Annotated in this window: 50 protein-coding genes (1 of these 50 running past the window's edge); 23 read left to right on the forward strand and 27 right to left on the reverse strand. The window is 57.8% G+C overall.

From position 1 onward, the window contains the following. Nucleotides 1-42 precede the first annotated feature (42 nt). The gene (locus ACRDD5_RS19675; protein ID WP_438677744.1) at nt 43-498 is read right to left on the reverse strand and encodes a YhcH/YjgK/YiaL family protein; all 456 of its coding nucleotides are present in this window, start codon (nt 496-498) and stop codon (nt 43-45) included. Between the two features lie 203 nt (nt 499-701). Here ACRDD5_RS19675 and ACRDD5_RS19680 point away from each other — a divergent pair, with 203 nt between their 5' ends. The 5 genes from ACRDD5_RS19680 (at nt 702) to gbpA (ending at nt 4,340) form a co-directional block, all read left to right on the forward strand. Further along, nucleotides 702-806 (forward strand): pyrBI operon leader peptide, encoded by a 105-nt coding sequence (locus tag ACRDD5_RS19680; protein WP_271283232.1) that lies wholly within the window; start codon nt 702-704, stop codon nt 804-806. A 34-nt stretch (nt 807-840) separates the two neighbouring features. Then, entirely contained in the window at nt 841-1,773 is a 933-nt protein-coding gene (gene pyrB, locus ACRDD5_RS19685; protein WP_271283233.1) for an aspartate carbamoyltransferase, read from the forward strand. A gap of 12 nt (nt 1,774-1,785) precedes the next feature. Continuing rightward, nucleotides 1,786-2,247, forward strand: a complete 462-nt coding sequence (gene pyrI, locus ACRDD5_RS19690; RefSeq protein WP_438677745.1) for an aspartate carbamoyltransferase regulatory subunit — start codon at nt 1,786-1,788, stop codon at nt 2,245-2,247. Between the two features lie 73 nt (nt 2,248-2,320). Further along, nucleotides 2,321-2,707, forward strand: coding sequence for a 2-iminobutanoate/2-iminopropanoate deaminase (ridA, locus tag ACRDD5_RS19695; RefSeq protein ID WP_271283235.1), 387 nt, complete (start codon nt 2,321-2,323; stop codon nt 2,705-2,707). 181 nt (nt 2,708-2,888) lie between these two features. Continuing rightward, nucleotides 2,889-4,340: an N-acetylglucosamine-binding protein GbpA gene (gbpA, locus tag ACRDD5_RS19700; RefSeq protein ID WP_438677746.1), complete on the forward strand. Its 1,452-nt coding sequence runs from the start codon at nt 2,889-2,891 to the stop codon at nt 4,338-4,340. 45 nt (nt 4,341-4,385) lie between these two features. Here gbpA and ACRDD5_RS19705 read toward each other — a convergent pair whose 3' ends face one another. Both ACRDD5_RS19705 and mgtA read right to left on the reverse strand, forming a co-directional pair. After that, nucleotides 4,386-6,770, reverse strand: a complete 2,385-nt coding sequence (locus ACRDD5_RS19705; RefSeq protein ID WP_438677747.1) for a beta-N-acetylhexosaminidase — start codon at nt 6,768-6,770, stop codon at nt 4,386-4,388. Nucleotides 6,771-7,039: 269 nt separating this feature from the next. Next, the gene (mgtA, locus tag ACRDD5_RS19710) at nt 7,040-9,745 is read right to left on the reverse strand and encodes a magnesium-translocating P-type ATPase (protein ID WP_438677748.1); all 2,706 of its coding nucleotides are present in this window, start codon (nt 9,743-9,745) and stop codon (nt 7,040-7,042) included. Between the two features lie 387 nt (nt 9,746-10,132). On the opposite strand from mgtA, the gene treR reads away from it, so the two are divergent. From treR to nrdG, 5 genes are all read left to right on the forward strand, one after another. Continuing rightward, nucleotides 10,133-11,080 (forward strand): trehalose operon repressor TreR, encoded by a 948-nt coding sequence (gene treR, locus ACRDD5_RS19715; RefSeq protein WP_438677749.1) that lies wholly within the window; start codon nt 10,133-10,135, stop codon nt 11,078-11,080. Between the two features lie 125 nt (nt 11,081-11,205). Continuing rightward, the gene (treB, locus tag ACRDD5_RS19720; RefSeq protein WP_438677771.1) at nt 11,206-12,624 is read left to right on the forward strand and encodes a PTS trehalose transporter subunit IIBC; all 1,419 of its coding nucleotides are present in this window, start codon (nt 11,206-11,208) and stop codon (nt 12,622-12,624) included. Nucleotides 12,625-12,672: 48 nt separating this feature from the next. Beyond that, entirely contained in the window at nt 12,673-14,328 is a 1,656-nt protein-coding gene (gene treC / locus ACRDD5_RS19725) for an alpha,alpha-phosphotrehalase (protein ID WP_438677750.1), read from the forward strand. A 369-nt stretch (nt 14,329-14,697) separates the two neighbouring features. After that, complete coding sequence (gene nrdD / locus ACRDD5_RS19730) at nt 14,698-16,836, forward strand: anaerobic ribonucleoside-triphosphate reductase (protein WP_438677751.1); 2,139 nt, start codon at nt 14,698-14,700, stop codon at nt 16,834-16,836. 140 nt (nt 16,837-16,976) lie between these two features. Continuing rightward, the gene (gene nrdG, locus ACRDD5_RS19735) at nt 16,977-17,441 is read left to right on the forward strand and encodes an anaerobic ribonucleoside-triphosphate reductase-activating protein (RefSeq protein ID WP_438677752.1); all 465 of its coding nucleotides are present in this window, start codon (nt 16,977-16,979) and stop codon (nt 17,439-17,441) included. Between the two features lie 11 nt (nt 17,442-17,452). On the opposite strand, the gene ACRDD5_RS19740 is transcribed toward nrdG, so the two are convergent. The 11 genes from ACRDD5_RS19740 to pmbA form a co-directional block, all read right to left on the reverse strand. Next, on the reverse strand, nt 17,453-19,363 hold the full coding sequence (locus ACRDD5_RS19740; protein WP_438677753.1) for a BglG family transcription antiterminator: 1,911 nt from the start codon (nt 19,361-19,363) through the stop codon (nt 17,453-17,455). Between the two features lie 39 nt (nt 19,364-19,402). After that, nucleotides 19,403-20,143, reverse strand: a complete 741-nt coding sequence (dagF, locus tag ACRDD5_RS19745) for a 2-dehydro-3-deoxy-phosphogluconate aldolase (protein WP_271283244.1) — start codon at nt 20,141-20,143, stop codon at nt 19,403-19,405. Further along, nucleotides 20,140-21,258 carry a DgaE family pyridoxal phosphate-dependent ammonia lyase gene (locus ACRDD5_RS19750; protein WP_438677754.1) on the reverse strand — a complete coding sequence of 373 codons (1,119 nt, stop codon included), beginning with the start codon at nt 21,256-21,258 and terminating at the stop codon, nt 20,140-20,142. Before ACRDD5_RS19750 ends, dagF begins: the two co-directional genes overlap by 4 nt. After that, a complete protein-coding gene (locus tag ACRDD5_RS19755) occupies nt 21,242-22,375 on the reverse strand; it encodes an amidohydrolase/deacetylase family metallohydrolase (RefSeq protein ID WP_438677755.1) in 1,134 nt (377 codons plus the stop codon). Before ACRDD5_RS19755 ends, ACRDD5_RS19750 begins: the two co-directional genes overlap by 17 nt. 42 nt (nt 22,376-22,417) lie before the next feature. Then, complete coding sequence (locus ACRDD5_RS19760; RefSeq protein WP_271283247.1) at nt 22,418-23,059, reverse strand: DUF4310 family protein; 642 nt, start codon at nt 23,057-23,059, stop codon at nt 22,418-22,420. A gap of 13 nt (nt 23,060-23,072) precedes the next feature. Beyond that, a complete protein-coding gene (locus ACRDD5_RS19765; protein WP_271283248.1) occupies nt 23,073-23,849 on the reverse strand; it encodes a DUF4311 domain-containing protein in 777 nt (258 codons plus the stop codon). Between the two features lie 21 nt (nt 23,850-23,870). Next, on the reverse strand, nt 23,871-24,170 hold the full coding sequence (locus tag ACRDD5_RS19770; RefSeq protein WP_271283249.1) for a DUF4312 family protein: 300 nt from the start codon (nt 24,168-24,170) through the stop codon (nt 23,871-23,873). A gap of 2 nt (nt 24,171-24,172) precedes the next feature. Continuing rightward, entirely contained in the window at nt 24,173-24,535 is a 363-nt protein-coding gene (locus ACRDD5_RS19775) for an SFCGS family glycine-rich protein (RefSeq protein ID WP_271267962.1), read from the reverse strand. Between the two features lie 10 nt (nt 24,536-24,545). Continuing rightward, entirely contained in the window at nt 24,546-24,884 is a 339-nt protein-coding gene (locus tag ACRDD5_RS19780) for a glycine dehydrogenase (protein ID WP_271283250.1), read from the reverse strand. Between the two features lie 311 nt (nt 24,885-25,195). After that, complete coding sequence (cybC, locus tag ACRDD5_RS19785; RefSeq protein ID WP_271283251.1) at nt 25,196-25,582, reverse strand: cytochrome b562; 387 nt, start codon at nt 25,580-25,582, stop codon at nt 25,196-25,198. A 54-nt stretch (nt 25,583-25,636) separates the two neighbouring features. Next, nucleotides 25,637-26,989, reverse strand: coding sequence for a metalloprotease PmbA (pmbA, locus tag ACRDD5_RS19790; RefSeq protein WP_271283252.1), 1,353 nt, complete (start codon nt 26,987-26,989; stop codon nt 25,637-25,639). A 95-nt stretch (nt 26,990-27,084) separates the two neighbouring features. Between pmbA and yjgA the strand changes: the two genes are divergently transcribed. Then, nucleotides 27,085-27,636, forward strand: a complete 552-nt coding sequence (yjgA, locus tag ACRDD5_RS19795) for a ribosome biogenesis factor YjgA (RefSeq protein ID WP_271283253.1) — start codon at nt 27,085-27,087, stop codon at nt 27,634-27,636. A gap of 100 nt (nt 27,637-27,736) precedes the next feature. On the opposite strand, the gene mpl is transcribed toward yjgA, so the two are convergent. Beyond that, complete coding sequence (mpl, locus tag ACRDD5_RS19800) at nt 27,737-29,110, reverse strand: UDP-N-acetylmuramate:L-alanyl-gamma-D-glutamyl-meso-diaminopimelate ligase (protein ID WP_438677756.1); 1,374 nt, start codon at nt 29,108-29,110, stop codon at nt 27,737-27,739. Between the two features lie 178 nt (nt 29,111-29,288). Here mpl and fbp point away from each other — a divergent pair, with 178 nt between their 5' ends. Together fbp and ACRDD5_RS19810 are read left to right on the forward strand one after the other, a co-directional pair. Beyond that, nucleotides 29,289-30,287 (forward strand): class 1 fructose-bisphosphatase, encoded by a 999-nt coding sequence (fbp, locus tag ACRDD5_RS19805; protein WP_438677757.1) that lies wholly within the window; start codon nt 29,289-29,291, stop codon nt 30,285-30,287. 447 nt (nt 30,288-30,734) lie between these two features. After that, on the forward strand, nt 30,735-31,088 hold the full coding sequence (locus ACRDD5_RS19810; protein ID WP_271283256.1) for a helix-turn-helix domain-containing protein: 354 nt from the start codon (nt 30,735-30,737) through the stop codon (nt 31,086-31,088). Here the strand turns inward: ACRDD5_RS19810 and ACRDD5_RS19815 are convergent. The 5 genes from ACRDD5_RS19815 to ytfQ form a co-directional block, all read right to left on the reverse strand. Next, nucleotides 31,063-32,631 carry a methyl-accepting chemotaxis protein gene (locus tag ACRDD5_RS19815; RefSeq protein ID WP_271283257.1) on the reverse strand — a complete coding sequence of 523 codons (1,569 nt, stop codon included), beginning with the start codon at nt 32,629-32,631 and terminating at the stop codon, nt 31,063-31,065. The genes ACRDD5_RS19810 and ACRDD5_RS19815 overlap by 26 nt on opposite strands. 96 nt (nt 32,632-32,727) lie before the next feature. Further along, nucleotides 32,728-33,726: a galactofuranose ABC transporter, permease protein YjfF gene (gene yjfF, locus ACRDD5_RS19820; protein WP_438677758.1), complete on the reverse strand. Its 999-nt coding sequence runs from the start codon at nt 33,724-33,726 to the stop codon at nt 32,728-32,730. Then, nucleotides 33,713-34,738 (reverse strand): galactofuranose ABC transporter, ATP-binding protein YtfT, encoded by a 1,026-nt coding sequence (ytfT, locus tag ACRDD5_RS19825; protein ID WP_271283259.1) that lies wholly within the window; start codon nt 34,736-34,738, stop codon nt 33,713-33,715. Before ytfT ends, yjfF begins: the two co-directional genes overlap by 14 nt. Before the next feature lie 10 nt (nt 34,739-34,748). Then, nucleotides 34,749-36,245, reverse strand: coding sequence for a galactofuranose ABC transporter, ATP-binding protein YtfR (gene ytfR, locus ACRDD5_RS19830; protein WP_271283260.1), 1,497 nt, complete (start codon nt 36,243-36,245; stop codon nt 34,749-34,751). Between the two features lie 116 nt (nt 36,246-36,361). Further along, nucleotides 36,362-37,318, reverse strand: a complete 957-nt coding sequence (gene ytfQ / locus ACRDD5_RS19835) for a galactofuranose ABC transporter, galactofuranose-binding protein YtfQ (RefSeq protein WP_271267950.1) — start codon at nt 37,316-37,318, stop codon at nt 36,362-36,364. Nucleotides 37,319-37,627: 309 nt separating this feature from the next. On the opposite strand from ytfQ, the gene ppa reads away from it, so the two are divergent. Then, nucleotides 37,628-38,158, forward strand: a complete 531-nt coding sequence (gene ppa, locus ACRDD5_RS19840; protein WP_106994080.1) for an inorganic diphosphatase — start codon at nt 37,628-37,630, stop codon at nt 38,156-38,158. Nucleotides 38,159-38,389: 231 nt separating this feature from the next. Further along, nucleotides 38,390-39,973: a methyl-accepting chemotaxis protein gene (locus tag ACRDD5_RS19845; RefSeq protein ID WP_438677759.1), complete on the forward strand. Its 1,584-nt coding sequence runs from the start codon at nt 38,390-38,392 to the stop codon at nt 39,971-39,973. A 35-nt stretch (nt 39,974-40,008) separates the two neighbouring features. Here the strand turns inward: ACRDD5_RS19845 and ACRDD5_RS19850 are convergent, their stop codons facing one another. The 3 genes from ACRDD5_RS19850 to tamA are packed head-to-tail and all read right to left on the reverse strand — an operon-like array spanning nt 40,009 to nt 45,862. Further along, nucleotides 40,009-40,353 carry a gamma-glutamylcyclotransferase family protein gene (locus ACRDD5_RS19850; RefSeq protein ID WP_271267947.1) on the reverse strand — a complete coding sequence of 115 codons (345 nt, stop codon included), beginning with the start codon at nt 40,351-40,353 and terminating at the stop codon, nt 40,009-40,011. 2 nt (nt 40,354-40,355) lie between these two features. Then, nucleotides 40,356-44,132 carry an autotransporter assembly complex protein TamB gene (tamB, locus tag ACRDD5_RS19855; protein ID WP_438677760.1) on the reverse strand — a complete coding sequence of 1,259 codons (3,777 nt, stop codon included), beginning with the start codon at nt 44,130-44,132 and terminating at the stop codon, nt 40,356-40,358. Then, nucleotides 44,129-45,862, reverse strand: a complete 1,734-nt coding sequence (gene tamA, locus ACRDD5_RS19860) for an autotransporter assembly complex protein TamA (RefSeq protein WP_271283263.1) — start codon at nt 45,860-45,862, stop codon at nt 44,129-44,131. The genes tamB and tamA overlap by 4 nt, the downstream gene beginning before the upstream one ends. A gap of 224 nt (nt 45,863-46,086) precedes the next feature. Here tamA and msrA point away from each other — a divergent pair, with 224 nt between their 5' ends. Beyond that, nucleotides 46,087-46,728, forward strand: a complete 642-nt coding sequence (gene msrA / locus ACRDD5_RS19865; protein WP_438677761.1) for a peptide-methionine (S)-S-oxide reductase MsrA — start codon at nt 46,087-46,089, stop codon at nt 46,726-46,728. Nucleotides 46,729-46,925: 197 nt separating this feature from the next. After that, nucleotides 46,926-48,263, forward strand: a complete 1,338-nt coding sequence (locus tag ACRDD5_RS19870) for a hemolysin family protein (RefSeq protein ID WP_271283265.1) — start codon at nt 46,926-46,928, stop codon at nt 48,261-48,263. Nucleotides 48,264-48,321: 58 nt separating this feature from the next. Here the strand turns inward: ACRDD5_RS19870 and ACRDD5_RS19875 are convergent, their stop codons facing one another. Beyond that, nucleotides 48,322-48,528: a DUF1107 domain-containing protein gene (locus ACRDD5_RS19875; RefSeq protein ID WP_271267942.1), complete on the reverse strand. Its 207-nt coding sequence runs from the start codon at nt 48,526-48,528 to the stop codon at nt 48,322-48,324. Nucleotides 48,529-48,851: 323 nt separating this feature from the next. Here ACRDD5_RS19875 and ACRDD5_RS19880 point away from each other — a divergent pair, with 323 nt between their 5' ends. Next, nucleotides 48,852-49,409 carry a YtfJ family protein gene (locus ACRDD5_RS19880; RefSeq protein ID WP_271283266.1) on the forward strand — a complete coding sequence of 186 codons (558 nt, stop codon included), beginning with the start codon at nt 48,852-48,854 and terminating at the stop codon, nt 49,407-49,409. Here the strand turns inward: ACRDD5_RS19880 and cysQ are convergent. Continuing rightward, a complete protein-coding gene (cysQ, locus tag ACRDD5_RS19885) occupies nt 49,403-50,143 on the reverse strand; it encodes a 3'(2'),5'-bisphosphate nucleotidase CysQ (protein WP_271283267.1) in 741 nt (246 codons plus the stop codon). The two genes, ACRDD5_RS19880 and cysQ, sit on opposite strands and share 7 nt — an antisense overlap. 191 nt (nt 50,144-50,334) lie before the next feature. Between cysQ and ACRDD5_RS19890 the strand changes: the two genes are divergently transcribed. Beyond that, nucleotides 50,335-52,278, forward strand: coding sequence for a 2',3'-cyclic-nucleotide 2'-phosphodiesterase (locus ACRDD5_RS19890; RefSeq protein WP_438677762.1), 1,944 nt, complete (start codon nt 50,335-50,337; stop codon nt 52,276-52,278). A gap of 132 nt (nt 52,279-52,410) precedes the next feature. On the opposite strand, the gene ACRDD5_RS19895 is transcribed toward ACRDD5_RS19890, so the two are convergent. Further along, the gene (locus ACRDD5_RS19895; RefSeq protein ID WP_271283269.1) at nt 52,411-52,791 is read right to left on the reverse strand and encodes a winged helix-turn-helix transcriptional regulator; all 381 of its coding nucleotides are present in this window, start codon (nt 52,789-52,791) and stop codon (nt 52,411-52,413) included. Nucleotides 52,792-52,880: 89 nt separating this feature from the next. On the opposite strand from ACRDD5_RS19895, the gene ACRDD5_RS19900 reads away from it, so the two are divergent. From ACRDD5_RS19900 to ACRDD5_RS19910, 3 genes are all read left to right on the forward strand, one after another. Continuing rightward, entirely contained in the window at nt 52,881-53,729 is an 849-nt protein-coding gene (locus ACRDD5_RS19900; RefSeq protein WP_438677763.1) for an SDR family oxidoreductase, read from the forward strand. An 81-nt stretch (nt 53,730-53,810) separates the two neighbouring features. Then, a complete protein-coding gene (locus ACRDD5_RS19905) occupies nt 53,811-54,635 on the forward strand; it encodes an AraC family ligand binding domain-containing protein (protein WP_438677764.1) in 825 nt (274 codons plus the stop codon). Nucleotides 54,636-54,710: 75 nt separating this feature from the next. Beyond that, nucleotides 54,711-55,703: a DMT family transporter gene (locus ACRDD5_RS19910; protein WP_438677765.1), complete on the forward strand. Its 993-nt coding sequence runs from the start codon at nt 54,711-54,713 to the stop codon at nt 55,701-55,703. A gap of 16 nt (nt 55,704-55,719) precedes the next feature. Here the strand turns inward: ACRDD5_RS19910 and ACRDD5_RS19915 are convergent, their stop codons facing one another. Then, entirely contained in the window at nt 55,720-57,369 is a 1,650-nt protein-coding gene (locus tag ACRDD5_RS19915) for a methyl-accepting chemotaxis protein (RefSeq protein ID WP_438677766.1), read from the reverse strand. A gap of 243 nt (nt 57,370-57,612) precedes the next feature. Between ACRDD5_RS19915 and ytfE the strand changes: the two genes are divergently transcribed. Further along, nucleotides 57,613-57,671: the 5' portion of an iron-sulfur cluster repair protein YtfE gene (ytfE, locus tag ACRDD5_RS19920; protein ID WP_438677767.1), read on the forward strand. Its footprint extends 604 nt past the window's final position; only the first 59 of its 663 coding nucleotides appear in the window; it begins with the start codon at nt 57,613-57,615; its stop codon lies off the right edge, out of view.

The raw sequence follows: 57,671 nt of genomic DNA on the forward strand, positions 1-57,671 counted from the left end.
CCTCTCCCCACAGGGGAGAGGGAACAGTCAGGTGCGGATTTTCTATTCGTTCACCAGCATCTTCACAACCACCTTACGCACCTGGGCCGGGTTGCCCACGGCGCACAGCGGTTTGTGGACTTCGCCCGGGTAGAACACCACGAAGTCACCTTCGTTTAAGACCACGGTTTTTTCCTGCTCGCCTTCTGGCAGGAATGCGATGTCTTTGTCAGCCAGCCAGTCGGTGTCCGGCGTGCCGTTCGGCAGGGTGCTGAAGGTCATTCCTTCCTGGCCTTTCAGTACGATCTGGATGTCCAGGTAACGGGCATGATATTCGGCGCGGCGCTCGGCGAACGGCTGGGTCATGTCTTCAGAAACCAGGAAGAACACATTGTTGCCGTCGATATCGTGTTTGCCCGTTGCGGTAGCATCGGTAACGTTCGCTTTAATGTGTTCGATAGCCTGACGCAGCTCTTCTGGCAGCCAGGACTGTAAGTTGTGAATGTTGCCAACGATCATGGTGAAATCCTCAATATAAAACATCGTTTCATTTTTAGCTTTTATACGAGAATTTGTGCTGCCATACCACCACTTTTTGACCGGGATTTGCACTCGCGCATAACCATGCACAGCAAACCGTTTACGTTGCTTAAAGTGTGCATTATTCGCTTGATCCGCCGTTCAGGCCGCGTATAATGCGCCACAATTTGCCAGGAGGAAGCATGCTCAAACATGTTCGACAGAGTGCCCTGATGCGTCTCAAAACAGACGCTGGCCTGCCGTTTTTCTTCCCATTGCATACCCTATTCCCAGAGCCCCTCATTTGAGGGGCTTTTTTTTGCCCGGCGTCAGGAGATAAACATGAATCCGCTTTATCAAAAACATATCATTTCCATAAATGACCTCAGCCGTGAAGAGCTGGAACTGGTTCTGGAGACCGCGGCAAAACTGAAAGCCAATCCGCAGCCGGAGCTGCTCAAGCACAAAGTGATTGCCAGCTGCTTCTTTGAAGCCTCCACCCGTACCCGCCTGTCGTTCGAGACCTCCATGCACCGCCTGGGCGCCAGCGTGGTGGGTTTCTCCGACAGCAGCAATACGTCGCTGGGCAAGAAAGGCGAAACCCTGGCGGACACCATCTCGGTGATCAGCACCTACGTCGACGCCATCGTGATGCGTCACCCGCAGGAGGGCGCCGCCCGTCTGGCGACCGAGTTCTCGGGCGGTATCCCGGTGTTGAACGCCGGTGACGGTGCGAACCAGCACCCGACCCAGACCCTGCTGGATCTGTTCACCATTCAGGAAACCCAGGGCCGCCTGGAGAACCTGAACATCGCCATGGTCGGCGACCTGAAATATGGCCGCACCGTCCACTCCCTGACCCAGGCGCTGGCGAAGTTTAACGGTAACCGCTTCTACTTTATCGCCCCGGACGCGCTGGCGATGCCGCAGTACATCCTCGATATGCTGGATGAGAAAGGCATCCCGTGGAGCCTGCACGCCAGCATCGAAGAGATGATGGCCGAGGTGGATATTCTGTACATGACCCGCGTGCAGAAAGAGCGTCTGGATCCGTCGGAATACGCCAGCGTCAAAGCCCAGTTCATCCTGCGCGCCAGCGACCTCGAGGGTGCGCGCAGCAACATGAAGGTGCTGCACCCGCTGCCGCGTATCGATGAGATCACCACCGACGTGGATAAGACGCCGCACGCCTGGTACTTCCAGCAGGCGGGGAACGGTATTTTTGCGCGCCAGGCGTTACTGGCACTGGTTCTGAATCGCGACTTAGCGCTGTAAGGGGAAATGACAATGACACACGATAATAAACTCCAGGTCGAAGCCATCAAACGCGGCACCGTAATTGACCATATCCCTGCGCAGGTGGGCTTTAAGCTGCTGACCCTGTTCAAACTGACTGAAACCGACCAGCGCATCACCATCGGTCTGAACCTGCCGTCGGGTGAGATGGGACGTAAAGACCTGATTAAAATCGAGAACACCTTCCTGACCGACGAGCAGGTTAACCAGCTCTCCCTGTACGCACCACAAGCGACCGTTAACCGTATCGACGACTATGAAGTGGTGGGCAAATCCCGTCCGGGCCTGCCGTCCCGTATCGAGGGCGTGCTGGTCTGTCCGAACAGCAACTGCATCAGCCATGCGGAACCGGTGAACTCCAGCTTTGCAGTGAAAAAACGCGCCAATGACATCGCGCTCAAATGCAAATACTGTGAAAAAGAGTTTTCTCATTATGTGGTGCTGGCCAACTAATCACGGTGGTAATGCTTTCCCGGCTCTTTATAATGGCCGGGAACATTCATAACGCTGTAATTCAGGAGAAGACATGACCAAAGTACTCGCGACGGAAAATGCACCCGCAGCTATCGGACCTTACGTTCAGGGCGTTGATCTTGGCAGCATGATCATCACCTCTGGCCAGATCCCGGTGAACCCAAAAACCGGTGAGGTACCACACGACGTTGCCGCGCAGGCACGCCAGTCGCTGGACAACGTGAAAGCAATCGTTGAATCCGCAGGCCTGAAAGTGGGCGACATCGTTAAAACCACAGTATTCGTGAAAGATCTTAATGACTTCGCCACCGTTAACGCGGCCTACGAAGCGTTCTTCACCGAACACAATGCCACCTTCCCGGCACGCTCCTGCGTGGAAGTTGCGCGTCTGCCAAAAGACGTGAAAATCGAAATCGAAGCGATTGCCGTACGTCGCTAACACTGATTTTGATGAGCAGAAGGCAGCCCAGGCTGCCTTTTTTATTATCTGAACACACAGAGCCAAATAACCTTCAAGCCTTTTCACTGTTCATTTTCATCGCAACTTAAAATGACTCATTTTTTATTCCGGACAACACTATCCCGCCCAGATGCATTAATCTCTTTTAATGGAATAAAAAATGAAACTGTCAAAGATTGCGTTGGCACTTGCCACTCTCACGGTGGCCTCATCTGCTTTTGCACATGGTTATGTAGAATCTCCGGCCAGCCGCGCCTATATGTGTAAGCTCGGTCAAAATATTGATTGCGGTTCCGTACAGTGGGAACCACAGAGCGTAGAACGTACCTCCGGCTTCCCCACTGGCGCCCTGCCGCCGGAGGGTCAGCTGGCCAGCGCCGGTATTTCCCAGTATTCCCAGCTGGATCGCCAGAGCCTGAATGCCTGGACCAAAACCCCAATTACTGCGGGTCCGAATACCTTCGCGTGGTATCACACCGCACCGCATAAAACCACCAACTGGCGTTGGTATATTACCCGGCAGGACTGGAACCCAAATAAACCGCTGACCCGCGATCAATTTGACCTTACGCCGTTCTGTACCATTAATGGTCATGGCCAGGCGCCCGCTCAGCGCCAGGAAATGAATTGTAATGTGCCACAGCGTACCGGCTATCAGGTTATTTACGCAGTATGGGAAATTGCCGATACCTCTAACAGCTTCTACCAGGCTATCGACGTTGATTTCGGTAACGGCGGTAACGTCACCCCTGACGAAACGCCGGTTGTGGTGTCTGAATGGACCAAAACCCTCGACGGCCAGATCGCCGGTAACAACGTCAACGCTGGCGACAAAGTGATCGCCCGCTTCTTTGATGCTAACGGTGAAGTGGCCTCCATGCGCACCGCACTGACCGTCTCCTCTGCATCCCAGGGTCAGGCAAGCCAGTGGTCTTACGACCTGGCGCAGGCAATCAATGCCGCCCACAGCGACGTGCGCGTCGGTGTTAAAGATGAAAGCGGAGTGGTGAACCCGGTTCACGGCGTGAACAACGTCTACGTGAAAGAGGGCAGCACCCTGAAATCTGTCGCGATCTCTTATGAAGAGCAGCAGGCTCAGGTGAACGAAGGTATCGCAGTGACCAACGTGCAGTTCTCCAGAATCAAGAACGGTGCGGCAACCGTGTCCTTCCACGTGAACACCCAGGGTGAGGTAAACCTGGAAGCGCGGGTGATGAACCACGCCGGTGCTGAGAAAGGTTATGTGAAGCAGGACATGAATAACGCCAACCAGGACGTGACCATCAACCTGACCGACGTGACTGCCGGTCACCACATGCTGAAATACTTCGCCACCAACAAAGATGGCGTGCTGTTCGCACAGGATGTGATCGACATGATGCTGGAGAATGACGCGTCATCCGACACCACGGCTAAATACGATTACACCTTCCCGCAGAACATTGCCTCTTATAAAGCGGGCACCGTGGTGCTGCAGCCGAAAGATGGCAAAACTTACCAGTGCAAACAAGCGCCATACAGCGGCTACTGCGTCCAGTACGCAACAACCGCGAACCAGTACGAACCCGGTGTAGGTTCCCACTGGTCTATGGCCTGGACCCTGAAGAACTAAGAAGGCTTCATGCCCGGCGGCGTAAGTTTGCCGGGCATTGCTGTTTTACTGATTGCGCGTCGCGCGCAGCAGCGTCTCCAGCGGATAGACCGCCGCAATCACCACTTCATCCTGAATCTGCGCCGCCTTATCCAGCTCGCTCTGAATCGACGCTATCTCCGCATCATCCAGCGTACCCTGTCGCGCCACCAGATCGGTCAGCCGCAGACCAATCGCCGCCAGCTTATCCACCGTCTGAATCACCGGCTTTATCGCTTTCAGCTGATAGTTGTTCTCGGCCAGCGCCAGCGCGTCCGGGGTATTGCTCTGCCAGCGGGTAAAGAGATGGCGCAGCGACTCCGCGCTTTCACTGTCTTCGGCATCGCTCACCAGCCTGTCGACCCAGCGATGCATCTGCCGCACGGTGTTGCTCTCCGGGGCCAGCGCATCGGCGAGGCGGTTTAACGGCTCAAACAGATCATAATTCCCGGCCTGGAACTTCAAATGGTTGCGGGTGTAATACTGGGCGGGCTCCAGCGCCTGGGCCAGAATCGTCAGCGCCAGGGTGTCGGTGGTGTTCGCCAGCCGGGTGAACTGTACCTGCTGGCGGGCGTGCTGCTGCAAGCCCACCGACACCGTCGACCAGCTGTCGATCGCCTGCAGGCGGGTATACATGTTGTCGATATCGGTCACGTCCTGCGCCGACCACAGCCGCTCCGCCACCGCAAACGCCCGCGGCCACAGTTTGATATCCAGCACCGGCGCGGCAACGTTCTCCGCCCACAGCGCGGCCTCGCCCCCCAGCAGATTTGCCTGCTGGCTGGCATCCGGTACCGCCGGGGCGATCCCTTTCGGCACGGCCTCCAGCCGCTGGCCCGTCACCGGATAGCGGCTGTTACCCAGCAGGAAATAGCCGTCAATCTTGTCATCATTCACGGTGACGACCGGGCGGGTTTCGCCCATCCAGGTATCGACGCTGAACGTCACCTGGTTATCGCTGCGCCAGACGATGTCCTGCACCGCGCGACGGGATTTGCCGTTGAAGTCAATAAATCCGCGCCAGCCCGCCTCACCTTTGATCAGCGTGAAGCTGCCCTCCACCGGCTTGCCTTTCAGGCGCGGCAGGGTAAATGACCAGCTCTGGGCGCTGTCGCTGTCGGTGATCACATCCACATTGTTCAGCCCCTTGGGGACGATCTCGTTGCGGTAGTGGTAGGCGGTGTACTGGGGCTGATCGAGATAAAAGCCGGTGGAGAGGATACCTTTGTAGCCCTGCTTCGCCACCTCGCCCAGCGCGTCCTGTCCTTGCCAGGACTGGATCAGGATGCTTTTCGGCAGATCCGGATGGAAGATCTCATCCCAGCCCACCATCTGACGCTGGTTTTTCTCGAGGATGGTCTCCAGCTTGCGGTTGAAGTACGCCTGCAGCGCGTGGCTGTCGGCCAGCTTGTTATCGCGCATAAACTGCTGGATCGCCGGGTTGGCTTTCCACTGGCTGTCATCCACCTCATCGCCACCGATGTGCAGATACGGATCCGGGAAGATCGCCGCCAGTTCGCCGATCATTGCGCTGGCAAATGCCCAGGTAGCCTCTTTGGTGGGATCGAGCACCGGCTTGAGCACGCCCCAGTGGCGCTCCATCTCATATGGCCCCGGCGCGCTCATCAGCTCGGGATAGGCGACCGCGATCGCCGAGGCATGGCCCGGCATGTCGATTTCAGGCACCACGCGAACACCACGCGCGGTGGCGTAGCGCACCACGTCGCGCATCTGATCCTGGGTGTAGAACAGCCCATCGCTGGCCAGCTGGGTCAGCTTCGGGTAGCGCTTTGAGGCAAAACGCCAGCCCTGATCGTCGGTTAAGTGCCAGTGCAGCACGTTCAGCTTGGCCGCCGCCATGCCGTCGATCTGGCGCTTAATGTCGTCAAGCGGAATAAAGTGGCGGGCGGAGTCGAGGAGCAAGCCGCGCCACGGGAAGCGCGGGGCATCTTTGATGCTGACCCACGGCAGCGAGGTATTCTCCGGCCCGTTCTGAATCAGCTGTAACAGGGTTTCCATCGCCCGCAATGCGCCGAAGCGGGTATTGGCGGCGATATTCACGCCACTGGCATCGACGGTGAGGGTGTAGCTCTCATCGCTGTCCGGCTTAGGCTGCGGGGCAACCTTGCGGGCAATAGCGATGGTGATGGTGGCGCTGTCGGGGTTGTCGGCCTGCGGCTTTAGAGTCCAGCCGGTTTGCAGGCTGATACGCTGGCGTAAACGGCTCACCGCATCGCCCAGATCGTCCCCGCTGACGCGCACCGAAATGTCGTGGGTAAGCACCAGCGCCCCGTGGGTGGCCGGGCGCTCAACGCTTGTCGGCCAGGGCATCAGGGGCAGATCGCCCGCCGGGGCGGCAAGGGCAGAAGTGCCGAGCAAAAGCCCGGCGGTTAACAGGCTGTAACGCAACATGAATGTTCCTTATCTGACGGGCCAAATTAAGGCAAAACATTCTGTTAACATGTGCGTAAATTAGCGTCAAGCGCGGCGGGCGACGGAGATCACAGGTTGTTGAATTTGGGAAACATACGGATCCCCTCACCCCGGCCCTCTCCCCAAAGGGGCGAGGGAGAAAAGACGGCTCCGTGCAATCCCCTCATCCCAAAGGGCGAGGAAGAAAAGACGGCTCCGCACAATCCCCTCTCCCTTATGGGGAGAGGGTTAGGGTGAGGGGCAGGATTTCACTGCCAGCCATACCGGCGGCTATAAAACCCTTTCACCATCTGGGTCAGCACCATGTACCCGGCGAGGATCGCCACCAGCCACGGGAAGTAGCTGAGCGGCAGCGCCTGTAGCTGCAGGTAGCTCGCAAGCCCCGAGAACGGCAGCGCAATGCCGAGCACCATTACCAGCGCGGTCATCACCATCAGCGGCCAGGCGGCGCGGCTCTGGAAGAACGGCACCCGGCGGGTGCGGATCATGTGCACCACCAGCGTCTGCGACAGCAGCCCCACCACAAACCAGCCGGACTGGAACAAGGTCTGATGTTCCGGAGTATTGGCATGGAACACAAACCACATCAGGCAGAAGGTCAGAATGTCGAAGATCGAGCTGATCGGCCCAAAGAACAGCATAAAGCGCCCAAGATCTTTCGGATTCCAGCGCTGCGGCTGCTGGATCTGCTCGTCATCGACGTTATCAAAGGGGATCGCCACCTGCGACACGTCATACATCAGATTCTGGATCAGCAGATGCAGCGGCAGCATCGGCAGGAACGGCAGGAAAGCGCTCGCCACCAGCACGCTGAACACGTTACCGAAGTTGGAGCTGGCGGTCATCTTGATGTACTTGAGCATATTGGCGAAGGTGCGACGGCCCTCGATCACCCCCTCCTCCAGCACCATCAGGCTCTTCTCCAGCAGGATAATGTCGGCGGCTTCACGGGCGATATCCACCGCACCGTCGACGGAAATCCCGATATCCGCCGCCCGCAGAGCAGGCGCATCGTTAATGCCATCCCCCATAAAACCAACCACGTGGCCTTCGCGTTTGAGCAGGGTAACAATGCGCTCCTTGTGCAGGGGCGTCAGGCGCGCAAACAGGGTGGTGCTCTTCGCCAGTGTCGCCAGCTGATCGTCAGAGAGATGTTCAATCTCGCTGCCGGTCACCACCACGCCCGCGTCCAGCCCCACGTCGTGGCACACTTTCGCCGCCACCAGCTCGCTGTCGCCGGTGAGGATCTTCACCGTGATGCCGCTGGCTTTCAGCGCCTTCAGCGCCGGAGCGGTGGTCTCTTTCGGCGGATCAAGAAACGCGATATAGCCTTCGAGGATCAGATCCGACTCGTCGATGCGCTGATAATCCCCCTCGCGGGCGGGCAGAATTTTGCTGCCCACCGCCACCACCCGCAGCCCCTGGCGGTTGAGGGTGTCGGTGACGCGCTTAATGCGGCGCAGCATGGTGGCGTCCAGCGGCACGATATCGCCGTTGTGGCGCACCAGGGTGCAGACGCTGAGCATCTCCTGCAGCGCCCCTTTGCAGATAAGCTGGTGCGCATCTGCCTGCTCGCTCACCACCACCGACATGCGGCGGCGCTCGAAATCAAACGGGATCTCATCCACTTTTTGCCAGCGGGTTGAGAGCGTACGTGCCGCATCCTCTTCTACCCCTTCCAGCACCGCCACATCGAGCAGGTTTTTCAGCCCGGTCTGGTAGTGGCTGTTCAGCCAGGCGGTGTGCAGCACCCTCTCGCTGGTTTTGCCGGCGATATCGGTATGGTTCTCCAGCACAATTTTGTCCTGCGTCAGGGTGCCGGTTTTGTCGGTACAGAGGATGTCCATCGCACCAAAGTTCTGGATGGCGTCGAGGTGTTTGACGATCACTTTCTGTTTAGAGAGCTTCACCGCCCCGCGCGCCAGCGTGGAAGTAACGATCATCGGCAGCATTTCCGGGGTCAGGCCCACCGCCACGGAGAGGGCAAACAGCGCCGCTTCCCACCAGTCGCCTTTGGTGTAGCCGTTGATCAGCAGCACGATCGGCGTCATCACCATCATAAAGCGGATCAGCAGCATGCTGACCCGGCCGATGCCCTGCTGGAAGGCGTTAGGCACACTGGCCTGCTCGCTGACCCGCCCGGCCAGCTGGCCGAACCAGGTGCCGCCACCAGTGGCGATAACGATGGCCTGAGCGGTACCGCTCACCACCGTGGTGCCCATAAAGCACAGGGTATCGCACTCAAGCGGGTTGTTCTGCTGCGGGTCGCGGCTGCGCGCCACCTTCTCGACCGGCAGGGATTCGCCGGTTAACGAGGCCTGGGCGACAAACAGATCCCGCGCCTGCAGGATGCGCAGGTCGGCCGGGATCATATCCCCCGCCGCCAGTTTGATCACATCCCCGGGTACCAGCTGGTCGATGGGCAGCTCACGCCAGCCGCTTTCGCCTTTGTCGTTAATCACCCGCAGCACGGTGGCGGTGTTGCTGACCATCGCTTTTAGCGCGTCGGCGGCTTTGGTGGAGCGCGCTTCCTGAATAAAGTTAAGCAGGGTGGATATCCCGACCATCAGGCCGATGACCGCCGCCGCGAACAGATCTTCCGTCGCGTAGGAGACCCCGCCCAGTATAGTGAGCAGCAGGTTAAACGGGTTGCGATAGCAGCTCCACAGGTGGACCCACCACGGCGACGGCTTCTGCGCCGGGATCTGATTATCGCCGTGCGCGGCGCGGGCTTTTTCCACCTCGCTGGCGTTCAGTCCTTCCGGATGAGCACTGAAGGCGGGCCAGAGCTGCGGCTCGTCCATCGCGGCAACCTTCAGGCAGTGGTCGCTCAGCGAAGCGGGGATCGCCGCCCCGGTGATGTTTTTACCGTCTGGCAGCGGGTCGCGCTGCACCAGACGGCGCGGCAGGTGGCGGTTCAGCCGGGCAAGCAGTTGGGTGATATTTTTCAGCATAATACGTTCCCCGCACCCGTCTGAACGGGCGCAGTTGAACCTTCAGGCGTGGCAAAGCCGTACCTGAGAGGCAATAGAATTTATGCAGGGACGTCAGAACGGCACTGCCTCACGCGTCCGGCAAGGCAGTGAAAGCAGGCTTACCGGATAGTACGGGTTCTCCGCAGGGGGAGAGGGGTGGGATCGGGATCCATACAGCCTCCGGTAAGTTAAAATCAGGATGTCGGCGCGCAATATAGGGATTTAGCCGTACCCTTTGTGCCGATTCGGGCGATATGATAGTCCTCGTCAACTAAACCGAACGTAAACCAGACTTTACCCATTGTTAATCGACCCGCCCGATTTAGGCTTACGGGTTACTTATCGTCGCGTCACAGGGAATCAAGCATGCAGAACCGCCTTACCATCAAAGATATCGCGCGCTTAAGCGGCGTGGGGAAATCCACCGTGTCGCGGGTGTTGAACAACGAAAGCGGCGTCAGCCAGCGCACCCGTGAACGCGTTGAGGCGGTGATGGATCAAAACAGCTTCTCCCCTTCCCGCTCGGCGCGCGCCATGCGTGGCCAGAGCGACAAAGTGGTGGCGATCATCGTGACCCGTCTGGACTCGCTGTCGGAAAATCTGGCCGTCCAGACCATGCTCCCGGTGTTTTACGAGCAGGGTTACGATCCGATCATGATGGAAAGCAAGTTCTCGGCGCAGATGGTGGAAGAGCACCTCGGTATGCTGCAGCGGCGCAATATCGACGGCGTGGTGCTGTTTGGGTTTACCGGCATCGACGAGACGACCCTCGGCCCGTGGCAGCCTTCCCTGGTGCTGCTGGCGCGCGATGCCGCGGGCTTTGCCTCCGTGTGCTACGACGACGAAGGGGCGATTATGACCCTGATGCAGCGCCTGTACGACAGCGGCCACCGGCATATCAGCTATCTTGGCGTGCCGCACAGCGACGTCACCACCGGACAACGACGCCACGACGCCTATCTGGCCTTCTGCAAACAGCACGCCCTCCCGGTAGTGGCCTCGCTGCCCGGCCTGAGCATGAAGCAGGGCTATGAGCAGGTTGCCAGCGTGCTGACCCCACAGACTACCGCCTTGGTCTGCGCCACTGATACCCTGGCCCTTGGCGCAAGTAAGTACTTACAAGAGCAGCGCATCGACAGCCTGCAGCTGGCGAGCGTGGGGAACACCCCGCTGATGAAGTTCCTGCACCCGGAGATCATCACCGTCGACCCTGGCTACGCCGACTCCGGACGCCAGGCCGCCGCGCAGCTGATCGAGCAGATTAACGGTCGCAGCGAACCGCGCCAGATCGTCATTCCCGCCACCCTGTCCTGAGCCTCCTGAGAGGCTTTATTGTGATCGCCACCTGATTTCGGGAACGTTCCCATTTTCCGCGTTACGCTGAAAGAGTAGGCTTGCCACCAGTCCATAACCCCTACCATCTGTCATGAGGTTTCATGATGAGCAAAGTAAAACAAACGGATATCGACCAGCTGATCGTGCTGGTTGGCGGACGCGAAAATATCGCCACGGTCAGCCACTGCATTACCCGTCTGCGTTTTGTATTAAACGACCCGGCGAAGGCCGACCCTAAAGCCATTGAAACGCTGTCGATGGTGAAAGGCTGCTTCACCAATGCCGGGCAGTTCCAGGTGGTGATCGGCACTGACGTGGGCGACTACTACAAGGCGCTGCTGACCACCACCGGCCACTCGTCGGCGGATAAAGAGCAGGCCAAAAAAGCGGCGCGCCAGAACATGAAGTGGCATGAACAGCTCATTTCACACTTCGCCGAGATCTTCTTCCCGCTGCTGCCGGCGCTGATCAGCGGAGGCCTGATTCTGGGCTTCCGTAACGTGATTGGCGATGTGCCGATGAGCGACGGCAAAACCCTGGCGCAGATGTACCCGGCGCTGCAAAGCATCTATGACTTCCTGTGGCTGATTGGCGAGGCGATCTTCTTCTATCTGCCGGTGGGCATCTGCTGGTCGGCGGTGCGCAAAATGGGCGGCACGCCCATTCTCGGTATCGTGCTGGGCGTGACGCTGGTCTCTCCACAGTTAATGAACGCTTACTTACTTGGGCAGCAGATCCCCGAGGTGTGGAACTTCGGCCTGTTTACTATCGCCAAAGTCGGCTATCAGGCGCAGGTGATCCCGGCCCTGCTGGCAGGCCTGGCGCTGGGGATAATTGAAACTCGCCTGAAGCGCATCGTGCCGGATTACCTCTATCTGGTTGTCGTGCCGGTATGCTCGCTGATCCTCGCGGTGTTCCTCGCCCACGCCTTAATCGGTCCGTTTGGCCGCATGATTGGCGACGGCGTTGCTTACGCGGTGCGTCATCTGATGACCGGCAGCTTTGCCCCGATTGGTGCGGCGCTGTTTGGCTTCCTGTATGCCCCGCTGGTGATCACCGGCGTGCACCAGACCACGCTGGCGATTGATATGCAGATGATCCAGAGCCTCGGCGGCACGCCGGTCTGGCCGCTGATTGCCCTGTCGAACATTGCGCAGGCATCCGCCGTCACCGGCATTATTCTGGTCAGTCGCAAGCATAACGAACGTGAAATCTCGGTTCCGGCGGCGATCTCCGCCTACCTCGGTGTCACCGAACCTGCGATGTACGGCATCAACCTGAAGTACCGCTTCCCGATGCTGTGCGCGATGATCGGCTCCGGCCTCGCCGCGCTGCTGTGCGGCCTGAACGGCGTGATGGCCAACGGGATTGGCGTCGGCGGCCTGCCGGGCATCCTCTCGATTCAGCCAACCTTCTGGCAGGTGTTTGCGATGGCGATGGCCGTGGCGATTATCGTGCCGATGGTGCTCACCACCGTTGTTTATCAGCGCAAGTTCCGTCAGGGCGCGTTGCAGGCGGTTTAATCTTCTTCGGGGCGCAGTTGCGCCCCCTTGCATTTGCAGGAACGCATTATGAATACCCTTCCCCACTGGTGGCAAAACGGCGTGATCTACCAGATTTACCCGAAGAGCTTCCAGGATACTACCGGGCGCGGCACCGGTGATTTACGCGGCGTGACCTCGCGTCTTGACTACCTCAAAACCCTCGGTATCGACGCCATCTGGCTGACGCCGTTCTATATCTCTCCGCAGGTGGATAATGGCTACGACGTGGCCAATTACACCGCCATCGACCCGGCTTACGGCACCCTCGACGATTTCGACGAGCTGGTCGCCGGGGCGCACCAGCGCGGGATCCGCATCGTGCTGGATATGGTGTTTAACCACACCTCCACCCAGCACGCGTGGTTTCGCGAGTCGCTGAACCCAACCAGCCCTTACCGCGAGTTTTACATCTGGCGCGACGGCACCCCGGACCAGCTGCCGAATAACTGGCTCTCCAAGTTTGGCGGCAACGCCTGGCGCTGGCACGCGGAAAGCGAGCAGTATTATCTGCATCTGTTTGCCCCCGAGCAGGCGGATCTGAACTGGGAAAACCCCGAGGTGCGCGCCGAGCTGAAAAAAGCCTGCGAGTTCTGGGCCGATCGCGGCGTGGACGGTCTGCGCCTCGACGTGATCAATCTGGTGTCGAAGGATCAGGATTTCCCCGACGATTTACTGGGCGACGGCCGCCGCTTCTACACCGACGGGCCGCGCATTCACGACTATCTGCAGGAGATGAGCCGCGACGTCTTTATCCCACGCAATCTGATGACGGTGGGCGAGATGTCCTCCACCCGCCTGGAGCATTGCCAGCAGTACGCCGCGCTCGACGGGCGTGAGCTGTCGATGACCTTTAACTTCCACCATCTGAAGGTGGACTACCCTAACGGGGAGAAGTGGACCCGGGCCAAACCGGACTTTGTGGCGCTGAAGGCCCTGTTCAGCCACTGGCAGCAGGGGATGCACAACCAGGCCTGGAACGCGCTGTTCTGGTGTAATCACGATCAGCCGCGCATCGTCTCGCGCTTTGGCGACGAGGGGGAATACCGCGTCCCGGCGGCCAAAATGCTGGCGATGGTGCTGCACGGGATGCAGGGCACGCCCTACATCTATCAGGGTGAAGAGATTGGCATGACCAACCCGCACTTTACCCGCATCACCGACTACCGCGACGTGGAAAGCCATAATATGTTCGCCGCCCTGCGCGCCCAGGGCCGGGACGCCGACGAGCTGCTGGCGATCCTCGCGAGTAAATCCCGCGATAACAGCCGCACCCCGATGCAGTGGGATGCGTCCCCTGGCGCCGGGTTTAGCGCAGGCGAGCCATGGATTGCCCTGTGTGAGAACGCCGGGTCCGTCAATGTGGATGCGGCCATCAACGATCCCGATTCGGTGTTTTACACCTATCAGGCCTTAATCAGCCTGCGTAAAGCCCTGCCGGTGCTGACCTGGGGGGATTATCAGGATTTGCTCCCGGAGAGCCCGTCCCTGTGGTGCTATCGCCGCCAGTGGCAGGGCCAGACGCTGATGGTGGTGGCGAACCTGAGCCGCGACTGTCAGCCGTGGCAGCCTGACGCCGTAGAAGGCAGCTGGCAGGTGGTGATGAGCAACTATGCCGAAGTGTCGCCGCAGCCTGGTGCCATGACCCTGCGCCCGTTTGAAGCGGTGTGGTGGCAGCAGTCTTAACCGAAATTGCCGGACAGCATCTGCTTTCCGGCACAGACTTTTTTTGCTGAAATCAACCTGTTTCTGCCCTGAAACAATTTACAAATCGCCGATCGCCCGCCCTCTGTACACTTCGTTTTTTACTTTGTTCTGAATCAAAAAAATCGCAAACAAGTTTGATGCAAATCACTATATATAGAACTTAGAATGCACGCCGACCCAACATGTTGTATTTCACGTCTACAATTCCTGGAAGATAACCGTAGCCGTGTTGCTGACAACTGTGGATAACCTGGGTCGCAATAACAAGATTCCTCGAGCGGGTCGGCCGTTACGCGCCGCGCCCGTTTCTGTCCCTCTGTGGATAACCTGTTTTTATATGGAGTGATCATGACACCGCATGTGATGAAACGAGATGGCTGCAACGTGCCTTTCAAATCAGAGCGCATTAAAGAAGCAATTCTGCGTGCAGCTAAAGCAGCGGGAGTCGATGACGCAGATTATTGCGCCACCGTCGCAGAGGTGGTCAGCCAGCAGATGAATGACCGCAGCAAAGTGGACATTAACGAGATCCAGACAGCGGTCGAAAACCAGCTGATGTCCGGCCCGTACAAGCAGCTGGCGCGCGCCTACATTGAATATCGCCACGACCGCGATATCGAGCGTGAAAAGCGCGGTCGCCTGAATCAGGAGATCCGCGGCCTGGTCGAGCAGACCAACTCCGCCCTGCTCAACGAAAACGCCAACAAAGACAGCAAAGTGATCCCGACCCAGCGCGACCTGCTGGCCGGTATCGTTGCCAAGCATTATGCCCGCCAGCATCTGCTGCCGCGCGACGTGGTGCAGGCCCACGAGCGGGGTGATATTCACTATCACGATCTCGACTATTCGCCGTTCTTCCCGATGTTCAACTGCATGCTGATCGACCTGAAAGGCATGCTGACCCACGGCTTTAAGATGGGTAACGCCGAGATTGAACCGCCAAAATCAATCTCCACCGCCACTGCGGTGACCGCGCAGATCATCGCCCAGGTCGCCAGCCATATCTATGGCGGCACCACCATCAACCGGATCGATGAAGTACTGGCCCCTTTCGTTGCCGCCAGCTTTACCAAGCATCGCCGCGTGGCCGAAGAGTGGCAGATCCCGGATGCGGACGGTTACGCTCACTCCCGCACCGAAAAAGAGTGCTACGACGCGTTCCAGTCGCTGGAATATGAAGTGAACACCCTGCACACCGCCAACGGCCAGACCCCGTTCGTGACCTTCGGCTTTGGACTCGGCACCAGCTGGGAATCACGTCTGATCCAGCAGTCCATTCTGCGCAACCGTATTTCTGGCCTCGGCAAAAACCGCAAAACGGCGGTGTTCCCGAAGCTGGTGTTTGCCATCCGCGATGGCCTGAACCACAAGTTCGGCGATGCCAACTACGACATCAAACAGCTGGCGCTCGAGTGTGCGAGCAAGCGCATGTACCCGGATATTCTGAACTATGACCAGGTGGTAAAAGTCACCGGCTCGTTCAAAACCCCGATGGGCTGCCGCAGCTTCCTTGGCGTGTACGAAGATGAGAACGGCGAACAGGTGCACGACGGGCGTAACAACCTGGGCGTGATCAGCCTTAACCTGCCGCGCATCGCGCTGGAAGCCAAGGGCAACGAAGCCGCCTTCTGGAAGCTGCTGGACGACCGCCTGGTACTGGCGCGTAAAGCACTGATGACCCGTATCGCCCGCCTCGAAGGGGTGAAAGCCCGCGTGGCCCCGATTCTGTATATGGAAGGGGCGTGCGGCGTGCGTCTGAAAGCCGACGATGATGTGTCGGAGATCTTCAAAAATGGCCGCGCCTCTATTTCGCTGGGCTATATCGGGATCCACGAAACCATCAACGCGCTGGCGGGCGACCAGCATATCTACGACAGTGAGACGCTGCGCCAGAAAGGGATCGCCATTGTGCAGCACCTGCGCAACGCGGTGGATCGCTGGAAAGATGAAACCGGCTATGGCTTTAGCCTGTACAGCACCCCAAGCGAGAACCTGTGCGATCGCTTCTGCCGCCTGGATACCGCCGAGTTTGGCGTGGTGGACGGCGTGACCGACAAAGGCTACTACACCAACAGCTTCCACCTCGACGTGGAGAAAAAGGTCAATCCGTACGACAAGATCGACTTCGAAGCGGCCTACCCGCCGGTGGCGAGCGGTGGCTTTATCTGTTACGGCGAATACCCGAACATTCAGCACAACCTGAAAGCGCTGGAAGACGTGTGGGATTACAGCTATCAGCACGTGCCGTATTACGGCACCAACACGCCGATTGATGAGTGCTACGAGTGCGGCTTTACCGGTGAATTCGAATGTACCAGCAAAGGCTTCACCTGCCCGAAATGCGGTAACCACGACGCCGCCCGCGTCTCCGTGACCCGCCGCGTGTGCGGTTATCTCGGCAGCCCGGATGCGCGTCCGTTCAACGCCGGTAAGCAGGAAGAGGTGAAGCGCCGCGTGAAGCATTTAGGGAACGGGCAGATCGGCTGAATCTGAGTTCGCTTTTCCCCCTCACCCTAACCCTCTCCCTCAAGGGAGAGGGAACCGATCGAGCACATTGTTGAGTCCGGCACCGGTTTTCTCCCTCTCCCTGTGGGAGAGGGCCGGGGTGAGGGCATCAGGTTAACACTATGAACTTCCACCAGTATTACCCCGTCGACATCGTCAACGGCCCCGGTACCCGCTGCACCCTGTTTGTCTCCGGGTGCATCCACGAATGTCCCGGCTGCTACAACAAAAGCACCTGGCGCGTGAATTCCGGCCAGCCGTTCACCGCCGAAATGGAACAGCGGATCATCGACGATCTCAACGATACGCGCGTCAAGCGCCAGGGGATCTCGCTTTCGGGCGGCGATCCGCTGCACCCGCAAAACGTGCCGGCGATCCTCAGGCTGGTGCAGCGCATTCGCACCGAGTGCGCGGGCAAGGATATCTGGGTCTGGACCGGCTATAAGCTGGATGAGCTGAACGATGCCCAGCGGGAAGTGGTGGATCTTGTCAACGTGCTGATCGACGGCAAGTTTGTGCAGGATCTGAAAGACCCAATGCTGATCTGGCGCGGGAGCAGCAATCAGGTTGTGCATCATTTGCGTTGAGCGCTACTGGCTCAAAACCGACTCAAACTCTCCATCGCCACGCTTTTGAATGCCGCAAAGTCGCGGCAGCCGCAGAGCCGCGTCACCGCCCGTTCGCGCAGAAAGTTGACGAAGATATCGTAGATCGCCATCGCCTCTTCGTATTCGCTTTTGCTGATCGCCAGCAGGAAGATGACGTGGGCGGTTTCATCTCCCCACTGAATGCCGTGCGGCGCGAGGACGGTGTAGACCACGGTTTTTTGCGCCAGCAGGCCGAGGGAGTGCGGTAGCGCGATGCCGTCGCCCAGCAGGGTGCTGACAATGGCTTCACGCTCCACCACCGAATCGAGAAACTCTGCGCCGACAAAGCCCTCGTCCTGCAGCTGAGCGCACAGCTCCTGGAACAGCGTCTGCTGGTCGATGGGTTGCTCGATGATGCGAAAATGGCTGGCGTCGAAGTACTTCTCCAGCATCCACGGACGGGTTCTGTCCACCAGCACCAGCTTACCAATCTGCTCCAACTGATACTCGGTGGGGAACGGGGCGATGGTCACCACCGGCTTGGCCTTTTCGGCGATCCGCGCGGTAGAGATCACGAAGTCCTCGCTGATGCTCTCCATCAGCTCGTATTCCCGCAGGGTCAGGGTACGGCTGACCTCCACCTGCGGGTATTTGCGCTGCAATACCGCCTCGATCATCCGCACCATTGCATTCCCGGCGTCGCACACCAGCAGCACCCGCGGCTGGCGCTGATAGCCGATGTTGTAATGGCGCTCCAGCCCGACGCCGATGTGCAGCACCAGGAAACCAATTTCGTTTTCACTGATCGCATACGGGGTGTATTTCCCCCAGCCCGACACCGCTGCCAGGGTCATGTCCCAGGCCATCGGGTAGTGCTGCTTGATGTTATCCAGCAGCGGATTGGGGATCATGATCTGATAGCGCACGCGGGTGATCATGGTTTTTATATGGGTCAGTAAATCGGCGTGCAGCTGGGTATCGCTGAGCAGGTTGTAGTTATATTGCGTGTTGATGTAGCGCAGGATGTAGTTCACCAGCGCCTCTTCATCATCGGCGTTAATCGCACTCGGGGAGATCTCCTGCACCTGACGGGCGGCGATATGCACGCACAGCCAGTTCTCTTCCGAAGGCGAGAGCGCTTTATCGGCCAGTTGAGCGATGGCACTGGCGATGTCCCGCGCGGCATCGCGCACGTTGTCGGCCACCTCCTCTGCACTGAACTCCGGCAGCGGATAGCCTTCGCTGATGCGCCGCACCGACACCGCGCAGTAAAGACGTAAAAACAGCTCGCCTTCATCTGTCAGGCGAATTTGGTGGCGAGTACAGGTCTCGTGCAGCACCCGCACCAGCTGTTCAGGCACCCCGGCGTTGAGCGCCACTTCGGTGACCAGCGGATTCAGGCTGTCCTGCTGGGCCAGTTTCCACAGCAGGTCGGTCAGGCAGGCGCGGATCGCCATCTCGCTGCCAAACAGCTTCATGCCGTGGCGCGGACGGGTCTCCAGCGTCAGATGATAGCGCTGGAACCACTCCCGCACGTCTGCCATGTCGCTTTGCAGCGTGGCGCGGCTGATAAACCACTCATCGGCCAGGTCTTCCAGCTTGAGCGAAAAGGCCGCCGTGAGAAAACGCACCACCAGATAATGCACCCGCTCCGGGCCGCTGCGCGGGATGCGTATTGCCCGGGGATGTGCGTCCTGCAGCAGTTGATAGCGGGCGACATCGTCGATTTTAAGCTGATAGCCATTGCCCCGGCTGAGGATAAACTGCACCCCGTGATCCGCCAGCAGCGCATTCAGGGCGGTAATATCTGCCCGCACGGTGCGCGTGGATACCGACAACCGTTGCGCCAGCTCGTCCTGAGGCAGCGTTTCGTTTTGCAACATCTCATACAGTTGCGCTAAACGCGGGTTCGCAAATCGCACGTCGGTATCCTTTTAGGGCTCAGGGTTGGAGGGCAAAAACTACTTTACCCACTTCTTCGTCATGTCCAGCAGCGTTCGCACATCTTCCGGGCGGGTGTTGCCGCTGGCGCTGTCGATAATTGAACTATAGATATGCGGAATGATTTTGCTTACGCCCGCCTCCAGCGCAATGTGCAGGATTTCTTCGTAGTTTTCCAGATCGATGCCGCCGGTTGGCTCCAGCCAGAAGTCATGACGGGCGCAGGCCTCGGCCACCGCCTGGTATTCATCTCGACATTTCAGGCCGCCCATCGGGAAGTATTTGATCGAGCTGCCGCCAAAATCTTTCAGCAGGGCAATCGCCGTCTCCACCGGCACAATGCCGTCCGGCGCGGTGCTGCTAAGCGGCCCGGTGGAGATTTTCACCAGGCCCGGCGTGCCGGTTGGCGACACCAGACCGTTGACCACCGAGTCGTTCTGGCCGAGCAGCGCGCGGCTGGTCGCCACGCCGGTAAAGACCTGGTTAACGTGCTGGGGCTGCACCTGGCGGGCGATTTCGCTCACCATCGCCGACTGGTTCGGATCGCCCGCGCCCAACCCGACGGAGAGGGCGTTATCGATAAGCGCCGCGTACTCGCGCATATCTGCCACTGCGCTTGCCACGTCCGGGTAATTTTTAGAGAGCACACCCACCAGCACATGGCCTTCTGCCGCCTCATAAATGGCGCTGGCGTTGGCTTTGGAGCCGGCCAGCACGTTCAGGCAGACGCGGTCACGGTAAAAATTGGGGGTCAGTTTCATGCCTGTTTCTCCTGGCCTAATACTTCGCTGATGCGGCGATAGACAATATTCAGTTGGTCAGCGTTAACGCTGCGCACGTCCGCTTCGATGATCCCTTCGTTGGCTTTATACCCCCGGAAGTAGATAGCGTATTCGCCCTGCTTGAGCTGACTGACCAGCTCGCCGGTGCCGATGCCGGTCACGCCTTCGTTGAAGGCGATCTCCGCCCGGGCAATATCACGCCCGGCGCTGTCCCACACCACGCGGGCAGTCACACCGTCGAGGGTATTCAGCGCGTCGATAAATGGCGTCATCTTCGCCACCATCTCCGCCCCACTCTCTTTGGTCGCCGTCAGGTAGTGTTCGATGGCGCAGGTCAGGCCGAGAATGCCCTCTTTGCCCACTTTCATCGCCCGGCCAATGCCCGCCGTCTGGCGCTTCACCCACTCAACGTACTGGGTTTTACCGATCACCAGCCCGCTGGTGGGTCCTTCAATTGCCTTCGCGCCGCTGTAGATCACCAGGTCCGCGCCGGAGCGGTAGTAAACGTGCAGATCTTCTTCGGCCGCTGCATCGACGATTAAGGGCAGGTTGTGTTTACGCGCCACGACGGCCGCCTGCTCTACGCTGAGCATGCTTTTCTGCACGCAGTGGTGGGATTTGATATACAGGATCGCCGCCGTGCGCGGGGTGATCGCCGCCGCCAGCTGATCGGCGGAGCATTCGTTGGCGTAGCCCGCTTCCACCAGCCTGCCGCCGCCCAACGCCACCATGGAGCCCACCGGGGCACCAAAGTTGACGTTATGGCCTTTCGGCAGCACGATTTCGTTATTCTCAATCGGGGTGACGTGCAGGTTTTCCAGCAGCCAGTCGCTGTCTTTCACCAGCACCGCCGCCACCGACTGGGCAATGCCCGCCGAGGCGCAGGAGACGACGGTTGCCCCTTCCACGTCCAGCAGGTTAGCAATGTACTCCCCGGTTTTGTTGACCAGATCCTTCATCTCGAAGTACTGGTTCATGCCGTCCATCGCCGCCTGCACCACTTCCGGACGCGGGGTAGAGACGCCCAGCGCCGTCATGCGGCCCGAGGTATTAATGACCTGTTTTAAATGGTATTTCTCATAAATCGAAGACATGTTCCGTTCTCCCTTGTTCGGTCATGTAGCCCTTGCCCGCCCGAATGGCGGCCAGCGGCACCAGAATATGTTCAGCCTGCAGGCTGTCGTTGTCAGCATCCACCAGCAACGTCGGCTGGCGTTTAATCGTGAACAGCGTCAGATCGGCATCCAGCCCCGGCTGAATGCGCCCTTTACGCGCCAGGCGCAGGCCGTCGGCAGCGTGGGCGGTGACGCAGTCAATCACCTGCGGCAGCGACAGGCCGATGGCGAGGAATTTCGACATCACGCTCGCCAGACTGCCCACCGGGCCGTTAAGGCGGTTGCGGCAGTAAATATCCGAGCTGATGGTGTGCGGCAGAATGCCCAGCGCGATGGCGCGCTTCGCCACCTCAAAGCTAAAGCTCGCCGTACCGTGGCCGACGTCCAGACGCACGCCACGCTTAAGCGCACGGGTGACGGAGGCACGCAGCTCGCCGGTCGGGGTCAGAATGCGGTTGGGTTTGCCGTTATAGCAGTGGGTAATGATGTCGCCGGAACTCAGCAGATCGGCAATCTCATCGAGGTTCGGCGGGTTGTTGCCGATGTGCACCATCAGCGGCAAATCGCCGTTGGCTTTTTGCATCGCTTTGCCGCGCTCCAGCGGGGTAATACCGTTATCGCCCACCACGCTGCTGCTCATGCGCGCTTTCAGGCCGACGATAAAGTCCGGGTGACGGGCCACCGCCTGCTGCACCGCCCCGGCGTCGATATTGTTCATGTCCGCCAGCTCGTTCTGGGCAATCAGCCCCACACGGGAGATGTTCAGCAGGGCATAAACCTCGGTGGCCGCCTGGCGGGTAATGGCATAGAAATCATCCACGTCGTCGGCCCCGGTGCTGCCCGCATCAACCACGCTGGTGACGCCGGTGGCAATACCGACGCTGTCCGGCTCATCAAAGTAGATGGGGGAGTTCGGGTAGCAGTGGACGTGGGAATCAATCCAGCCTGCGCTGACGTACGTTTCCCCGTTCAGCTCAACGGTGCGATGTGCGGGATCGGTGATGTCGCCAACCGCCGCAATCTTCCCGTCCTGAATGGCGATATCGGTCAGGGTATCGTCGGTGAGGCGCGCACGGCGCAGGAGTAAATCAAACATACAACTCTCCTGTTGAAGCGGGCGCCGAAGCGCCCGTTGAGATTAGATCGCCACCGGGAACAGCGAACCGAGGATCATCGCCCCAAGGATCGCGCCGCCGGTAATCGGCTTCTGCCAGAGGTAGAACAGCAGGGCACCCACCAGCGAACCGATGCCGATAGGAATCGAGGCGGTCATCGCGCTGAGGATAATCAGTGGCCCGAGGAAGCGGCCGGAGGCGTTACCGGCCCCCATCATCACGTCTGCCCCGTAGGTGGAGTCGCTCTGGTTGATGGTGAACTTACGCGCCAGAATGATCAGGTAGCCAATCGCCAGACCAATCACCAGGCCGGTCACTAACGAGGCCGCGAAGTTGGCCACCGGGAAGACAATGCCCGCCCCCAGCAGCAGCGCCGGAACCCCAAGGCCGACCCCGGTCTGGATGGCCCCGCCGATATCGAGGATCCCTACCAGCGAGCCTTCGATAATGCGTGCAAACAGGAAGCTGGCACCAAAGGCCGCCACCGCGCCGTACACACCGGTGTCGATACCGGCTTTCAGCATCGCCACGAAGGCCACTTCGTTAAACGCGCCGATGCCGTACAGGTAGTACATGTGCGTCCCGGCGAACACGCCGGAAGAGAGCAGGCCAACGAAGATCGGGAACGACCAGTCGGCATACCAAAAACCTTTATTCTGTTCCATTGCGAGGCTCCTGTTACTTGCCGCTGAGCGAGTTATGGATCATGTCGAGCCAGTTCGGCACGGTCAGATGGAAGGATTCGATCATCTTCATGTCGAAGCCGCGGAAGAAGCCGCTCAGGACGAACAGCACCACGATGGCGCCCATCATCACTTTGGTGATGCGGTTCCAGCCGCTCTCTTCCACGCCTTTGCCGATCAGAATGCCCAGCACCAGACCCGGCACGGCGTTACCCATAATCAGCTGCGCTGCGCCGCCAAACACGGTGGCCCAGAAGCCCGATTTTTTGCCTGCGTCAATCGCCGCCAGCCAGAAGATCACCGGCATCACCGTGTTAACCAGCAGATTCGCCGCCGGAACCAGCACCTTCACGGCCGTCACCTGCAGTGCTGCTGGCACCGAGGAGGCTGTCAGATTCAGGAAAGTGACCACCAGCATGCCGATCACGCCGCAGGCGATGGCCATTTTCTTCGGATCGTGCAGCGTCTCGCCGACGTTGCGGTTTTTCAGCATCAGTGCCGCGGCACCCCAGTTAGGGATGATGCGATGGTCCACGTCCTGGGTGAACGCACCCGCCGCCACCGACGAGGCCCAGGCGTTAAAGAAGAATCCCAGACCGAAGGAGAAGTGAGAAGCCGGATCGCCTTCACAGGAGTTCAGCTCCCCCAATGTACGAAACGCGCCCATACCTTGTGTGGTAGGCGCATGAAACATGCGTGCAGCCCCGGCACCCACACCGACGCCAACCAGGCCGCCGATGATGAGCGATTTTATTAAAATTATCAGGAACATCTGTCTGCCCTTTTAGTCATTTCAGCGTTGCGTGACAAAATCGACCTTATCAAGGTTGATGGCGGTCACGTTGACGGTCACGTCCAGCTCCACGCTGTAGGTGCGTCTTTCCCGGCGCAAAAAGAAAAACAAAAATGCCTCTTTGCGTACCGCTTCTCGCGCATGAATAACCTGCACGTCCTGTGGCTCTATGCGCAGTAGGATATGGGGCGAGGCTTTCATCACCTCAGCCTGTACGTGGTTCAGTGCGTCAGCAAAGGCGCGGGCTTTCGCCTCGCCTTTGCCGCTCACTCTCACCCTGGTGGTGAATTGTTCTTTCATGCTTATGCGCCGTACTTCTTCTGCCACGCCAGCACCAGACGCTCGCCCAGCTCTTCTTTGTCCATAAAACCAAACCCGAGCACGTTGTTGCCTTCGTTGATGGCTGTGACGCCCTCTTCCACGGAACGCATACCGTATTTCGCTTTGTAGCCGTGCTTCGTCTGGGCGGTGATTGCACCCGCGCCGCCGCTGCCGCAGAAGGAGATACCGAAGGTGGCGTTTTCGGCTTTCATCACGTCACCCAGCTTCATGTCTGCCGCCACGCCCGGTACCACCACCGCACGGCCGCCCGCTTTTTCAACGCCTGCGGCCACTTTCTGCCCTTTACCCAGGCGATCGCCAATCACGACTGTAATCTGTTCCATCTTGTGCTCCTTAAAGGTTATCTTTCGCGACTTCGAAGTGAACGGAGAGCAGCCAGGCCTCTTCATCAGGAAGATTGCCAAACTGGGCCACCACTTCGCGGGCCAACGACATTGAATCAGGTGAAATTTCGTCAAACAGATCCGCTTCGACCTCCGGTAACGGCTCGCCGGTCACCGACCGGTGCGCCATCGCCCGAACGTGGGAGGTCAGCATTTGTTCCTGAACGGCATTGGGGAGGATGTGGTGGTCGCCCAGCAGGGCAAAAACCTGCTTCAGCATGGTGTCGGCAAGCTGTTCCGTTTGCGCCGCCTGGTCTCCAACGTCGTTTATTACCGTTCCGTTAATCACTGGTCTTATCCCGTTAATGGCTCTGGAATAAAACTAACGCTGGAGGTTAATAGTTTGTAGCGAGTTGTTTTCCACTTCGAAGTGGAAAGGGAGGCGGTGCCAGTGATCTGTGCCACATTATTGCGCTGAATATGTATTATCAGCTGGCTTTACGTGATGAATATCACGCTATTCGGCGGCAAATGAAGGGGAGGTAAAGTGGAATCGTTGACCAACGGAGGCACAGAAATGTGATGTGGATAAGGTTTTCTTATTACGTTGCAGCAAACAAAACGGGGGCATGACGCCCCCGTTGATGATGTCGGGTGAGACTAGCGGAACTTTTTGTGGTTTTCGTTGCGCGTGGCGACGAATCCATCAGCCGCGGCCTGGGCTTCTTTCACTTTGCCTTCGCTGGCAAGCTTCAGAGCACCATCAATTTGGCCGACCAGTACGTCAAAACCGTGACGATAGTCTTTCATCTCCGCGCTGTCAGCAGCCTTACCTTCCAGCTTCGGCGGGGTATCCTTTTGCGCATCCAGCGCTGCGGTCCGCATTTTGGTTAAGGCAGATTTCATCTCATCCGCATTATCCGTTTTCTGCACCACCTTCAGGTTATCGCTGAGGGTGTGCATATTGTCTTCCAGATCGGCAGCAAATACCGACGAACTCAGCACCAGCGATGACGCCGCGAGGATAGCTAACAGGTTTTTACGCATTGCTCACTTCCTTTTTTATTATGAAAAAAAAGCGCACCGGAGTGCGCTTGAATGTTACTGGCCGGCGATCTTCATCTCCGGTAACAGCACTGAACCACACTGAATATTGCTACGGGTCTCAATATCGTTGCCGACGGTCACGATATTGCGCCACATATCTTTTAAGTTGCCGGCGATGGTAATTTCGCTCACCGGATACTGAATTTCACCGTTTTCTACCCAGAAGCCGGACGCGCCGCGGGAGTAGTCGCCGGTCACGCCGCTGACGCCCTGCCCCATCAGCTCGGTCACCACCAGCCCGGTGCCCATCTCTTTCAGCATCTGCTCAAAGCTCAGGCCACGGCCAGGAATGCGCCAGTTGTGGATGCCGCCCGCGTGACCGGTGCTTTGCAGTCCCAGCTTGCGTGCGGAATAGCTGGTCAGCAGCCACTGGGTCAGAATGCCGTCCTTGATAATGTCACGACGCTCGGTGCGCACGCCTTCGCTGTCGAACGGCGTTGAGGCCAGCCCTTTCAGCAGGTGCGGATGCTCTTCAATGGTCAGCCATTCCGGCAGGATCTGCGTGCCCAGCGCGTCGAGCAGGAAGGTCGATTTTCGGTAAACCGCACCGCCCGCAATTGCGCCGACCAGATGGCCAAACAGCCCGGTCGCCACTTCATTGGCAAAAATAACCGGTGCTTTCATGGTAGACAGTTTTCGCGGCGCGAGACGGGACAATGTGCGTTTTGCGCACTCTTCCCCTACCCACTCCGGCGACTGCAGATCGCCCAGCGCGCGGCCAATGGTGTAGGCGTAATCACGCTCCATGTCGCCGTTCTCTTCAGCAATGACGCAGCTGGAGAGCGAGTGGCGGGTGGAGCTGTAGCCCTGCAGCATGCCGTGGCTGTTGCCAAACACTTTAATACCGTAATGGCTGTTAAAGCTGCCGCCTTCGGTATTGGTGATGCGTTTATCTGCCTTCAATGAGGCCTGTTCGGCGCGGGCTGCCAGTTCGATAGCCTCGTCAGGCGAAACTTCTGCCGGGTGAAACAGATCCAGATCCGGGGCCTCAAAGGCCAGTAATTCTCTGTCTGCCACGCCCGCATAGGGGTCAGGAGAGGTGTAGCAGGCGATATCCAGCGCCGCCTGCACGGTGCGTGCAATGGCATCGGGACTTAAGTCAGTCGACGAGGCGCTGCCTTTACGGTTCTGGTGATAAACAGTAATCCCTAAGGCGCCATCGCTATTAAATTCAACGGTTTCCACTTCACCATAGCGTGTGCTGACGCTGATGCCGGTGGTTTTACTGACGGCGACTTCTGCCCCGTCTGATTTCGCTGACGCCAGCTCAAGGGCCATGGAGACGGCGTTTTCCAGTGCTTTACGCTGCGCTGCAACTTGTGAGATCACTTTCATCGTAAATGCCATAATGTAAGGTGTAGTTAGCTGAAGTCTAACAGAGAACCGTTTCTCAGTACGCGTCTAAACTGGTAACATTAGCCTCTTTTTTTAAGGAGCCTGACATGACTAAGCAGCCCGAAGACTGGCTCGACGACGTTCCCGGTGATGACATCGAAGACGAAGATGATGAGATCATCTGGGTCAGTAAAAGTGAAATTAAACGCGACGCCGAAGAGTTAAAACAGCTTGGTGCGGAGATAGTAGAACTCGGTAAGAACGCGCTGGATAAAATCCCGCTCGATCCCGATCTGCGTGCCGCCATCGAACTGGCACAACGCATCAAGAAAGAGGGCCGCCGTCGCCAGATGCAGCTGATTGGCAAAATGTTGCGCCAGCGCGATGTGGATCCGATCCGTCAGGCGCTGGATAAGCTCAAAAACCGCCACAACCAGCAGGTTGCCCTGTTCCATAAGCTGGAACAGATCCGCGATCGTCTGATTGAGAATGGCGATGATGCCGTAGCAGAAGTGCTGAACCTGTGGCCAGATGCCGATCGTCAGCAGTTGCGATCCCTTATCCGCAACGCGCAGAAAGAGAAAGAGGCGAATAAGCCGCCGAAGTCCGCGCGTCTGATTTTCCAGTATCTGCGCGAGCTGGCGGAAGCCGAAGCCTAATGCGCTCGCGTTGCGCCTGCTGTTTGCCGGATGGCGGTGTAAACGCCTTATCCAGCTGACAAAAACAAGCCCGGTAAGCGTTACGCTACCGGGCTTTTTATTACGCTGTCGCGGTGGCTTTCTTCGCCAGCCCGTCGAGCAGCTTCTGATGGATACCACCAAACCCGCCGTTGCTCATCACCAGAATGTGATCGCCCGGCTGCGCGGTTTTCACCACCATCTCCGCTAAAGTATCGACGTCGGCATGCCAGAACGCCGGCTGGATGCACGCGTCCGCCACTTCCGCCACCTGCCACGGAATATGCTGTGGCTGCAGCAGGAACACTTCATCCGCACGGCCTAACGACGGCGCCAGGTCATCTTTGCAGATGCCCATTTTCATGGTGTTCGAACGTGGCTCCAGTACCGCCAGGATCCGCGCCGTCCCGCCCACTTTGCCGCGCAGCGCGGCCAGAGTGGCCAGAATCGCGGTCGGATGATGGGCGAAATCGTCATACACCGTTACGCCGTGGGCTTCGCCACGCAGCTCAAGACGGCGACGGGCATTGATGAAGGTGTCCAGCGCCTTCGCCGCATCGGCAGGCAGCACGCCCACATGACGCGCCGCGGCAATCGCCATCAACCCGTTATGCATGTTGTGTTCACCCACCAGCGCCCATTTCACTTCACCGACTTTTTCGCCATCCAGCAGCACTTCCCACTGGGAAGCATCGTTGGTCAGCTTTTTCGCCTGCCAGTGGCCCTGCTCGCCCACCAGCTCCTGCTCGCTCCAGCAGCCCATCGCCATCGTCTGTTTCAGATTGATGTCGTTTTCCGGCAGGATGATGCGCCCCTGACCCGGCACAATGCGCACCAGATGGTGGAACTGCTTCTGAATCGCTTTCAGGTCGTCGAAAATATCGGCGTGATCGAACTCAAGGTTATTGAGGATCAGCGTTCGCGGACAGTAGTGAACAAACTTGGAGCGTTTATCAAAGAATGCACAGTCGTATTCGTCCGCTTCGATGACAAAGAACGGGCTGTCGCCCAGACGCGCAGAGACCTCAAAATTGCCCGGCACACCGCCGATCACAAAGCCTGGCTGGTAGCCGCAGGCTTCGAGGATCCAGGTCGCCATCCCGGCGGTGGTGGTTTTGCCGTGCGTCCCGGCCACCGCCAGCACCCAGCGGTCGCGCAGCACGAAATCATGCAGCCACTGTGGGCCGGACTGGTACGGAATATTGCGTTCCAGCACTGCCTCTACGCAGGGATTACCGCGCGTCATCGCGTTACCGATAATCACCAGATCCGGCTGCGGTTCCAGCTGGCTGGCATCATATCCCTGAATGAGTTCGATCCCCTGGCTCTCCAGCAGCGTGCTCATCGGCGGATACACATTGGCGTCCGAACCTGTCACTTCATGACCCAGAGCGCGCGCCAGCATTGCCAGGCCGCCCATGAAAGTGCCACAAATCCCCAATATATGAATGCGCATACGTCATAATCCTTCTTCAATGTGGCGCACATTTTACGCATATGTCAGCAGCAGAGGAACGCATTTCAGGAAAATCTGTATCTAGCTGGCGCGATTCACCTCTGCGTAATTATTTGAATGTTTGTTAAGATTGTTTGGCATCAACAACTTTACTCCACATCCAATGCAGGGAAGAGTTATGAAAACGTTAGGTGAATTTATTGTCGAAAAGCAGCACGAGTTCTCTCATGCGACCGGTGAACTCACTGCTTTGTTGTCGGCAATAAAGCTGGGCGCCAAGATCATCCACCGCGATATCAATAAGGCCGGTCTGGTCGATATCCTGGGTGCCAGCGGTGCTGAAAACGTTCAGGGCGAGGTTCAACAGAAGCTCGATCTGTTCGCAAATGAAAAACTGAAAGCGGCACTGCGTGCGCGCGACATCGTTGCGGGGATCGCCTCTGAAGAAGAAGATGAAATCGTCGTCTTTGAAGGGTGTGAACATGCCAAGTATGTCGTACTGATGGATCCACTGGATGGTTCATCTAACATCGACGTTAACGTCTCTGTCGGCACTATCTTCTCCATTTACCGCCGCGTTACCCCAGTCGGCACGCCGGTCACTGAAGAAGATTTCCTGCAGCCGGGCAACAAGCAGGTGGCCGCGGGTTATGTGGTCTATGGCTCCTCGACCATGCTGGTGTACACCACCGGCTGCGGCGTGCATGCCTTTACCTACGACCCGTCGCTGGGCGTATTCTGCCTGAGCCAGGAGCGTATGCGCTATCCGCAGAAAGGCAGCACCTACTCCATCAACGAAGGGAACTACATTAAATTCCCGTCGGGCGTGAAGAAGTACATTAAATTCTGCCAGGAAGAAGATACGCTGACCCAGCGCCCGTATACCTCGCGCTATATCGGTTCCCTGGTGGCGGATTTCCACCGCAACCTGCTGAAGGGCGGGATCTACCTCTACCCAAGCACCGCAAGCCATCCGAACGGTAAGCTGCGCCTGCTGTATGAGTGCAACCCGATGGCCTTCCTTGCGGAGCAGGCGGGCGGTAAAGCCAGCGACGGCAAAGAGCGGATTATGGATATCATGCCGGAAAGTCTGCACCAGCGCCGTTCGTTCTTCGTCGGCAACGATCATATGGTCGACGATGTTGAGCGTCTGATCCGTGAATACCCGGACGCGTAATTTTTAAAATACGAACAGGGGCCTTCGGGCCCCTTTTTCTTATCTGTTGAAATTTTATTACCAGTACTATTATTAACATCCATCAAATATTTAATAATAACAATTCATATGCTAATTAATTGATAAATAAAAACACCCCGCGCAAAATTTATTAATTTACCCGCGGGATCATAAAATACGCCTGGCGATATTTAATGAACTGTACGCTCACTTCAATGCTGAATCGACTCACGCCATCCGGCGGTGCAGAGGCCCACAGGCGGCATCAATCCATCCCCGCGTAATCAGCTGCATATTCCACCCAACGCCGGGCATTGGCCGCGACCCGGTTTAAAAATATTTATATATTAGTTGGTATAAACACATATAAAAATCTTGCTATCGCGACGGGAAATATTACTTCATCATTACATCATATAAATATTGGTTACTGGGAACTGGTAGAAAATGAAAAATCTCTCGCGTTCATCCACGGGTATTGATCTCAATCTCATTCCTGTTTTTATTGAAGTTGTCAGATGTGGAAGCATGGCTAAAGCCTCTTTACGTCTGAATATGTCCAGACCGGCCGTCAGCCTGGCGCTAAAACGCTTTGGGATGCTGTTTAACGAGCCGCTGTTTACGCGCAAGGGCCTGTTTCTGGAGCCAACGCCGCACGCATTGCTGTTGACCAGCGAGATGGAAAAGCTGCTGGGCTTGATCCACGATCATATCGCCAGCACCCCCGCCAATGGGGAGAGCATTCCAGCGCCTGCGGCGCCGGAATGTGATGAGCCTAGATCCGTTGCATGGACAATTTGAACGACGACATTGCCTCGATAAGCTCGCGGGATTGATCTTCCAGCGAGCGCGTCGCGGCTGAGGATTGCTGCACCAGCGCTGCGTTTTGCTGCGCGGTTTCGTCCATCTGGTTGACGGCAATATTCACCTGCGCAATACCGTGACTCTGCTCCTGCGACGCGTTGGCAATTTCACGCATCAGCTTCGTCATCCGCAGCACTTCGGTGGCAATCTCGTCCATGGTTTCACCCGCCTGCTGGGCCAGCTCGCTGCCTTCGCTGACGTGCGACTGCGAGTCGCTGATCAGGGTACGGATCTCTTTGGCCGCGTCGGCGCTGCGGCTGGCAAGATTACGCACTTCACCGGCCACCACCGCGAACCCTCGTCCCTGCTCGCCCGCACGGGCGGCTTCCACCGAAGCGTTGAGCGCCAGGATATTGGTCTGGAAGGCAATCCCGTCGATCACGCTGAGGATATCGGCGATGCGGTTGGCGCTGCCGGAGATGTCGCGCATCTTCTCAATCACGTAGCACACCATTTCGCTGCCGCGATCGGCGGTGTCAGAGACGGTCTTCGCCAGCAGGTGCGCCTGCTCGGCATTGTCGGCGTTCTGTTTCACCGTGGCGGTGAGCTCTTCCATGCTGGCCGCGGTCTGCTCCAGGGAGGTGGCGGTCGATTCAGTGCGCTGGGCAAGGTGCATGTTGCCTGCGGTCAGCTCCCGGCTGCCGATGTCGATTTGCGAGCTGGCATCACGCACGCGCAGTACCGAGCCCATCAGCGACTGGCGCATCTCTTCGATGGCCGCGTTCAGGCGGTTAAACTCCTGACTTGCCGGGGCATTCAGCGACTGGGTCAGATCCCCGGCGGCCACGTGCTCCAGCTGGGCAATCGAGGCGGAGAGCGGCTTCAGCAGCATATGACGCAGCGCCAGCCAGGCCAGCACGATAATCCCGGCGGTCAGCAGCGCGGCGACAATAATCAGCAGCATCACCCGATTTTTACTCGCCTGCACCGCCGCCACTTCGGCTTTGCCGCGGCTGTCGCTCCAGGTCTGGAAGGCCTGCATGTCATTATCGAACTGACGCGCCACCGGCACCAGGCTGTTCTCCAGCAGATCGTAATAGGCATCGGCGCTCTGCTCGTTGAGCGCGTTCTGCATCGGCACAATTCCCTTTTCGTTATAGGCCGCCAGGCTCGTGGCGACCTTCTTCAGCAGCTGTTCGCCTTCGGGATTGCTCACGCCGCTATCGAAGACGTTTTTCAACGTTTTTTGCGCCAGCGCAATTTCGTTATTGATGTTTTTCACTGATTTGGCGGCATCATCCAGCAGGCCCACCTCCATCATGCGGACGGCCTGACCCGCTTCATTACGCGCGCGCAGGATCAGGGTGTAGCCCGAATTGAGCTGCACCAGTTGTTCACCCTGGAGGTGGTTAATGCGCTCCAGCGAAGAGGAACTTTGTGTGAGGGCATAAATACCGATACCACTGACAAGCAGCAGCAGGAAGGTCATAACGGCCAGTAAAGAAAGCAAGCCGGTACGAATCGATAGCGTTTTCAGCATGATGTAATTTCCGGTAGCGAGATAAATCTGGACAGAATTAACGATTATCGGCCGCTACCGGAAAATAATTAGACCTTTAGCAAATTCAGTATGTTACTACTTTGCTGCTGGCGTGTTGACGCGTGTAACAGGCGAACTCTGGCGGTTCTCCCAGAGCACCGTCAGGCCGCGCTGCAGGGCAATAAAGATGAACAGCAGGATGCCAATCGCAATCTTGGTCCACCACGAGCTGAGCGTGCCGTCAAAGTTGATGTAGGTCTGAATCAGCCCCTGGATCGCCACCCCGAACAGTGTACCGAGCACGGTGCCAACCCCGCCGCTGAGTAGCGTCCCGCCTATCACCACCGAGGCAATCGCATCCAGCTCCACCCCCACCCCAGCCAGCGCGTAGCCTGCCTGGGTATAGATCGAGAAGATGATCCCCGCAAGCGTAGCCAGCCCGGTGGAAAGCATATAGATGCGGACAGTGGTGCTGCGGGTGGAGATCCCCATCAGGTTGGCCGAGGTTGCACTGCCGCCCATCGCATACACTTCGTTGCCAAAGCGGGTGCGGTGCGCGAGGAAGATCCCGATCACCACCACGCCCAGCATGATCAGACCAAGAATACTCAGACGGCCGCCGCCGGGGATTTTCCACGCCAGGCTTGAGAGGGTGTCGTAGATCGGATGGTTAATCGGAATCGACTCTTCCGACACCAGATAGCTGACGCCGCGCAGGAAAAACATCCCGGCAAGCGTAATAATAAACGCCGGGATTTTCAGGGCGTCGATCAGCAGCCCCATAAAGGCACCAAAGGCGCAGCCCATCGCCAGCACCAGCGGGAAGGCCAGCAGCGGCGAGATCCCCCAGAAGCCAATCGCCTTCGCCAGGAACACGCCGGTAAAGGCGATCACCGACCCGACGGAGAGGTCGATCCCGCCGGAGAGGATGACAAAGGTCATGCCGACGGCGATGATCCCGAGGAAGGCGTTATCGGTCAGGATGTTGCAGATGACGCGCGTCGAGGCAAAGCCGGGGAACTGCGTCAAACAGTAGAGATAGCCCAGCACAAACACGCCCAGGGTTATCATCAGCGGTAAATTACGTTTTATCATGACCACGAATCCCCTTAATGAGACTGATAAAGCGCGGCGACTGCACGATCAGCACGCAGAGCACCACCACCGCTTTCACCACCTGGTTGAGTTCCGGCGGGAACCCGGACAGCAGGATCCCGGTATTCATCCCCTGGATAATCAGCGCACCAATCACCGACAGCAGCAGGTTGAAGCGCCCGCCCATCAGCGACCCACCGCCGATCACCACCGCCAGAATGGCATCCAGCTCCAGCCACAGCCCGGCGTTGTTGGCATCAGCACCGCGAATATCCGCCGCGACGATAATCCCGGCAATGGCGGCGCATACCCCGCTTAATACATAGGTCAGCATCACCATCAGGCGGGTGCTGACCCCGGCGTTTTTCGCCGCGCGAATGTTGATCCCCACCGCCTCAATGAACATCCCGAGGGCGGTTTTGCGAGTAAAGAGCCAGAAGGCAATCAGGGTCACCACCACAATGATCACCGGCGTCGGGAAGAAGAACAGCGAGCCGCTGCCAATCCACGCCAGGTTCGGGGCGTTAAAGGTGACGATCTGCCCGGAGGTGATCAGCTGCGCGACCCCGCGTCCGGCCACCATCAAAATCAGGGTGGCGACGAACGGCTGGATCTTGAGAATGGCGACCAGAATGCCGTTCCACAGCCCGGCAAGCACCCCGGTGCCCAGGGTCACCAGCAGCACCACCGGCAGGCTGTGTCCGGCCACGGTCATCGACGCGGCAGTCGCCCCGGCAATGGCCATCACCGCCCCCACCGACAGGTCAATCCCGCCGGTGGCGATCACCAGCGTCATACCAATCGCCAGCAGCGCCACCGGGGCAGCGCGGTTTAAAATATCAATCGGACTGCCAAACAGACGGCCGTCCTGGAGGATAATCTGATAAAAATGCGGCGAAACCAGGCTATCCACCAGCAGCACCAGCAGCAGGGCAATAATTTGCGGCATGCCGGTGGGCCATTTGAAGCGGCGCTTCGGCTCGCCGGTTTGAGAAAGGGAACGGGGCATCACGGTGCTCTCCTTAAGCCGCAATGGCATTCATGATGGCCGGAACGGACAGGGCTTCCAGCGGGATCTCTGCCACCTGCTGACGGTCGCGCATGATGATCACCCGGTCGGCATAACCCACCAGTTCCTCCAGCTCGGACGAGATGACCAGCAGGGCCAGACCGTCGGCACACAGCGTTTCAATCAGGCGAATAATCTCCGCATGGGCGCCGACGTCGATACCGCGCGTTGGCTCATCGAGGATCAGGAACTGCGGTTTGGTCAGCAGCCAGCGCGACAGCAGGACTTTTTGCTGATTGCCGCCGGAGAGGAATTCGATCGGCTGTTCCGCACTCGGGGTACGAATGCCCAGCTGACGAATAAAGCGCTCGGCAATGGCATTTTGCTCTTTACGCGGGATTGGCCGCAGCCAGCCGCGCTGGGCCTGCAGAGCCAGAATGATGTTTTCACGCACCGAGGCCGCGGCAATAATCCCGTCGGTTTTGCGATCTTCCGGGCAGAAGCCGATCCCGAGGCTGGAGGCCTGATGCGGCGAGCGCAGGGCCTGGGGCTTGCCTTTGATCAGCGCGCTACCGGTGTCAGCAGGTTTGATCCCGAAGATCACTTCCGCGGTTTCGGTGCGCCCGGATCCTAACAGCCCCGCCAGACCGACGATCTCGCCGGGGCGGACCTCCAGATCAAACGGGGCGATGGTGCCTTTTTTGCCGTAGCCTTTAAACGCCGCCACCGGCTTATCGCTGAGCAACGTGCGGCCCGCACGTTGCAGGGCGTTGGTCTCCAGCTCGCGGCCCAGCATCATCTTCACCAGCTCAATCTGCGGCAGCTCGCGCGTTTCGCGACAGCCGACAAAGCTGCCGTTACGCAGGACGGTAATGCGGTCGCTGACCTCATACACCTGATCGAGGAAGTGGGTCACGAAGATCAGGCTCACCCCCTGGTCGCGCAGCTGACGCATCAGGGTGAAGAGCATCTCCACCTCCTGGGTATCGAGGCTGGCGGTGGGTTCATCGAGGATTAGCACTTTGGCAGAGAGGTCGATAGCCCGGCAGATGGCAACGATCTGCTGCATCGCCACCGAAAAGCGGTTCAGGGGTTCACGCACGTCGAGCGAGAAGCCGTATGACGCCATCAATTTTGTGGCACGATCCACCATCTCTTTACGTCGAATCAGGCCAAAGCGCTTCGGCTCCCGGCCAATAAACAGGTTATCCGCCACCGACATGTTCGGCAGCAGGTTCACTTCCTGATAGACCGTGCCAATGCCCAGCTGCTGGGCGTGGGCGGTATTTTTTGGCGAAATGGTATGACCATCGAGCCAGATGGTGCCGCGATCGGCGTGATAAACGCCGGTCAGGGCTTTAATCAGGGTGGATTTCCCGGCGCCGTTTTCACCGAGCAGCGCCATGATTTCACCGCGACGCAGGCTGAAATCAACGTTATCCAGCGCTTTTACGCCGGGGAAGAATTTGCTTAATCCTTCGGTTCGGAGGATTTCCTGGTTTGTATTCATAAAATGACCCTCACCCCAACCCTCTCCCTAAAAGGGAGAGGGAGAAAATAATCAATGCCGACTCGGACTATCCCCTCTCCCCTCAGGGGAGAGGGTTAGGGTGAGGGGAAAAGGCCTTAGTAGCCCATATTTTTCTTCTTCTCTAACTCTTCTTTTGCGGTATCAGGCAGGTAAAGGGTGGATTTGGTGATGGTGACTTTCTCCGGCAGGGTGCCGTCTTTCTTGAATTTTTCCAGCGCGTCAAAAGCCGGGCCAGCCATGTTTGGGGTCAGCTCAACGCTGGCGTTGGCTTCTTTGTCGATCATTGCTTTGTAGATATCCGGCACGCCGTCGATAGAGCCGGTGAGGATATCGCTACCCGGCTTGAGACCCGCTTCTTTGATCGCCTGAATCGCACCGATCACCATGTCATCGTTATGGGCGTAAACCATGCAGATGTTTTTGCCGTTGTTCTCGGCTTTGATAAAGCTCTCCATGACCTCTTTCCCTTTACTGCGGGTAAAGTCGCCGGACTGAGAGCGGATAATCTTGATGTTTGACGCTTTGGCGATCGCATCAGCGAAGCCTTTCTTACGGTCAATTGCCACGCTGGCGCCGACGGTGCCCTGCAGCTCAACCACGTTACACGGCTTACCCGCGACCTGCTTAATCAGCCACTCACCGATCAATTGGCCTTCCAGCACGTTGTTGGCGGTGACGGTGGTCATATAGAGAGATTTGTCTTTTACATCGATGGAACGATCGAGCAGGAAGACCGGGATCTCGGCATCTTTGGCTTCTTTTAACACCGGTTCCCACCCTGTCGCCACCACCGGCGCAATGAAGATGGCATCAACGCCCTGGGCGATAAACGAGCGTACCGCTTTGATCTGATTTTCCTGTTTTTGCTGACCATCGGCGATTTTCAGCGTGATACCGCGTTTTTCGGCCTCGCTCTTCGCAACGTTCGTTTCCGCTGCACGCCAGCCTGATTCTGAGCCGACCTGCGCAAATCCTACGGTTAAAGGAGCGGCCATCGCCATAGACGACATGGCTGCCGAAACTGCTGTGACAAGAAGTAAGCGCTTCCACATAGTGATACCCTCGTAGCCCAGGTTATTGTTGGTTAATAGATGTTCCGCGAAAAAACTATAGACAATGCGAGATGTAACGGAGTGTGTTACATCACACTTCGGAAAAGTGAATAAAACGTTAATCACAACTTTGTAATCGCTTTCATTCACCCATTAAGAATGCAGCTAAGTTTATGGATATTCCTGTCATCAGAAGAGCCTGAAAAGGGCGCGCAGAAGCGGAAGCGGGAGAAAACAAGCAAAGACATTCGTCGCCAGTTGGCTATAATACTCGCCACTTGTTTACCAATCATTTTGAAGGACACAGACATGAGCTTACTCAACGTCCCTGCGGGTAAAGAACTGCCGGAAGACATCTATGTAGTTATCGAGATCCCGGCGAACGCCGATCCAATCAAATACGAAATCGACAAAGACACCGGCGCACTGTTCGTTGACCGCTTCATGTCTACCGCGATGTTCTATCCGTGCAACTACGGCTACATCAACCACACCCTGTCTCTGGATGGTGATCCGGTAGACGTGCTGGTCCCAACGCCATACCCGCTGCAGCCAGGTGCTGTGATTCGCTGCCGTCCGGTTGGCGTACTGAAAATGACCGACGAAGCCGGTGAAGATGCGAAGCTGGTTGCGGTACCGCACACCAAACTGAGCAAAGAGTACGATCACATCAACGATGTGAACGACCTGCCAGAGCTGCTGAAAGCGCAGATCACTCACTTCTTCGAGCATTACAAAGATCTCGAGAAAGGCAAATGGGTAAAAGTGGACGGCTGGGACAATGCCGAAGCCGCGAAAGCTGAAATCGTTGCCTCTTTCGAGCGCGCGAAGAAGAAGTAATTCTTGCTGTGTGAAGAACCCCGACCTGTCGGGGTTTTTTTTATGCCCTCTTGCCGCTGGCAGTAAATGTCACAAAAATGTCACATATCGCTTTTCTCTATTCATATTAATGAGATAGTTCTTCTCCCCTGCCTTAACGCCCTGTCGCGCCCTTAAAGTCTGCCCTCTGCAGGTCGATACCCTCGTCACGTGATCGCGATCGCTTTATTACACAGGGAATGCCCGCTACAGATGAAACTCAATTCACTTACCATCGGCCAACGTCTGGGGCTGCTGGCCTCGCTGTTGCTGCTTGCTACGCTCTTTATCGGCCTGCGCGGGCTGGCGATTAACAGCAATAGCCTGACCCAGCAGGAACAGATCATGACGATGGAGCAGACCATCACCGAAAGCATTGATACCGCGCGTAATGCCCAGGTTCAGTTCAAAATCCAGGTACAGGAGTGGAAGAACACCTTGCTGCGTGGCGCCCAGGGGCAAGAGGCATTCGACAAGTACCGGGCCGCCTTTACCCGTGAAAGCCAGAACACCCAGGCACTGTTAAAGCACCTGAGCGGACTGCTGCCCAAAATCGGCATGGATAACCGGGAGGTGCTGGCCACGCGTGATATCCACGCCGGGCTGGAGCAGCAGTACCTGGCGGCACTGGCCGATTATCAGGTCGGCGATGTGACCAGCGCCCAACGGGTGGATAAGCAGGTGACCGGTATCGATCGCCAGCCGACAAAAATGATCGACGATGTCGTGGCCCGCACGCTGCAACATGCCAAAGCATTACACCAGCAGACCATCGCCGAAAACGAGACGCGCTATCAGCAGACGAAATGGCTGCTGTTGCTGGCCATGACGCTGACGCTCGCTGCCGGGCTGCTGGTGACCTGGTGGCTGATCCGCAGCATTACCCGTCCGCTGGCGCAGGCGGTGAACATTGCCCGCACCGTGGCCGCCGGTGATTTGCAGTCCCGCTTTACCATTGCCGGACGCGACGAGACCGCTGGATTGATGCGCGCGTTGCAGGAGATGAACGTTAACCTGACCCGCATCGTATCTGGCGTGCGCAGCGGTACCGAGACCATCGCCACCGCTTCAGCACAGATCGCCAGCGGCAGCCATGAGCTCTCTTCGCGTAATGAAGCCCAGGCCAGCGCCCTGGAGCAGACAGCCGCTTCTATGGAAGAACTCACGTCGGTGGTGAAAAGCAACGCTGAAAATTCGCGTACCGCGAGCGATCTTGCCCGCAATGCGCGCCAGGTTGCCCGTCAGGGAGAGAAAGCCGTGGAGCGTGCCGTGCAGACCATGAGCGAGATCCATGATTTTTCCAGCGAAATTAATAACATTATCAGCATGATCGATAGCATTGCCTTCCAGACCAACATCCTTGCGCTCAATGCCGCTGTCGAAGCGGCCCGCGCAGGCACCGAAGGGCGTGGCTTTGCGGTGGTGGCCGCCGAAGTGCGCGCCCTGGCCCAGCGCTCCGCCTCGGCCGCGAAGGAGATCAGAGTGCTTATCGACCGCTCGGTTAACCGTATTGATGAAGGCAACGGTCAGGTCAAAGAGGCCGGCGCTGCGATGGCGGATATTCTGCTCAGCATCAGCAAGGTGAGTGAGCTGATCGAAGCGATTTCGTTAGCCAGCAATGAACAGAGCACCGGTATCGATCAGGTCAACGTCGCGGTGACCCACATGGATGCCGCAACGCAGCAGAATGCCACGCTCTCTCAGGAATCGTCTGCCGCCGCGAGGGCGATGCACCGCCAGGCAGAACAGCTGCTGGACACGGTGCAGATCTTCAAGCTGCGCCGGGAAGAGGTTTAAAAAAACAACGCCACCCGAAGGTGGCGTTGTTCCTTTCAGTACTGGTCTCTGTCTAACCAGTTACCGCTTTCAATCCGCGTTAAACCGTCGACCGGACGCTGGTACACGTACATCCACGCAGTACCGTATGGCGTCTGGATCAACTGGCGAGCGTATTCCCCGCCCCTGGTGCGCAAGGCATCAAGTTCGGCAAGCGTGGCGTTATCAATACGATAAACCTCACCCTGTACCGTTCCGTTCCCCGGAACTGCGCCTGGATAGTGGCCCAGACTGTACAACTGGTAGTTTTCAATATTGTAATTCCCCAGCAGCTGGGCGTTGGTCATCCAGTGGCTGTTGCCTTGCTTAGTTCGTAAACTACCGTAGACAAATATTCGCATTGCTAGAACTCAAACTGATAGAGCACATCGAGTGCCTGGTCTACGCCGGACACCGCTTCCAGATACAGCTTAGGCATCAGGCGATAGCGTAACGTGAGCGTCGCCAGTGAGTCAAAGATCCCCACACCATATTTCACCTGCAGACCCGGCAGTACATAGCCGCTGACCACCACCTGAGAAGAGTCACCGACCCCCTGGGTGTCCAGCGCCAGATTGCTTACGCCAAACGTCTCGCCGATTTTACCCACAACCTGACCACTTTGTGCAACCCCCAGGCCCACTAACATTGATGTCATCGCCGCACTGTCGCTCTGAGAGCTGTCCAGACCTTGCCCGCGCAGCAGGTAAGACAGGGCTTCCTGCTGCGACATCGCCGGATCAGAGAAGATTTCTGCCTTCGGTTCATCCGCCGTACCGGTCACCCGCACCCCGGCAATCACCTCATCTTCGGTGGCTTCCGGGTTACGGATCGCCTCGATGTTCAGCAGCGGCTGATCCGGCGGCCCCGAGAACAGCAGCTCGCCTTTGCGCACAATCAGGTCCTGGCCGTAGGCGTGGAAGCGCCCTTCAGGAATATTGATCTGCCCGTTCAGGCCCAGCCCTTGTTTATCCTGCGCCACTTTCAGATCGCCGGTCAGCCTTGCCTTCAGGCCAAAGGCATCCAGACGCACGTTATTGCCGACGTGGACAATCAGGTTGCTGTTGATTGGGATCGACGCACGCTGGGTTTCAACCGGCTTCAGATCCCTGTCGAGCATCACTTCATCGCTGGAGACGCCCACCGCGCTTTCCGGCACGTCGTGCACCACGATACGCGCCCACGGTACATCCACCCGCCCATCGAGCGTATACAGGTCTGGCGTCGCTTCAAAGACCACATCCGGCGAGACATCCAGACGCACCATCGGCGGCACGGTAATACGCACCTTGCTGCCTTTGGCCGCCACCCGCGCACGCCAGTTATCAATCTGGCTCCAGTCCGCGTCGCCACTGAGGTTAATCTGCCCCTGCTGGGTACGCACCACGCCTGCGAGGGTCGAACTCATGCCATTGAAGTTCATCGCCAGCTGGCTGGGCTGCATATCGAATGGCATAAAGTTGCCGTCAACATCCACCCCGTTAAGCTGCATCTGGCCGAACAGCTGCGGGCTTTGCGCGTTACCGGCCAGCCGCAGGTTGGCGTTCAGCATCCCGGCCACCTTCTCGCCCCGGGCGAAGATGGCGTTCGCCATGGCCAGGTTCAGGTTGCGGATATTGACGTTGCCGCCCAGATTACGCTGCCCCTGCGGATCGGTAACCTGAATCTGACCGTCAAACTGGCCGTTGTTGGCCAGGCGGATCAGCCAGCCCAGTTCGGCGCGATTGTTATGCAAGTCAGCGGTGAGGTTCAGGGTGTCGAACGCCAGCGGCAGCGGGGCGTCGTTAATCACCTGGGTCACCTTCACGTTGCGCCCGGAGAGGGTCACGTTACCCTGCGGCAGCCCCGGTTTGGTGGTGTCCCAGGCCACATCCGCTTTACCGCTAAAGACGCCGCTGGCCTGAGTGGCATCCGGCATAAACGGCTTGAGCATCTGAAGATCGAAGCGGTTGAGATTGACTACCGCCCGCCCTTCGGCGCCCGCGTCAATGGTCTGCGGCACGCACAGCTCGGCATTCGGGTTGGTCCAGCAGTGCGGCCCGATGCTGATCTTCTGCTCCGCGTTGCGATAATCCAGCGCAATCGCCCGGTTTAACGCCCACGGCCCCACCGGTGTGGCAAAGCGGGTGTTATCCAGAGTACCTTTCCAGCGGGTCTCTTTGCGGTCAAAACTCCCCGCCAGATGCAGCTGGCCGGAGACCGGCTCCCCCTGGATGCGCAGCTGGAGTTCGTGCTGCTTCTCGCTGCCCTTCGCCTCCAGCGTCACCTGATTGAGATTGACGCCCGGCTGGGATATCCGGTCGACACGCAGGTTGAGATGTCCCGCAATCTGATCGGTGGATTTGACGTCGCCATCCACCCGTACGCGGGCGATGGTCAGCTCCTGCCAGCGCAGGTTATTGGCGGTGATATCCGCCAGCAGCTGCGGTGCGTCGACCGTGCCGCGCACTTTTACCAGCCCTTTGGCCGTGCCACCCAGCCCCGGCAGGGCGTTGTCGAGATTCGGCGCATCGATGGTGGCATCCAGATCCAGATCTTTTACCCCCAGCTCGCCTTTGATGTCGGCAGTGTTACGCCCCAGCGCCACGTGCATGCCCGGGATGATCCACTGCAGGTAGCTGTTGCCCTTTAACGAACCCTGAACATCGACCTTGTTCTGCTTCACGTTGCCGGTGATTTTCAGCTCTGGCACCTCCATCTGCCAGCTTCCGCCGTACAGACTGCCGCGCGTTTTAATCAGGCCGTCGAGCTTCGATGGCCAGTCAGGCACCTCTTTGCCGGTGTTGATGCCGGTGAGTTTCAGCTCGCCGCGCCAGCTGATCGCCTTCTGCCAGTCGAGCAGCGCCGTCAGTTCGGTTTTGCCTTCCAGGGCCGCGACCGTCAGCTTATCGAGGTTAATCTGCTGTTCGTTGCCCTTCGCATCCAGCGTAATGCCCGCGGACGGCAGCCCCTCGCCCTTCACCGCCGTGCGGAACGACAGGGTGTAATCGGTCATTTTGCCCGTGAGCTTCAGCTTCACGTCGTCGGCCTGGTACTGCTTCTCGCCGGTAAATGGCCAGTACAGCTGCTTGCTGGTGACCTCCAGGTTGAGCGGCAGGCCCGCTTCTGCCAGCCGGGTCTGGCCGCGCAGCACCATATCCACCGGGCCAGACAGGTTAACGCCAAATTCCAGCTGTTCACGCAGCGCCCCGCCGACCTTCAGCTTTACCTTCTCGCCTTTGATCGGGTCAATATTCAGGGTGCTGTTGAGGGTAATATCCACCGGCCAGTTATCGCGCAGCAGCGCATTGCCGGTGGCGTTGACGCTGCCCTGGTTGGTGTCGATATCCAGCGCGTCGAGCTTCATGTTGCCGTCGATACTGCTCACTTTCAGCAGCATGTTGAACACCGTCAGATCGGTATCGCCGGTCAGGCGCAGCTGTTCGCCTTTAAATTCTTCGATATTGAGATTCAGCGGCAGGTGAACGTCTGTCATCTCCGGCAGCACCGGCTTTGAGAAAAGATCTTTCAGGGTTTCACCCAGCGGTTTCTCGTCCGGCTGCGGGTTCTGAATTTTCGGGTCGACAATCTCTTCCTGCGCCACCTCTGCCACCTTCGGCAGGGCGATCAACAACCCTTTCAGATCGGTGGGGGTTAAGGTCAGGTTTTTCTCCTGCCAGCGCAGGCCGGAGGTGAAATCCATCACCGACACGGTGGTGTCGTCGATTTTGAGATTGACGTTGTTCAGCGCCACCCGATAGAGGGCAATCGGGTACGGGGTGGAGAGATCCAGCGGGCCGCTGTCCTCTTCGGCAACGGGTTCGGTTTTCGGCATCTTTGTGGAATCGATGGTCACAAAGACGTCTTTTAGCGCCAGATCGTTAATGCACAGGCTGCTGTCGCGCAGGCAGCCGAGCTTGACCGCCAGATGCAGATCCCCGGCATTAACCGCCACACCCGGCTGGGTATAGCGGACGTTTTTCAGGTGCAAATCGCGCCAGCCGCCGGTAACCTGGCCGATCTCCAGCCCGGGCACCCAGCGGTTGGCCGCGTTAAACAGCAGATGCAGCCCGCTGGTGGTCCCCACCAGGAACGCCACGGCACCCAGCAGCAGCAGAATAAACAGCAACACGCCGAGGCTGATCTTCTTCCATAAACTCATAACTCTGGCCCCAGACCGATGTAAAACTGCAGATCGTGTGTATCTTTATCACCCACCGGCACCGCGAAATCGAGCTTGATCGGCCCGACCGGTGATTCCCAGCGCACGCCGACGCCAGCGCCGGTTTTAAAATCGCTGCGGCGGATATCGCTCACCGCTTCACCGCTGTCGATAAAGGTCGCGCCCCACCATTTGCCGGTGACATTGTACTGGTACTCCAGCGAGCCGGTGGCCAGCTTCGAGGCCCCGATCAGCTTGCCTTCGCTGTCTTCCGGCGCGATGGATTTGTATTTATAGCCACGAATACTGCGATCGCCCCCGGCGAAGAAGCGCAGATCCGGCGGCACTTTGGCGAAATCGCCGGTTTCAATCCAGCCCAGATTGCCGCGCATCACAAAGCGGTGGCGGTCGTAAAGGGTGCGGATCCAGACGTTCTGCGCCTGAACTACCGAGAAATCCACATCGGAGCCCCAGGCGGTATTCGAATAATCGATTGAATAGCGCTGAGAATCACCCCAGGTTGGCATCAGCCCGCCGCGTGAGCGGGTCCGGCTGATCATCACTCCCGGATAGAGCAGCATCGTGGTGTTGGTGACGTTAGCCTGGGTAAAGTGGTCGAGGCTCCAGCGCAGGTTAATCGCCCGCTGCCAGCCGCTGGAGAGGTCCCAGTAGCGTGACAAGGCAAGGGTGGTGGAGTCCGATTCAGTATCGTTAAGGTCAGTGCGCTTAAAGCCGCCCTGCACCAGGTAATATTGCTCAAGCGGGTTTTTCAGCAGCGGCATTTTGTAGCTGAAATCCAGCTGCTGCTCGGGCGCGGAGACGCTGAGGTTGGTGGTCAGGCTGTGGCCGTAGGAGTTCATCCACGGCTTTTTCCAGGTTGCCTTCACGCGCGGGCCGACGTCGGTTGAGTAACCGACCCCGGTCTCGATGGTGTTTTCGGTGCGGGGCGAGACCACGCCGTGCAGCGGCAGCACTTTGGTCTTCCGCGCTTTATCAAATTCCGGCGCCACGACCACCGAGTTAAACCAGCCGGTCGCGGACAGGCGGCGGTTCAGCTCAGCCAGATCCTTCGACTGATAATAGTCGCCCTCTTTAAAGGGGATCAGATTCTGCAGGTATTCATCGCGAATTTGCGAGCCTTCAAAGGTGACGTCGCCAAAGCGGTAGCGCTCGCCGCTGTCGTAGTCGATATCCCAGAACGCCTGGCGTCTTTCGAGGGAGACCCCGAGCTGGCTTTTATTAAACTGGCTGTCGAAATAGCCTTTGCGCAGCGCCACGCGGGTCAGATCTTTTTTGAAGCCGTCGTAGTCGCTGTGATTCAGTACGGTGCCGTTCTTCGGGCGGTCATGCAGCAGATCGAGGTAGTCACGATCGGTACGCGCCCCACCGCGCAGCACCACATCGGTGCCGCCAATCAGTACCGGCTCGCCCGGCTTGACGCGGGCAATCAACACCTGCCGCCCTTTGGCCGGCGGCGGACGTAATTCGAAGTCGATGGTCGGGTCGTAGTAGCCGAGCGCCTTTAAGCCGCCGCGAATCGCATCATCTACGCGCGCGCGAAAGCGCCGGTCCGGCGTAACTTCATCGCTCTGGATCGTGGACAGCTGCGCACGTACGTTTTTTTCCAGCGCCCCGGATAACCCCTCAACCTGCAAACGAACATTCGCCGCGCTGGCGACTCCGCTTGTCAGCAATAAACTGACCAAACATAACTGGCGGATTTTTGGCACGTTTTCTCCTGAATATCCTTGTTTCCACCCCTGGAAGCATTTGAAGTGCCGCTCCGCGGCGTATCACGGCATAATGCCCAAAACCCAATTCACGGGTTGAAAATTGGTTAAACAACCTAATATTTCTTATGTTTAAATCTAGACTCATTCACCGCGTTTATTGTGTTCAATTAAACGCTTCGTGACAACCTTAACCCAAACATCACCACCCCGGAGGCCTCACCGTGAGTTTATTCGATAAAAAACACCTTGTTGCTCAGGCGGATGCATTACCGGGACGAAATACCCCTATGCCAGTCGCCACTCTGCACGCCGTCAATAATCACTCCATGACCAACGTGCCGGACGGCATGGAAATCGCCCTGTTCGCGATGGGCTGCTTCTGGGGCGTGGAGCGTCTCTACTGGCAGCTGCCGGGCGTTTACAGCACGGCTGCCGGCTACACCGGCGGCTATACGCCCAATCCGACCTACCGCGAAGTGTGCTCTGGCCAGACCGGTCATGCCGAGGCGGTACGCGTAGTGTATGACCCGAACCTTATCAGCTACGAGCAACTGCTGCAGGTATTCTGGGAAAATCACGACCCGGCGCAGGGTATGCGTCAGGGCAATGACCACGGCACCCAGTACCGCTCAGCGATCTACCCCCTGACGCCTGGGCAGGAGAGTGCCGCGCGCGCAAGCCTGGCGCGCTTCCAGCAGGCGATGCACGCCGCCCATGACGATCGCCAGGTGACGACCGAAATCGCCACCGCGCTGCCGTTCTACTATGCCGAGGACGATCACCAGCAGTATCTGCACAAAAATCCGTACGGCTACTGCGGCATCGGCGGCATTGGCGTTTGCCTGCCACCTCAGCTGGCATAAGCGAGAAACACCCAGACCCGACCCCGCCCTTCCCGGCCGGATCGGGTCAAAAAGCGATCTCTGGCGGCTTTACAGTTCGTTACGCTATACTACCCGCTGAAATAACCGGCTCAACGCTACGAGCGGGTGTTCAATGTGTCTTCACACAAATGTAATTAACTTCCCTTCCGAGGATCTGGCGAGAAGCCGGATAAACTATGTTAAACAGTATTTTAGTAATACTTTGTCTGATTGCGGTGAGTGCATTTTTCTCAATTTCAGAAATTTCACTGGCTGCGTCGCGTAAAATCAAACTTAAGCTGCTCGCCGATGATGGCGATATCAATGCACAACGCGTCCTGAAAATGCAGGAAAACCCCGGTATGTTCTTTACCGTGGTGCAAATTGGCCTTAACGCGGTCGCCATTCTCGGCGGTATCGTCGGTGATGCGGCGTTCTCTCCGGTGTTTTACAGCCTGTTCGCTAGCTACTTCTCACCTGAACTCTCCGAACAACTGAGCTTTATTCTCTCGTTTACGCTGGTGACCAGCCTGTTCATCCTGTTTGCAGATTTGACCCCGAAACGCATCGGTATGATTGCGCCCGAAGCCGTGGCTTTGCGTATCATCAACCCGATGCGCTTCTGCCTGTTCGTGTTCCGCCCGCTGGTGTGGTTCTTCAATGGCCTGGCGAATATGATTTTCCGCCTCTTTAAGCTGCCGATGGTGCGTAAAGACGACATCACCTCTGATGATGTCTATGCCGTGTTTGAAGCCGGTGCGCTGGCAGGCGTGCTGCGTAAGCAGGAGCATGAGCTGATCGAGAACGTGTTTGAACTGGAATCCCGTACCGTGCCGTCGTCGATGACCTCGCGCGAAAACGTCATCTGGTTCGATCTCAACGAAGACGAGCAGAGCCTGAAGAACAAGGTCGCCCAGCATCCGCACTCCAAGTTCCTGGTGTGTAAGGATGATATCGACCACATCATCGGCTACGTGGACTCCAAAGACCTGCTGAACCGCGTGCTGGCCAATCAGAGCCTGGCCCTGAGCAGCGGCGTGCAGATCCGCAATACGCTGATTGTGCCGGACACCTTGACCCTCTCCGAAGCGCTGGAAAGTTTTAAAACCGCAGGGGAAGATTTTGCGGTGATCATGAACGAATACGCGCTGGTGGTGGGCATCATCACCCTGAATGATGTGATGACGACCCTGATGGGCGACCTGGTCGGCCAGGGTCTGGAAGAACAGATAGTGGCCCGCGACGAGAACTCATGGCTGATCGACGGCGGTACGCCAATCGACGACGTGATGCGCGTACTGGACATCGACGAGTTCCCGCAGTCCGGTAACTACGAGACCATCGGCGGCTTTATGATGTTTATGCTGCGTAAGATCCCGAAACGCACCGATTCGGTGAAGTTTTCCGGCTACAAGTTTGAAGTGGTGGATATTGATAACTACCGCATCGACCAGCTGCTGGTGACACGCATCGACAGCAAGCCGACGGTGCTGGTGCCGAGACTGCCGGACGCGCAAGAGAACGCATCGGCTTAAGCCACAAACATTAACGGCTCCCATCGGGAGCCGTTTTACTTACTGCATAGCACGTTGATTAAGCCATCTCAGTTTGCAGACGCATTACCTGACGATTGACTTCGGACATCACAGAAAAGTGCTGCTTATCCTTCACCTTCGGCAGAAGGATCTTGCCCTTATCAAACTCAAAAGCGCCAACATCCTTGATATACAACCGTCCACGGAACAGGATTTTTACGTACTTCGCCACCTGAAGCGGGTTGTATCGTTGGAAAATTTTCATTCTTTTGTCTCCTGCGAATCATACGCTCTTGCAGCGCCACAATTGGGCCGACTTTCTGGAGCGCAAATTTTGTTGCCCAATGACTATAGACCAGTAACCCGGTGATACCCAGTGTGCATAAGTTTATTTACCTTTTGATGACAATTAATCAGAATTTTCTTTGTAATGGTTATCTGCAGGCAGTATAAGCCATCGTTTTTGTACCGTTATGTGCGTTCCTCCGCATTCTGGCACCGGGATTGCGGGTAAAGAACATTGATCGCACTTATGATTAAAGTGCATGACCAAGTGGTCGGATCACCTGCACATTATAAGGAAACACCATGACTTTACGTAACATTCTGGCAACAGCTTGCCTGATGCTGCCACTGATGGCCTCCGCACATAGTTTTGAGAAGGGACAACGTGTGCCGCCGGTGGGCATCGCCGACCGGGGAGAATTGATCCTCGACAATAATGAGTTTAGCTACAAAACCTGGAATAGTGCGCAGCTCGCAGGCAAAGTGCGAGTGATTCTACATATTGCCGGTCGCTCGTCGGCAAAAGAGAAAAATGCAACCCTGATAGAAGCGATCAAGGCAGCAAAATTGCCGCATGACCGCTACCAGACCACCACCATTGTGAATACCGATGATGCGATTCCAGGCTCCGGCATGTTTGTGCGCAACAGCCTGGAGAGCAATAAAAAGCTCTATCCATGGTCGCAGATTATTGTCGATAGCAACGGGACGGCACGGGGTGCGTGGCAGCTGGAAGAAGAGAGTTCCGCCGTTGCGGTGCTGGATAAAGAGGGCCGCGTGCAGTGGGCGAAAGACGGTGCGCTGACCAAAGAAGAGGTGCAGCAGGTAACGGCCCTGCTGCACAAGCTGCTCGGTCAGTAAAGCGAAACCCGGAAGCCGGGGTTGAGGAAGGATTCACGCGGGGTATAGTCGAGCGGCTTGCCCTGCCAGTCGTGAACATGCGCCCCGGCGGCGGCGGCGACCGCATGGCCCGCCGCGGTATCCCAGACATTGGTGGGCCCAAAACGCGGGTAGAGTTGCGCCTGCCCTTCCGCCACCAGGCAGAATTTCAGCGACGAACCGATTGAGGTGGTCTGGTGTTCGCCCAGTTGATGCAGGTACTCCTGCAGTTCGTTGTCGGAATGCGAACGGCTGATCACCACCAGCGGCGGACGGGCATCGCGCACCCGGATTTGCTTACGCACGCTGCACTCTTCTTTCCAGGCTTTACCGTCGGCAGCGCTGTACATCACCTTCAGCACCGGTGCATACACCACGCCCAGCACCGCTTTGCCCTTTTCAATCAGGGCAATATTGACGGTGAATTCACCGTTGCGCTTGATGAACTCCTTGGTGCCATCCAGCGGATCCACCAGCCAGTAGCGTTGCCAGTGCTGGCGCACCTCCCACGACTGCGGATCTTCTTCGGAGAGCACCGGAATATCGGGCGTCAGCGCCTGCAGGCCCTGCAGGATCACCCCATGCGCCGCGAGATCGGCCGCGGTAACCGGGGAGTCATCAACTTTACGAATGACGTCCATCGGGAGTTTGCCATCGTAGACCTGCATAATGGCATCGCCCGCATCCCGTGCGAGCTGACAAATTTTATCTAACATTCTCCACCTCTTTACGTGTAACAGTGGGTATAACTCTTTGTTTTATTTATATCGCATTGGGCATAAATCCGCTATCTGTGAAGCAATTCCGGTTTCATGGTCAATTTTTCTGGCAGGATTCACAGTTCTGTAAGCAAAACAATATACATACATATTCTTTTGTGGCCTGGATCGAAAAAAGGACTCCTCAGATGATTAAGTTTAGCGCAACGCTCCTGGCGACGCTGATTGCAGCGAGCGTACAGGCAGCGACGGTGGATCTTCGCATTCTCGAAACCACCGACCTGCACAGCAATATGATGGACTTTGACTACTACAAAGATGCCCCGACGGAAAAATTCGGCCTGGTACGCACCGCCAGCCTGATTAACGCTGCCCGTGGTGAAGTGAAAAACAGCGTGCTGGTGGACAATGGTGACTTAATTCAGGGCAGTCCGCTTGGCGATTATATGGCGGCGAAGGGGCTGAAAAAAGGCGACATTCACCCGGTCTATAAGGCGCTGAATACCCTGGATTACGCGGTCGGCAACCTCGGGAATCATGAGTTTAACTACGGGCTGGACTACCTGCATATGGCGCTGGCCGGGGCGAAGTTCCCCTACGTCAACGCCAACATCATTGATGTGAAGACCCAGAAGCCGCTGTTCACGCCCTATCTGATCAAAGAGACGTCGGTTGTGGATCAGGACGGTAAGCCGCAGACGCTGAAAATTGGCTATATCGGTTTTGTCCCGCCGCAAATCATGACCTGGGATAAAAAGAACCTCGAGGGCAAAGTCACCGTTAACGACATAACCGAAACCGCACGTAAATATGTGCCGGAAATGCGCGAGAAAGGTGCCGACCTGGTGGTAGTGGTGGCACATTCCGGCCTGTCTGCCGATCCCTATCAGGCGATGGCGGAGAACTCGGTTTACTACCTGAGCGAAGTGAAAGGTGTGGACGCCATTCTCTTCGGCCACGCCCATGCGGTGTTCCCGGGCAAAGATTTCGCCAGCATCAAAGGCGCCGACATTGCCAAAGGGACGCTGAACGGCGTACCCGCCGTGATGCCTGGCATGTGGGGCGATCATCTTGGGGTGGTCGACCTGGTGCTGAATAACGATGGCGGCAAATGGCAGGTGGCGCAGTCCAAAGCTGAAGCCCGCCCGATTTACGATCTGGCCGCCAAAAAGGCGCTGGTCGGTGAAGATAAAAAAATCGTTGAGGTGCTGAAGCACGATCACGATGCCACCCGCGAGTTTGTCAGCAAACCGGTCGGCAAGTCCTCGGATAACATGTACAGCTACCTGTCGCTGGTGCAGGACGATCCCACCGTGCAGGTGGTGAACATGGCGCAGAAAGCCTACGTGGAACGCTTTATTCAGGGCGACCCGGATCTGGCCAAACTGCCGGTGCTGTCTGCCGCCGCGCCGTTTAAAGTGGGCGGACGCAAGAACGATCCGGCCAGTTACGTTGAAGTGGAAAAAGGCCAGCTCACCTTCCGTAACGCCGCCGATCTGTATCTCTATCCGAACACGCTGGTAGTGGTGAAAGCCACGGGCCAGGAAGTGAAGGAGTGGCTGGAGTGTTCTGCCGGGCAGTTCAACCAGATCGATGTGACCAGCACTCAGCCGCAGTCGCTGATTAACTGGGACGGGTTCCGCACCTATAACTTCGACGTGATTGACGGCGTGGACTACCAGATTGATGTCTCGCAGCCGGCGAAATACGACGGCGAATGCCAGATTGTGAATGCACAGGCAGAACGTATCAAGAACCTGACCTTCAACGGCAAGCCCATCGATATGAAGGCCACCTTCCTGGTCGCGACCAACAACTACCGCGCTTACGGCGGCAAGTTTGCCGGAACCGGCGACAGCCATATCGCGTTTGCCTCCCCGGATGAGAACCGCTCGGTGCTGGCAGCGTGGATCGGCGAGCAGTCGAAAAAGGCGGGTGAAATCCATCCGGCCGCAGACAACAACTGGCGACTGGCACCGATCGCAAGCAAGGTGAAGCTGGATATTCGCTTTGAGACTGCGCCAACGGAAAAAGCGGCGGCATTTATCAAAGAGAAGGCGCAGTATCCAATGAAACAGGTGGCAACCGATGAGATCGGTTTCGCCATTTATCAGCTGGATTTGAGTAAATAGCAGTAATGTTGTTGGCCGGGTAAGGCGAGGTAAAAGCAAAACGGCAACGTAAGTTGCCGTTTTTAGTGTTTGCGCCCTCTCTCCGTGGGAGAGGGTTGGGGTGAGGGCATCAGGCTGCACAATTTTATATAGTCACGCCGCACGTTCATCCCGATTCGTCATCACCTGCGGTAAATTCAGCTCAATCCAGTCCGCCAGCGCCGCCACTTTCTCGCTCACCTCCTCCCCCAGCGGGGTCAGGCTGTACTCCACGTGCGGCGGTACCACCGGATACGAGACGCGGTTGATAAATCCATCCTGCTCCAGCGCCTGTAGCGACTGGGCCAGCATCTTCTCGCTGACCCCACCCATTTTGCGCCTGAGATCGCTAAAGCGATGCGTTCCCTGACGCAGCGCCACCAGAATCAGCACACCCCAGCGGCTGGTCACATGCTTTAGCACATCCCGGGAGGGGCACTGCTCCGCGAAGAGATTGCCGTCGCGCATTTGCTCGCTAAGCGTTGGGTTCGTCATTTCATACTTACCTTTTTGTACGTACTTACTTAAAGTTAGCTATGGTGATAGTGTGCCACAACACTTACCTGAGACGAAGGATATTCATCATGATCGCGATTACCGGTGCCACCGGCCAGCTTGGCCAACACGTCATTGAGCTGCTGCTGAAAACCGTTCCGGCCAGTCAGCTGGTTGCTATTGCGCGTAACCCGGCGAAAGCCGAAGCGCTGAGCCAGCAGGGCGTAAATGTCCGCCAGGCCGATTACACCGACCAGGCCGCCTTCACCACCGCGCTGGCAGGCGTGGATAAGCTGCTGCTGATCTCCTCCAGCGAAGTCGGCCAGCGCACGCCGCAGCATCTGAACGTGATCAATGCCGCGCAGGCTGCTGGCGTGAAATTTATCGCCTACACCAGCCTGCTGCATGCCGATACCTCTCCACTGGCCCTGCACGTCGAGCACGTCGAGACCGAGAATGCGCTGGCGGCATCGGGCATTCCTTACGCCCTGCTGCGTAACGGTTGGTACAGCGAAAACTACCTCGCGAGTGCACCGCCGGCACTGGAGCACGGGGTCTTTATCGGCTCCGCAGGCGAAGGCAAAATCGCCGCTGCCACCCGCGCCGACTATGCAGCGGCGGCAGCACGCGTCATTTCTGAAGAAGGCCATGCCGGTAAAGTATATGAACTGGCGGGCGACTCTGCGTGGACATTAGGCGAGCTGGCAGCGGAGCTGAGCCGTCAGAGCGGGAAAAACGTGGTTTATCAGAACCTGAACGAAGCCGATTTTGCCGCCGCGCTGAAAGACTTTGGCTTACCGGCGGGTCTGGCGGATCTGCTGGCCGACTCCGACGTGGGTGCCTCGAAAGGCGGTCTGTTCGACGACAGCCGCACCCTGAGCACCCTGATTGGTCGCCCAACCACAACGCTTACTGAGAGCGTGAAGAGCATCCTGTAATTGTTAAGAAGTAGTTAATTGTTGTGGCATCCCCGTGGGTCATCTCTGATAATGGAAGCATGACCCACGAGGAGGCTCACCGTGCAAGGCGTACCCGAACAGTTCTTCGATGAAAGAGACAGCGCGCGCTTTCGCCATCTGGCGCAGGTGCCGGGCGTCGAACTGTATCACGCCCACATCTCGCGCTATGCGTTTGAGCCTCACACCCATGAAGCCTTCGGAATCGGCGCAATTGAAGCCGGTGCCGAGCGCTTTCGCTATCGCGGCACCCAGTACGTTGCCCCCGTCAATTCCGTTGTCACCATGAACCCGGATGAGCTGCACACCGGCGAGGCTGAAACCGCCGACGGCTGGCGCTACCGGATGATCTACCTTGAACCGGATCTGCTTGAAGAGGTGACCGGCGTTCGCCACTGGTGGTTTAGCGACGTCACCCGCCACGACCCGCGCCGCTCGCAGCAGATCTGCCAGCTGATTTATGGCCTGTGGCACACCGACGACCCGCTGGCGCAAAAAGGGCTGCTGCTGGATCTGATTGAGACCTTCCGGCCGCTGGCGCGCCATGCGCCGGTGCTGCGCGAAGGAGCGCAGCGCTTCGATCGGGTGCGCGACTATCTGCATGACAATTATATGCATTCCCTCACTCTCGACGAGCTGGCGCAGGTGGTGTCGCTCAGTCCATACCATTTTCAGCGCCAGTTTAAAGCCCATTTCCACGTTACCCCCCATCAGATGCTGATGGCGATCCGCCTGTGGCGTGCCAAATCGTTCCTCACTCAGGGGCTACCGGCCGCTGAGGTGGCGGCGGCCACCGGGCTGACTGACCAGTCGCACCTGACCCGCGCGTTTACGCGTCGCTATGGCATCACCCCCGTGCGCTATCAGAAACAGGTGGCGAAGCGCTAATGCGCAATCTCATACAATACGCCCGTCTTTTGCCCCTCTACACTGCCAGCATGTTCAGAAATAAGAGATGGAAAAATGATTAGCGGCGTGCTGTATGCCCTGCTCGCGGGTTTAATGTGGGGACTGATTTTTGTCGGCCCGTTGATTGTGCCGGAGTACCCGGCGATGCTGCAGTCGATGGGACGTTATCTGGCGCTGGGGCTGATCGCCCTGCCGCTGGCGTGGCTGGGCCGCGCGCGTTTACGCCAGCTTTCACGCCAGGACTGGTGGACGGCGCTGGGGCTCACCATGATGGGTAACCTGATCTATTATGTCTGCCTGGCCAGCGCCATTCAGCGCACTGGGGCGCCGGTGTCGACGATGATTATCGGCACCCTGCCGGTGGTGATCCCGGTGTTCGCCAACCTGCTGTATAGCCAGCGCGATGGCAAACTGGCGTGGTCAAAGATGATGCCCGCCCTGCTGTTTATCGCCCTGGGGCTGGCGTGCGTCAACATTGCTGAGCTGCGCCACGGCATGGCCGATATCAGCGCCTGGCGCTACGGTTCCGGCATTCTGCTGGCGTCGTTCTCGGTGGTCTGCTGGGCGTGGTATGCGCTGCGCAATGCCCGCTGGCTGCGGGAAAACCCGGATAAACACCCGATGATGTGGGCCACCGCGCAGGCGCTGGTCACGCTGCCGGTGTCGCTGATCGGCTATGTGGCCGCCTGCATCTGGCTGAATGCACAGCAGCCGGCGTTTGCCCTGCCGCTGGGGCCGCGGCCGGGGGTGTTTCTCGGTCTGATGGTGGCGATCGCCGTTTGCTGTTCATGGGTGGGCGCCCTGTGCTGGAACATGGCCAGCCAGAAGCTGCCGACGGTGATTCTGGGGCCGTTGATTGTGTTCGAAACGCTGGCCGGGCTGCTGTACACCTTTTTACTGCGCCAGAGCGTGCCGCCGTTGTTAACCGGGGCCGGGATTGTTTTGTTGGTGGTGGGTGTGGTGATTGCGGTCAGCGCGAAGCTGGAAAAACGCCCGGCGACGCAGCGCTTGCCAGGCCTACAAGATCGTAGGCCGGATAAGCGCTAGCGCCATCCGGCGTTTATCAGAAGGTTTCCCAGTTGGCTTCGTTTAACGCCGCCACCGGTTTTGCTTTGGCGGTGGGGATTTTAACCGGAGCCGCTTTCACTGCCTGGCCACGGGTAATTTTAAATACGGCCACCGCCTCGTTCAGGCGTGCCGCCTGATCTTCCAGCGCCGCTGCCGCCGCTGCGGACTCTTCCACCAGCGAGGCGTTCTGCTGGGTGACGCGATCCATCTCGGCAACCGCCTGGCCGACCTGATCAATGCCGCGACTTTGCTCATCAGAGGCGGAAGCGATTTCGCCCATAATGTCAGTCACGCGAGTAACCGCATTGACGATTTCTGCCATCGTCTCTCCGGCCTCGTTAACCAGCGCGGAACCGGCGCTGACGCGGGCACCAGAGTCGTCGATTAACCCTTTGATCTCTTTCGCTGCCTGGGCGCTACGCTGCGCCAGGGTACGGACTTCACCTGCCACCACCGCAAAACCACGGCCCTGCTCGCCCGCTCGCGCCGCTTCTACCGCCGCGTTCAGCGCCAGAATATTGGTCTGGAAGGCAATGCCGTCAATCACGTTGGTGATCTGGGCAATTTTGCTGGAGCTGGTGGCGATTTCATCCATGGTGCGCACCACGCCTTCGACCACGCTCCCGCCTTTCTTCGCGGTGGACGATGCATCCAGCGCCAGTCGTGAAGCCTGACGGGCGTTATCGGCGTTCTGCTTCACGGTAGCGGTCAGCTGTTCCATACTGGCTGCCGTCTCTTCCAGGGAGGCCGCCTGCTGCTCGGTACGAGAAGAAAGATCGTTACTGCCCGCCGAGATTTCACCGGCTCCGGTGTAGATAGTGTCCGCGCCTTCGCGCACCACGCCAACGGTGTTTGCCAGTGATTTTTGCATCTCGTGGACGTTCATCGCCAGCATCGCCATTTCGTTCTGGCCGTGGGCGTTGATCGGCTGGGTCAGATCGCCTGCGGCAATGGCACGAATGTGAGCGATCACTTCATGCAGTGGTTGCAGCAGTACCCGGCGCATCGCAATCCAGCTGGCGACAATCACGCCCACCACAATCACCATAATAGTACTGAGGATCCACAGGATACGCTGGTAGTCCGCTTCGTTATCGCTCACGCCGACGCTGGCCAGCTTCGCCTGCACTTCACGCCACTCGCGGTAGACGGCCTGCATCGCAACCTGCTTCTGCTCGGCATTCTGTTTGAACATATCCTCCAGATTTCCCTGCGCCAGCAGCTCGTTCATTTTTGCAAGCGTTGAGGAGTAAGCGCGGTACTGCTCTTCCAGCCGATCCGCCAGCTTCTCGTCCAGGCCCGGGGTTTCCGGCAGGGCGTAATATTTATCGTAATGCCCCTGCGCCTCTGCCAGCAGATTTTTCCCTGCCGTCACCAGCTCACCCAGCTGCGTGCCGTTGATCTCAGTTGCTGTGGTGTTTTGCAGGCGGAGCATTCCGCGGTTTAGAGTCACTCGCGCCTGGTTAAGGCTAATCCAGGCATCGGTAAACTCCGCTACGTTCTGGCTGGAGAGCTGGGAGACGTTGAAATTGTCCTTGTCGTTATTCAGCGCGTTGATAAAGACCGTCGCCGCAATGATCTGCATCGCACCCAGAACAAACAGCACCGAGATTAACAGGGTGATTACTTTAATACGTTTAAACATTCTTAGCCTTATGTTGCAGGATATTGTCTGATAAGGCATATCGGCAGAATGCGCATGTTATTTAACATTTCGTGGTCGAACCACCGCCATTTCTGGAAATTATCAAACCCATTCAGCAAGTTAAAAACATAAGAAATTTTTGTGAATCCCCCTCCTTTTTGCTCCGTGCTCCCAAAGGGGTATAGCTTCGCCTTAAAGTTGCATTTAAAATGCACCTTATCAAATGACGATGAGGTAATTGCAATGGCCTACCGCGACCAACCATTAGGCGAGCTGGCGCTCTCCATTCCACGCGCATCTGC

It is taken from the genome of Silvania sp. (assembly GCF_051656365.1).
GTDB classification, from domain to species: Bacteria; Pseudomonadota; Gammaproteobacteria; order Enterobacterales; family Enterobacteriaceae; genus Enterobacter; species Enterobacter hatchlandensis.

Excerpts from the sequence above, each read along its gene's own strand:
- ACRDD5_RS19680 (WP_271283232.1), top strand. The coding sequence starts at position 702 with ATGCTCAAACATGTTCGACAGAGTGCCCTGATGCGTCTCAAAACAGAC.
- ACRDD5_RS19760 (WP_271283247.1), bottom strand. The coding sequence starts at position 23,059 with ATGGAACAGAATAAAGGTTTTTGGTATGCCGACTGGTCGTTCCCGATC.
- yjfF (WP_438677758.1), bottom strand. The coding sequence starts at position 33,726 with ATGATAAAACGTAATTTACCGCTGATGATAACCCTGGGCGTGTTTGTG.
- gbpA (WP_438677746.1), top strand. The coding sequence starts at position 2,889 with ATGAAACTGTCAAAGATTGCGTTGGCACTTGCCACTCTCACGGTGGCC.
- tamB (WP_438677760.1), bottom strand. The coding sequence starts at position 44,132 with ATGAGTTTATGGAAGAAGATCAGCCTCGGCGTGTTGCTGTTTATTCTG.
- ACRDD5_RS19870 (WP_271283265.1), top strand. The coding sequence starts at position 46,926 with ATGTTAAACAGTATTTTAGTAATACTTTGTCTGATTGCGGTGAGTGCA.
- ACRDD5_RS19910 (WP_438677765.1), top strand. The coding sequence starts at position 54,711 with ATGATTAGCGGCGTGCTGTATGCCCTGCTCGCGGGTTTAATGTGGGGA.
- ridA (WP_271283235.1), top strand. The coding sequence starts at position 2,321 with ATGACCAAAGTACTCGCGACGGAAAATGCACCCGCAGCTATCGGACCT.
- ACRDD5_RS19880 (WP_271283266.1), top strand. The coding sequence starts at position 48,852 with ATGACTTTACGTAACATTCTGGCAACAGCTTGCCTGATGCTGCCACTG.
- ACRDD5_RS19810 (WP_271283256.1), top strand. The coding sequence starts at position 30,735 with ATGAAAAATCTCTCGCGTTCATCCACGGGTATTGATCTCAATCTCATT.
- ACRDD5_RS19705 (WP_438677747.1), bottom strand. The coding sequence starts at position 6,770 with ATGTTGCGTTACAGCCTGTTAACCGCCGGGCTTTTGCTCGGCACTTCT.
- ACRDD5_RS19915 (WP_438677766.1), bottom strand. The coding sequence starts at position 57,369 with ATGTTTAAACGTATTAAAGTAATCACCCTGTTAATCTCGGTGCTGTTT.
- fbp (WP_438677757.1), top strand. The coding sequence starts at position 29,289 with ATGAAAACGTTAGGTGAATTTATTGTCGAAAAGCAGCACGAGTTCTCT.
- ACRDD5_RS19770 (WP_271283249.1), bottom strand. The coding sequence starts at position 24,170 with ATGAAAGAACAATTCACCACCAGGGTGAGAGTGAGCGGCAAAGGCGAG.
- dagF (WP_271283244.1), bottom strand. The coding sequence starts at position 20,143 with ATGAAACTGACCCCCAATTTTTACCGTGACCGCGTCTGCCTGAACGTG.
- pyrB (WP_271283233.1), top strand. The coding sequence starts at position 841 with ATGAATCCGCTTTATCAAAAACATATCATTTCCATAAATGACCTCAGC.
- ytfR (WP_271283260.1), bottom strand. The coding sequence starts at position 36,245 with ATGAATACAAACCAGGAAATCCTCCGAACCGAAGGATTAAGCAAATTC.
- ACRDD5_RS19765 (WP_271283248.1), bottom strand. The coding sequence starts at position 23,849 with ATGTTCCTGATAATTTTAATAAAATCGCTCATCATCGGCGGCCTGGTT.
- ACRDD5_RS19875 (WP_271267942.1), bottom strand. The coding sequence starts at position 48,528 with ATGAAAATTTTCCAACGATACAACCCGCTTCAGGTGGCGAAGTACGTA.
- nrdD (WP_438677751.1), top strand. The coding sequence starts at position 14,698 with ATGACACCGCATGTGATGAAACGAGATGGCTGCAACGTGCCTTTCAAA.
- yjgA (WP_271283253.1), top strand. The coding sequence starts at position 27,085 with ATGACTAAGCAGCCCGAAGACTGGCTCGACGACGTTCCCGGTGATGAC.
- ppa (WP_106994080.1), top strand. The coding sequence starts at position 37,628 with ATGAGCTTACTCAACGTCCCTGCGGGTAAAGAACTGCCGGAAGACATC.
- ACRDD5_RS19895 (WP_271283269.1), bottom strand. The coding sequence starts at position 52,791 with ATGACGAACCCAACGCTTAGCGAGCAAATGCGCGACGGCAATCTCTTC.
- treB (WP_438677771.1), top strand. The coding sequence starts at position 11,206 with ATGAGCAAAGTAAAACAAACGGATATCGACCAGCTGATCGTGCTGGTT.
- ytfQ (WP_271267950.1), bottom strand. The coding sequence starts at position 37,318 with ATGTGGAAGCGCTTACTTCTTGTCACAGCAGTTTCGGCAGCCATGTCG.
- ACRDD5_RS19815 (WP_271283257.1), bottom strand. The coding sequence starts at position 32,631 with ATGCTGAAAACGCTATCGATTCGTACCGGCTTGCTTTCTTTACTGGCC.
- ACRDD5_RS19750 (WP_438677754.1), bottom strand. The coding sequence starts at position 21,258 with ATGTCTTCGATTTATGAGAAATACCATTTAAAACAGGTCATTAATACC.
- ACRDD5_RS19755 (WP_438677755.1), bottom strand. The coding sequence starts at position 22,375 with ATGTTTGATTTACTCCTGCGCCGTGCGCGCCTCACCGACGATACCCTG.
- mpl (WP_438677756.1), bottom strand. The coding sequence starts at position 29,110 with ATGCGCATTCATATATTGGGGATTTGTGGCACTTTCATGGGCGGCCTG.
- ACRDD5_RS19675 (WP_438677744.1), bottom strand. The coding sequence starts at position 498 with ATGATCGTTGGCAACATTCACAACTTACAGTCCTGGCTGCCAGAAGAG.
- treR (WP_438677749.1), top strand. The coding sequence starts at position 10,133 with ATGCAGAACCGCCTTACCATCAAAGATATCGCGCGCTTAAGCGGCGTG.
- nrdG (WP_438677752.1), top strand. The coding sequence starts at position 16,977 with ATGAACTTCCACCAGTATTACCCCGTCGACATCGTCAACGGCCCCGGT.
- pmbA (WP_271283252.1), bottom strand. The coding sequence starts at position 26,989 with ATGGCATTTACGATGAAAGTGATCTCACAAGTTGCAGCGCAGCGTAAA.
- ACRDD5_RS19845 (WP_438677759.1), top strand. The coding sequence starts at position 38,390 with ATGAAACTCAATTCACTTACCATCGGCCAACGTCTGGGGCTGCTGGCC.
- cybC (WP_271283251.1), bottom strand. The coding sequence starts at position 25,582 with ATGCGTAAAAACCTGTTAGCTATCCTCGCGGCGTCATCGCTGGTGCTG.
- cysQ (WP_271283267.1), bottom strand. The coding sequence starts at position 50,143 with ATGTTAGATAAAATTTGTCAGCTCGCACGGGATGCGGGCGATGCCATT.
- treC (WP_438677750.1), top strand. The coding sequence starts at position 12,673 with ATGAATACCCTTCCCCACTGGTGGCAAAACGGCGTGATCTACCAGATT.
- ACRDD5_RS19890 (WP_438677762.1), top strand. The coding sequence starts at position 50,335 with ATGATTAAGTTTAGCGCAACGCTCCTGGCGACGCTGATTGCAGCGAGC.
- ACRDD5_RS19900 (WP_438677763.1), top strand. The coding sequence starts at position 52,881 with ATGATCGCGATTACCGGTGCCACCGGCCAGCTTGGCCAACACGTCATT.
- pyrI (WP_438677745.1), top strand. The coding sequence starts at position 1,786 with ATGACACACGATAATAAACTCCAGGTCGAAGCCATCAAACGCGGCACC.
- ACRDD5_RS19775 (WP_271267962.1), bottom strand. The coding sequence starts at position 24,535 with ATGGAACAGATTACAGTCGTGATTGGCGATCGCCTGGGTAAAGGGCAG.
- ACRDD5_RS19850 (WP_271267947.1), bottom strand. The coding sequence starts at position 40,353 with ATGCGAATATTTGTCTACGGTAGTTTACGAACTAAGCAAGGCAACAGC.
- mgtA (WP_438677748.1), bottom strand. The coding sequence starts at position 9,745 with ATGCTGAAAAATATCACCCAACTGCTTGCCCGGCTGAACCGCCACCTG.